Genomic DNA, 55,432 nt, shown 5'->3' with positions numbered 1-55,432 from the left:
AAATGGGATGCACGCTCAACAGCAGCACGGGAGGCCTGCATCTCTTCGTATTCTTTGGCACGGTTCTGCTCTTTTTCTCGCTGACGAAGGCCAAAGAAACCTTGCTGAACAGGATTGAGAATAGAAACCATGGTTTTCTCCAAAAAAATCAAACACTTAGACCAAGGCTAGAGGAGCATGGCCAAGTGGGTTAGGTTGCTTCGCAACCTAACCCACTTGGCCATGCTAAGTCAAACATTTTGCTACGTTTCTCGATATTACGCGATCAGATGCAATTCATCAACGAAGCTCTGTGCCTGAAGGCACATTAATAGGTGTAGTAGGAAAATGCACCTCATACCATATACCGCCTCGCCTGCCTCACCACCACGCCCCGCAGCTGGGCCTGCCGGGCCCAGATCGACTCCCGCGGCCCGGCGGTGGGGATCAGGCGCAGCCGCCCACCGACGCGCAGGCTGCTGAACAGCCGCTGCTCGCCTTCTACCTCCACGATCACCAGGTCGTCGTGCTGGGCGGGCTTCTGCTCGTCTACCACCAGGAGATCGCCTTCGATCAGCGATCCGGCGACGCCGGCCTCTGCGCTCACCTCCACCAGGAAGCAGCTCAGGCCGAAGCGCGTCAGGTCATAGCCGTCCAGCGCCGGATGCTCGATGCCCATGCATACCGGGCCCAGGTAGTTCACTCGCATGTCATTCCCGCCCTTTTCATTGCTCCCTCGGCCGCGCCGTGACGGGCTTCGGCCACCCTTCCTGGTGTGGGGCGGCATATTAGTGTTTGCCTAAGCCGGCACCCATGTCGAATACTGTATAAACAAACAGTCTTTGACAAGAGGCACCGTCATGCGAGCTTCCGAGATCTTCCAGGCGCACCCGACGCCGCCTGCCCAGGGGCTGCCCCACCCGCAGACCACCATCCGCGCGGGCATTTCCGGGTTCCCCTCCCCAGCCGAGGACTACGTGGGCCGCACGCTGGATCTCAACGAGCGGCTGGTGAAGCGCCCTTATGCGACCTTCTTCATGACCGTGACCGGCGACAGCATGGAAGGCTTTGGCATCCAGGATGGCGATATTCTGGTGATTGATCGTTCGGTGAATGCCAGGCCCGGCCATATCCTGGTGGCGCTGGTAGAGGGCGAGATAATCGTCAAACGCTACGAGATGCTCGGCAAGCGGCCCTACCTGTGCTCGGGCAACGACCGCTATCCGCCGATTCCACTCACCGACCTGGATTGCCAGGTGTGGGGCGTGGTGCGCTCGGTGGTTCACGAGTTTCCCGTGTGAGGCCCCGATCAACGTCCTCCACATCAGCACTATGGCCTGAGCACCGAGGGCCCAGAGCAGCAAAGCGATTGTGGTAGTTCTCCTACATCGCGATTGGCTTACCCACGCCTACAGTGCATTTAGAGGCAAGGAGGCCAGAGCCATGGAAGAGATCGATATGTACCCGGAGCCAGCCGGCGGCTGGATCATGATGTGCCCTTGCGGCGCCACAGAGATTCACGGCAGGCATACAACACGCTGGAAGGCATTCAAGCTGCGCTGGCTGACCGAGAGCCGGTACCAGATGACCTGCCTGGAGTGCGGGCGTGCTACCGAGCGGGTAGCACAGAACCTCGAGGCAGGGACATAGAGCGCTGATAACAAAACGCCCCGGCCAGTGGCCAGGGCGCTTGGGAAGAGGTTCAGCAGCGCTCAGCCGCCCGCGAAGCGGATGATAGCGAACACCAAGGCCGCGACAGCCACGATGGTACCGACATTCCATTTGATGATGTTGGTCTCGGCCTTGGCCAGAGCTTCCTTGGTTGCCATGGTCTCTTTCACGACCGCGACTTCCTGCTCCAAGTGTCTCAAGTGCTGCTCCATATCCGCTGGCCCCGCCGCTAAGATTCGGTATACCACAGACGTTGATAGCCTCTTACGCTACCCGGCAGGCAACGGCTCAATCAAGCTGGCGTCGTCATTCCCTGGCCGATTCACGCGGGCGCTCACAGGCCAGTGAGTGAACGTCTCGGCGGGTAGGTGGTGCACGACTTGGCGGATGGTTTCTCGATCAGTCAGGTGGGGATCGAGCCAGGGCTCCAGGCTCTCGGCATTCAGAGCCAGCGGCATGCGGTCGTGGATCTCCTTGGCCACGCCGCGTGCTGGCTCGGTGAGGATCGCGCAGCCGGGCTTGCCGTCCGGCCGTTCGCTCCAGATGCCGGCCAGCCAGATCGGCTCCCGATCCGCCCGGCACAGGAAATGCGGCTGCTTCTTGCCATCCACCGGCAACCACTCGAACCAGCCATCCGCCGGCACCAGGCACCGGTGATGGGCGAAAGCCCCGCGGAAGTAATTGGAGGTGGCTACCTTTTCGACGGTGGCGTTGATGGGCTCGGGCGCCTTCTCATTCGCCCAGTGCGGGCGATAGCCCCACCAAACCTCGTCCATCACCAGCGGCGCGTCATCGCTGGGATGACGCACCGAGGTGATCAAGGTACCCGGCGCCACATTGTAGCGTGGCGTCAGCTCCCGAGGCTCGAGCGGCAAGCGCAGGGCCTGGGCCTCGGATAGGGGCTAGAGAAAGCGAAACGGCCACACATAGGGAATTGCCATCGACGTCACTGGCAGCACCATAGCGGTCCTTCAGATTCAGGATCGTAACAAACAGTCACCTTGAACCTTGACAAGCGACATGGTTTCTAATAAAAATAATATTAGAAACACAACGTAGGAGAATAAACTAATGGCAAGGCCTATGAACAAAGTCCCGTCCGTGCGGACTCATGATGTAACTGAGCAACTTGGCGAGTTGACACAGAAGCTCGCAGATAACCCCAATGTTACTGAATTTAGTATTCAAGTTAACAAGAAAACTGGGATTATATCCAGAAACATGCAACATGTTGATGGCCGTGTACAACATGATGAGTGGGTTACCAAAGGGCTAAGCCAATCGAGCAGATTCGATCCGAGAGAGATAACAATAGACGATCGTAATGAAGCAGTATTAGCCCTTCTAAATCAAGGACTAACACAAGTTGAAGTCGCAAAAAGAGTCGGAATTTCCCAATCCCGTGTCGCTCAAATAAAAAAACAAATGATGGAATAACTTTCTTACATCAGACTTAAGGAGGAAAGTTAATCGGCATTTCGGTCATGCCTACGCTGGGATGATGCACGATTGTGATCCGGATCATTGTAACGCGGGTCAGCTCCCGAGGCTACACAGAAGGTGCAGGGCTAGACAGAGCCAGGGGTAGGCTATAGAGCGCGAAGCGGCCGCACATAATCTTTCACCCAAGTTATTAGTAATAACTCTTCGACCTAAGGCTAAAAAATTCAAGGTGATAAATCACGGTCAAAGTGGTTTAAAGAGGTTGCTTCCGCCCGAGGCTCTGCTTCCTTCAATCCACTTTTGACTCAATCTCACAACTTCTCTGACAGGCTCTTTGCCATCATGCTTATCCACGACAAAGTGATAGAAATCAGAATTCTCATTAAAGCAGTATACTTCAATACCATCTTCAATTGAGCACTCAAGAGCACCGCGCTCAACAAGAAACTCACCTGCCATATGAACCTCGAGCGGCATCCGGCTTCCAGACTCTTCTACACCAAACCCAATATCCTCATCAAAAAACAAGCTCCAAAACAAGAAAAAGGAGCGTTCATGTTTTTTGAAGAAACCTTCTATATTTTCTTTTTCCCTTTCAAAACCAAACTGCTTCACTATCGGAAAAATATTTGCGCATATTTTATAAAGCCCACTACCGTTTCCTAAGTCTCTAACCCACACTACGAAACCATTTCGAGAGAGTGCTTGCAAATCTACTGAGCTGTATGGAAAACGGAGATAATCACGACCAACAAAACTAAGAAGAATTCTCTGCTGCCTCTCAGGCAGATGCGGCAACTGATCGCCAAATTCACGCAAACACTCATTCTGCTTATATTCCTCTCTCCTATTTTCACCTCTTTCTTTCAGAAGACCACCAACAACATCAATCAGCCACCCAGTAAAATGCACGATCAAAGCACTGCAGCACACAGCATGAAACAGTAAAATCATTACCAGCAAAAAAACCGGAAGACTATCTACCCCTTTACCAACACCAAAAAACCAAACCAACCAAAATATGGCCAGCCCCACAGCACCTATGAAAGATTTTTTTACGGATAAAACTGATTCAAGAACATTACTTAGCCATGTGAGATTCATAAAACTTTCCCAATCCGAATCTCACACCGCCCAAGGATCTTCACGTCCTTCATGTCTTCGGGCTTGATGAGCTCTTTCTCGTAACGCGGGTTGTCACTGATCAGCAACCAGGCGCCGCCGGCCACGCGCTGCACGCGCTTGATGCGTCGCTCGCCATGTACCAGCAGCAGAAACACGCCTTCCGGCTTGGGGTCGCGGCTGCTGCGATCCACCAGCACCCAGTCGCCATCGGCGAGAGTGCCGTCCATCGAATCGCCACGCACCTTGATGCCGACCACCTGGGCCGGGTCGAGCCCCTGAGCAGAGAGCTGCTCGGTGGGGAAGTACAGCGTGGACTCGACCTCTTCCTGCTCCAGCGAGCGACCATCGCCCGCGGCGGCCTCGATGTCGTACATGGCCACCGCAGACAAGCCTTCACTCCACGAGTGCTTACCCATGGTTGCCGGATGAGAACCACCGACTGAAGGGATCTGTGCTTCGCCTTGGCCAAAGGTGGTCGAACGCAGACCTGTCAGGACGTACTGAACGTCCAGGCCGATCCCCGCAAGCGCTGACAAGTACGCAGAATCTGGATTGCGAGCACCCTTCTCATAGTTGATCTGGGTGGTTTTGCCTACGCCACCCGCAGCAGCAAGCTCCGTCTGGCTCAGTTCCAGACGTAGCCTCTCCTCCCTAAGGCGCTCAGCGATGGTATTCAAATTTGAACCTCTACCATTGACAGGTTCACGTATGTGAACCATCATCGATTTGCAGTCTTTCACAGCACTTCACATCACTAGGGAGCCACTTCCATGGCTACACCTGCTGCAACCGGCAACGTCCAGGCGCTGCCCCACCGCGTTCCGTTTCGCGGCCTGTCGGTCGACCTGGCCCGCTGTACGCCGGCCATGCGCCGTTCGGTGGAACTCACCGAGGCCGAGCCGGCGGCCAACCCACTGGCGGATCTCGAAGTGCTCGAGGAGCGAATCGCTGCCAAGGCGGCGGCCAAGCTGGCCGGCGACCTGCTGCGCGACCAGCGCCCTAACGACGAGATCGAGGATGCGCTCTGCGAGCTGGCCGCGCACCTGGATGAGCACTTCACCCAGCGCAAGCTGATCCGCCTTTACGGCCGCTGAACCCAGCGGGCCCGGCCTTCTGGCGTTGTCTTTCACTCTATTAAGGAAGCCTAACTGATGAGCACTGCCGACACCATCGCTAACCCCACCATCAGCCGCGCACCGCGTGGCTGTAGCCGCCCGGTGATGACCCACCTTTCCGAGGAAGAGCGCGCTCGGCTGGAGTCGCTGGCCCAGCAGGAAATGCGCTCGCTCTCGGCCACCACTCGCATGCTGTTGTTGCGCGGCATCGAGCAGTACGACGCCGAGACCGAAGAGGCCGGGCGCCGCTGAGCCTGCTCCTGATTCGATCCGCTGCATAAGGAAATCCGCCATGTATCAGGACCCGAAACGCGTTCGCACCAAGTCCACCGTCTATCTGGATCAGTACGAGGCCGATGTGATCACCGCGCTGGCCAACTACCTGGGCGTGCCCAAGGCCGAAGTCATGCGCCAGATGATGATGAAGGAAGCCCGGGATGTGCTGGGCATCGACCCGACTTCCTTCGATGACAGTGTGGCCGCCAGAGCCGGCTGAAGACGCCTCTACATCCACCGTGCATCCGAGGTTCCACATGCCGGAACAAGCCATGGAGCTCGACCAGCAGATGAAGGCCGTACTGGAAAGCATCCGCCAGGAACAAGGGCTGGAAAGCCGCGAGCAGGCGGCCGAATGGCTGCTCAGACGCCGTATCCGCCGCGGTGCACAAGGTCTGACAGGGCGCGGTCGAGCGATCTACGAAGTGAAAGGAGAAAGTCGGTGAGGATCACTTGCCCCCACTGCGATGAGCGGGCCATGACTCGCACCAGCAAGCGCCCCTCGCCGGTGTTCTACGAGGTCTATGCCCAGTGCTGTAACCCGGCCTGCGGCTGGGGCGGCAAGTTGTTGGTCGAGTTTGCGACCACCACGTCGCCCAGCCGCCTGCCCAATCACAACATCAACATTCCGGTCGAACCGGACTCGCGCCGGGTGCTGCTCGAGCAGCTCGCCCCACACCGCTGAAAGGACGACGCCATGAACACGCTTTGCAATAACGTCACTCCGCTCCACGCGCCCCATCTGGACGCCCACAACATCGCCGCCGCCCAGTTGTTCCGCACCCGCTGGGAGAACCGCGAGAACGCCCTGCGCCAGTGCATCGAGCACCTGGTCACCGAGCAGGCAATGACGGAAGACGCCGCCGAGCTGACGGCCATCCAGGCCTATGCCGATCTGGAAGCCACCAATCAGACCTCACGCATCGACATTGATGCCAGCACCTCGCACGTCGTCATCCTGCGCGACGAGAGCGGCCGCCCGGTGGTGTTCACCGTCGCCGATCTGATGCACCTGCTGGGCAAGGCCCGCGCCGAGGGCCGCGCCAAGGTCATCGACCCAACCAGCGAGCGCCCGGTCGTGCTCGAGCACTGAGCCAGGGGCGAGCTGCCCCGCCATACCGTTACCACCTCGATACCGTCATCGCCGCCACGTCAGGGGGAGGGATAGCCATGTCCAACGCCGCCACACAACTCGCCACTACGCCACCACCGCAGGTGGTTCAGGACCGCGCCGGCTTCGGCGCCCTGCGTGCCGAACTGCATGCCCGCGTTGCCGATCAGGACCTCGCCGAGCTGTGGGCCGAGCTGGTTCCCGGCGAGCGCCGCACCCTGCTGGCCAGCGCCCAGCTGGATACCCGCGAGGTGCGCACCGGCATCGAGAGCATGCCCAAGCCGGACCGCGACGCCATTCGTGCCGCCATCCGCCGCATGAGCCAGTACGCCAACCGGCTGCGCGATCGCCTGGAGGGCGGCGGGCCCCACCAGAGTCAGGAACTGGCGGCACATGCCCGCCAGGCCCTGGAAGACGGCAACACCAGGGCGGCCATGCACTGGCTGGCCATCATCGAGCGGGGGGTGGCGTGATGCTGATTGTCCTGAACCGTACTCGCGAGACCTTGTGCTGCCTGCGCGCTGACGTGTGCACAGCGCGTGAGCGAGCCCACCGAGAAGAACAGCGCGCCAAGGAGGTGGTCGGGAATGCGCGTCGTGTCGCCGAAAGCAATGCCGCCTGGCATCACCGCATGGCCGACGAGCTGCAGCACGCCCACGACGCCATCGTCACCGCTAGCCAGGAATTTGGCCTGGACATGGTCCTTGGCGACACCTCACACGACGCCGACCAGGTGAATGCATGACCAGTGCCCTCGACCAATCCCGTCAGTTCGGCACCCGCGAATGCCACCAATGGCGCGACGAGCAGTTCTTCGCGCCGCTGCCAAGCCTCGCCGAGGATCTGGCCCGGGCCTTCATCACGACTGCGCGGCGCCACGGCAATGCTGCCGGCAACCGCTGGCTGGCCCGCAATGCGGCGGAGCTTGTAGAGCCCAGCAGGGTCTACCGGCGCTTTGCACCGATGGCCAAGGACTTGAAACGGGCAGTGATGCGTATCAGTAATGCCGAGCCAACGCTGATCGAAGGGCATCAGGCGGCCAGCCGCTGGCTCGAGGATGTCAGCGAACGCCTGATGGCCGGGCCCTGGAACACCACTCACGACGACGAGGCGCTGGTCAATTACGCCAAGGCACAGGCCAAGGCGGTGGAAGACGAGCGCAACCGTCTGGCCGGCGACATGAACCGCTACAACCGAGCGCTGCGCCTGGGGCTTTTCAGTGACGATGACGCCGCGCCGGTCGCAAGCCAGGGGCCGCTATCGAAGCGCGCCGGCCACTGGGCCACCGCTCGCGCTCAGGCCCGCAATGCGATGTCGCCGGCAGTGACAATCGCCTCCCCGCTTGCCGAGCTGACCTTTCAGCGCATGCGCCCGATGACCCTGCGCATCGCCGATGAGCTGGCCCTCAAGAAGGCCCGCGAAAAGGCGGCCAAACACGGTATCGAGCCGCCGAATCGCAACAGTGCATCCGCATTCCAGCTGGCTCGCCTGAGCAGTTCGCGGTGGTGGCGGCGCAAGCTGCGTCGGCTCTCCGGTCGTCGCATTGAGCAGGTGCAGCGCGAGGGGCACCGGGTTCATGCCCAGGCCGGCATCTACTGCAGCGAGATGACTCTCGAGCGCCGCCGAGAACAGAAGACCCGTAACCGGGCGCTGCTGGAAACCATCGAGGCCATCAACCAGGAAGGCCAACGCTACACCCTCGCCGAACTTTCGGAGCTGGGCCTGGCCAATGCCGACCATCGCCGGGCCGAGCTGATGCTGCGCATCCGCGATACCGAAGTGGAAGCGCGCCGCCTGGGGCACCAGGGCATGTTCTACACGCTCACCACGCCCAGCCGCTTCCACCCGGTGAAGTCCAAGAGCTGCCGCCGCAACCCGAAATACGATGGCGCCACCCCGCGCGATGCTCAGCAGCATCTGCAAGCGCTGTGGGCCAAGGCCCGCGCCAAGCTGGCCCGCGATGGCCACAGCGTTTACGGCATTCGCGTGGTCGAGCCGCACCACGACGGCACTCCGCACTGGCACCTGCTGGTATGGATGGAGCCCCACGCCGAGCCGCATGTCACCGAAGTGCTGCGCTCATACGCCGAAGAAGAGTCACCCGAGGAGCTCGCCGACCGGCGCGGCCGCAAGACCACGGCACGCTTCAAGCCGGTGAAGATTGACCCGACACGCGGAAGCGCGGCCGGCTACATCGCGAAATATATCTCCAAGAACATCAATGGCCAGCAGTTCATGGAGGCCGATCGCTACGACCACAGCATGGCCACCAGTGCCCCGCGCATTGAAGCCTGGGCGGCGGTGTGGGGCGTGAGGCAGTTCCAATTTGTCGGGCTGCCGAGCGTGACGGTATGGCGCGAGATCCGCCGCCTGACCGAAAAGCAGGAAGCGGAGCTTCGCCAATGGGAAGAGGCCACCCGGCCCCACCCCAAGGCGTCCGAGACCCTGCACCTGATCCGCCGGGCCGCCAATGCCGGCCAATGGGATCTCTTCCTGCGCCTGATGGGTGGCCCCAACACCCCGCGCAAGGAACAGCCCATCAAGCCGTGGATCGTCCAGCGCGTCGACACCAGCCGCGACGACACCAGCCACGCCACCGGCGAAGTGCAGCCCGAGGGCTGGGCCGAGGTGAAGGGCCGCTATGGCGAGCCGGTCAGCGCTACTTGGGGGCTTGTCGTCAACGACGGTCGTGGTGGTGCTGAGGAATACCTCACCCGTGTGTATCGCTGGACGATTCAGCCGATCCAGCGCTCACAGGCGGAGGGCAGCCCCGGAGGCCGCGAAGCGGGCGACGCTTGGACTTGTGTCACTAACTGTACGGGGGTCGATTCGACCCCCAGAAATCCGCCGCCGGCGGAGCTGGCGGAACAGATGAAGCGCTTCCAGGCCTGGCGCTCGAGTGAAGAGGTCCGCGCCGAGCAGGAAGCCGCCGAGATCGAGGGCCAAAGCGCCCGCGCCACGATCGGCCGAATGATCCAGCACGACGCCAGCGCCCGCGAGATCCTCGCCGCGCGCGGCATTCACATCGCACCGCCCAGCACCGAACCGGAAGAGTTCTTCCCGGATGAGCTGTGCTGATCTATCACGACCTTACAACGCTTAAAGGAAGATACATGGCCGACAACGCCGACATTGCCACCGAGATCATGGAGCGCCGTCAGAGCGCTGCGCTGGCTAGCCGACCGGCTCTTCAAGACATGGCTACCAGCCCCGAGTGCGAGGACTGCGGCTGGGAAATACCTGCTGCACGACGTCGGGCAGCGCCCTGGGCCAATACCTGCATCGAGTGCCAGGGGATGAGGGAGCGAAGGGGGCGTCATGTCCGATAAGCCAACCAAAGGCGGGCCAGTGGCTCGCCAGGCCGCCATGCTCTGCCAGGATCGGACGTTCCGGCTCTACCTGGATCGGCGCCGGCGGCACAAGTTCGGGCTGCCCGAAGGAGATCTCCCCGACGGTACCCACAGCGAACAGGATGCCCGCGACTGGATCTGCGCCGCCTGCGGAATAGAGAGCCGCGCGGAACTCGACCACGACACCGCCGCGGCTGCTGTTTTCACCAACATCTGTCTGCGTTACCGGAACTGGAAAAGGAGAGCCCAGCAATGAACACCTACTTTGGACTGCTAGCCGAGTTCGATGGCCGGGGCGAGCTGCCGCTCGATGAGGTTGCGCCGCGCTACTTCGGCATCAGCGCCCGCACCGCCAGCGCTAGAGCCGGGGCCCAGGCCCTGCCGGTACCCACCTACCGCGCCGGCGACTCCCAGAAGTCGCCCTGGCTGGTCAGCGCCGTGGATCTGGCCAAGTACCTGGACGATAGGAAGGCGGAGGCGCATGAGATGTGGCAACGGGTCAATGCGTGAGGCTAGTAGATGCGCTTCGGAGGGCTAAGGTAGGCTTAGCCTTTCAGACCAGCCAGGAGAGGTCTCCTTTGAAGCACGTCGCCGCCGCATTGGCCATCAAGGAAGGACGCATTCTACTGACACGCCGGGCTCCGGGTCAGCAACTCGAGGGACTATGGGAATTTCCCGGCGGCAAGCAGGAGCCCACCGAAACCATCGAGCAATGCATTGAGCGAGAGATCCGGGAAGAACTCTCGCTTTCTTGTACAGCAAAGCACGTCTTCACCGAGAGCATCTACCGGTATGAAGGTGGTGCCATCAAGCTCATCGGCGTCCTGGTCGAGCTTAGCCAAGAAGAACCAGAGCTGACGGTCCATGACCGCTTCGCATGGGTCCCTCTGGCCGATATGCTGAGCTACGAACTTGCCCCTGCAGATATTCCCATCGCCAAGGAAGTCATCAATGCCTACGGATAGCATCGCAGCGCTCGCGCCGGGAGACGTCCTCTCGAATGACCAACTGTGTGACATCTTCGGCTGCAGCCCGCAGGGCGGGATGCGCAGAGCCAAGAAGACCAATACCCTCGTTATCGTCACCAACCACATCGAGTCGATCTACGAGGATCGCTGGGAAGGCGATGTCATCCACTACACCGGCATGGGCCAGACCGGTGACATGGAGCTCACTTTCGCCCAGAACAAGACGCTGAACGAGAGCCCCGACAACGGTGTAGCGGTGCATCTCTTCGAAGTATTCAAGCGCAAGGAATATACCTATGTAGGCGAGGTCGTCCGCGCTGCGCCTGCCTATCAGGCGACTCAGCCGGATGCGGATGGCAACGAACGCAAGGTCTGGTTATTTCCGCTCCAGCTTCGTTCATCTCGCTTACCGGCTATGGATCAGGAAACGGCCAAACAAGCCTTCGAGAAGAAGGAACGGCACGCCGCCAAGCTTTCTGATGAGGAACTTCGCCAGCGTGCCAAGAACGCACCGGCCAAGACAGGCAGCCGCCCAACCGTTGCGACGCAGTATGGGAGGTCCCCCTACGTGGCTGAGTACGCCAAGCGCCGTGCCGATGGGATCTGTGAACTGTGCCAAGAGCCCGCACCCTTCAATACCAAGAAGGGAGAGCCTTATCTGGAATGCCATCACATCGAATGGCTAGCCGCAGGCGGGGAAGACACAATCGAAAATACCGTAGCTCTCTGCCCGAATTGCCACCGGAAGATGCATTCGCTCAACTTGCCGGGCGATGTGAAGCATTTAAAGCAGATAACATTCAAGCTATAGGTTTCATTGATTCCTTAAACGAAACCAGCCGATCAATTTTGCGGGTCCGTGTCTGGAGTCAGGAAGCCGCAAAAAAAGAACACTATTCCACGAAAAAAAGCAGCCACACCAATGATTTTAAGAAAAACCAGATCAATCATAAAAGCACAATTAATCGAAACACCAAAAATACTTCACATGAGTTCAGGCTTCATTGGGCTTGGTTTTTCTATCATTTTTCTTCTATACCCAATCTATAAAGCTTCTGGCAATGAGCTAATATGCAGCGCCATGAAAGAGCTCATCTCACCAAACCTACTTCACCTTATGTTCACATACTGTTTTATCTCATTTTTAGCTGCAAAAGTAGTGAATAAGAAAAGCGCATGCCCATACCTAAGAGACAAAGCCAAGAACATATGTAAAAGGCTATTTGGCTTCACAGCAGACCTATCAGCAACAATAACCGGGGCACTTTTTGCAACTTTATTTTTCGCCTTCATCGCCACCCCTCAAGATCAAATAACACCAGCAGTAGTACTTAAAGCCTTTCTGGTAATGCTAGTCTTCATCGCGATGTACTACATCCTTATATGGACACCTAGCTATTACATCTCAACACAGAGAACTCCTCTAACAATCAAAGCACTGTTCAAGAAAACGTTAACCCAGACAGTAATATTTGAGGCTCTTTTAGCTGTATTAGCAATCGCACTATTTACAAGCATACTCATGGAAGATAAAGCACTGAGCGGGCTTATGGAATGTCAACAGGCATTATCTCAAAACTAACTTTTCTGGCCGTAAGTGCGTGTACCTTTTCAGCACATCCCAGCTCTCATGCAGCGTGAACTGCTGCACCTCCACGATCTCATATCCCGCCTCGAAGAGGCGGGATGTCGCTTCATGGCGCAGATCGTGGAAGCGTAGATCCTCGATCCCGCAGGCCGCCGTCGCCGCCCGCCAACGGGTCCCGATCGACTTCCCGTTGTAGGGAAAGATCCTCTCCTCCCCATGGGACCGCGGCTGCCGCTGGATGATGGCCATGGCCTCGTGGCTCAGCTTGAAACGCTTGTGGTTGCCCCACTTCTGCCGAGGGTGCTTTGCATCGCGCACCCAACATGTCATCGCCTGGTCGTCGAGATCTCCCCAGGTCAGCCGGGTGATCTCCTCCTGGCGCCTCGAGGAAGCGATGGCAAAGTCCATGATGTCTTCCATCGGGATGATCGCGCTGGGCCGGATCATCTGCGAGCGGCGGAAGTAGTCCCGGATCCGCTCGATCTCCTCGTACGTTGGCCGCCGATCGCGTGATCCGGGGCGCGAGACCAGCCCCTTGCTGCGCATCAACAGCTTGGCCGACTCGAACTCATTGAGTGCCACCGGCATCTTCCAGGCCGCCGCGGCCGTCTTGAGGATGATGCCCAGCCAGGTGATGTCCTGATTAATGGTTGAAGGCTTAATGCCACTGTTTCGGCGCATCACCGCGTGCTCGATGATCTGCTCGCTGGCCAGTTCGGTGACCTGCACCCGGGCGACCGGGAAGCGCTGCAGCTGCTGGATGGTGGCCCGCTTCGAGCGCCCAGCGTCCTGAGCGAACTCGTGGAGGTAGCGCTCGATAGCGTCATCCAGGGTTACGCCCTTCCACTTCGCCGAGAGAATGCCGCCAGGGCTGCTGAGCTCGAGCTCGCGGCGCTTGGCCCACTCTTCCGCCATGGCCTTCCTGGGGAACGTCCTGGACTCGGAGTGGTCTGGTTGCCCACGGCGGGCGATGCGGATCTGGGCCATGTATGAGAAACTGCCATCCTTTCGCCGACGCTTCCTGATTGTCGCCACGCGAACCTCCCCTATGTACCAAATTGCCAACGCCCTGTGTGCCAAATTTGTACCAACGCATGGCGTAAAACAGGGCAAAACCACTGTAAATATGAACAGTCATGAGTGATATGGCAAACACTACAACCGGCATAAATACTGGCACCGCGCGCCCAGCGCTGGATAGAACATTCTCCGTCGCGCCGATGATGGATTGGACGACGCGCGACTACCGGGCTTTCGCCCGCACGCTGAGCCGTCATGCCCTGCTGTATACCGAAATGGTCACCACCGGCGCCATCCTGCACGGCAGTCCGCGCAAGCGCTTCCTGGGCTATGAGGCCGTCGAGCATCCGCTGGCGCTGCAGCTCGGTGGCAGCGATGCCGGCGAGCTCGCCGAGTGCGCGGCGATCGCCGAGGAATGGGGCTATGACGAGGTCAACCTGAACGTTGGTTGCCCAAGCGATAGGGTGCAGAACAACCTGATCGGGGCTTGCCTGATGGGGCATCCGGACAAGGTGGCGTCAGCGGTCAAGGCGATGCAGGCGGCGGTATCGATCCCGGTGACGGTGAAATGCCGCATCGGCATCGACGATCAGGATGAAGACGCGGACCTGGAGCGCTTCATCGACGAGGTCGCCGCCGCCGGCTGCGAAGTGTTCACCCTGCATGCCCGCAAGGCCTGGCTCGAAGGCCTGTCACCCAAAGAGAACCGCGATGTGCCGCCGCTCAACTACGGCCGCGTGCATCGCCTGAAGCAGCAGCGCCCCGAACTGCACATTGGCATCAACGGTGGTATCAAGACGCTGAATGAGTGCCGTGAACACCTCGAATGCGTCGACAGCGTGATGATCGGCCGTGAGGCCTACCAGAATCCCTGGTTGCTGGCCGGCGTCGATGAAGCCCTCTATGGCAAGCAAGGGCCGGCTGCCAGCCGCCACGACGCGGCCCGCGCCTTCCGCCCCTATATCGCCAAACGGCTCGACGAAGGTGCCAAGCTCAACCACATCACCCGCCACCTGCTAGGCCTTTTCCAGGGTTGCCCCGGCGGTCGACGCTTCCGCCGCCACCTCTCGGAAAACGCCCACCGGGACGGCGCCGGCCTCGAGGTCTTCGACGAGGCGCTGTCGCTGGTATCCGAAGAGCGCCTGGCCCAGCCGGCCTGACCTCCCCAAGGCGGCCAGCAGGGCCTGGCATAGCACGCTAATAGCAAGCGCTATGACACGCCCTCAATGGTTGGATCGTAATCCGACTGGAAGGTCTCGACGGCGTTTTCGGCTTCCTCGATGGCATCGAAGCGCGCCACATGGAAAAGCGCCTCGCCTTCATTGGCGAGCGGCAGATTGCCCATGCCAATGACGATACCATCGGCCGGCGCCAGTACGTCTTCTTCCGAATTGCCGAACGGATCGGCCACCTTGCCAAGCACCTCACCCTTGGCGACTCGAGTGCCGAGTCGCACCTTGGGCCGCAGGATGCCGTCGATCGGCGCCCGCGCCCAGCTCGACCCATTGGCGACCTCCGCCTGGCGAGGCGTGGCACGGCGGCGGTCATTGGTCAGCATACCGATAGCGCGCATGACCCGGCGAATGCCACGCACGCCGGGCGCAATCGCCCACTCATCGAAGCGCAGCGCTTCCCCCGCCTCATAGGTCAGCACTGGCATACCTCGGGACTGCGCATAGTGGCGCAGGCTTCCCTCGCGCAGCTCGGCATTGAGAATGACCGGCACGCCGAAGGCCATGGCGATGGCTTCGGTTTCGCTGTCCGGGGTCAGCTGAGCGCGGATCTGTGGCAGGTTGGTGCGATGAATGGCACCGGTATGCAGGTCGATGATATGCGTAGCCTGATCGACGATCTCTTCACGGAACAATGCCGCCACGCGGGAGCCCAATGAACCAGAGTCGCTGCCCGGGAAACAGCGGTTGAGATCGCGACGGTCGGGCAGATAGCGGCTTTGCTGGACGAAGCCGAATACATTGACGATAGGCACCGCAATCAGGGTCCCGCGCAGCCCTTGCAGGACCTTCGAGCGCAGCAGGCGGCGCACGATCTCGACGCCATTGATCTCATCGCCGTGGATGGCGCCACAGACCAGCAGCGTAGGGCCGGCCTGACGGCCATGCACCACTTCGACGGGGATATGCAGCGGTGCATGGGTGTAGAGCTTGGCGACCGGCACATCGATCTGGGCGCGGGAGCCGGGAGCCACTCTGACACCGGCGAGTTCAAAGGGGGCACGAGCCATGAGCAACGCTTCCTTGTAGCAATCGAGGCAACCAAGCAAAAACCGTCTAGGGACTAGGAGGCCAGCGCATCATACGAACGCGGCTCTGCCCGGGTCCAGCTTTGAAAACAGTGTTTTCTCATGAATGACGTTATACGCCTTCATGGGCCTTCTGACGAGCCTAGCGCACCCGACTAAGACGTTGTATGCATACATGCGCGCATGTAAGTAGCCGCTTGTTGCGCTAGAATAACCCTACACTTTCCGTGATGATTGCCACTGCCTTCTTATGGCCAGAAAGACTAAAGCCGACGCTGAAGCGACCCGCGAGGCACTGTTGGACGCCGCCGAAGATGTCTTCTTCGAAAAAGGCGTCGCTCGAACCACCCTCGAGCAGATCGCTCGCCACGCGGGCATGACGCGCGGCGCCGTCTATTGGCACTTCAAGAACAAGGCGGATCTCTTCCACGCCATGAGTGACCGGGTTCACCTGCCCTTCGAGGAGTTGACCCGCGAACTCGAATCACCGCAGCAAGGCCGCACTCCCCTGGATACCATTCGCCTGACGCTGCGACATGCCTTCATGCGCATCGAACAGCCGCGCCATCGGCGGGTGCTGTCGATCATCCTGCATCGCTGCGAATTCTTCAGCGACATCAACCCACTGAAGATGCAACACAAGATGGCCGAAGACTGCTATTGCTCGATGCTGCGACACTTCGAGATGGCCGAGCAGTCCGGTCAACTGGCCCCGCATATCGACGCCGTCCAGGCCGCGCAGATAATGGAGTACGCCATCGGCGGCATGATTCAGGACTGGTTGCGCACGCCAGAGGAGTATTCGCTGACCGAAAGAGGCCGGGTCATTATCGATAGCCTGCTTGACCTGCTCTCCCGTGATGCTCCCGTCGATACCGAGACGACCGCTCCCTCTTCCTGAGACGGTCATTGCCTGGTTTGCCATCAGCAACTGGCTTTGCCCGCGCTCGCCACTGCCCGTCATAAAAAAGGCCGCTTCCCCAAGGGAGAGCGGCCTTTTCGTGACGAGGTGTCACACTATGCGACGCGGTCAGTCGCGGGACTGCTCTAGGGACGCCTCTTCATGATGCTTGCCACGCTTGTCGGCCAACCACTGCTGCACGTGGGCGATCATCGCGTAGTAGGTCGGCACGAACAGGCTTGCCAATACCGCCACCGAGGCCATGCCCACCGCCACAGTGGTCCCGATGTGCTGGCTGCTGGTATCACTGGCACCGGTAGCCGTCGCCAGCGGCAAGGTGCCGAAGATGAACGCCAGAGAAGTCATCACGATCGGACGGAAACGCAGCTCGGAGGCAATCATCGCCGCCTCGCGGATCGACTTGCCGTGTTCCTTGCGCTGCAGCTCGGCGAACTCGACGATCATGATCGCGTTCTTGGCGGCAAGCCCCACCACCACCAGCATGCCGATCTCGACATAGACGCTGAGATCCAGCCCGCGAAGCACGATACCGCCGATGGCCCCCAGGAAGGCGAAGGGAACCGCCGTGATCACCGCCAGCGGCAGCGACCAACTTTCATACTGAGCCGCCAGAATCAGCAGAATCATGATGATACCGAAGGCGATAGCCAAGGCAGCGGCGTTACCGGCGTTGGTTTCCTGATAGGCCGTACCGGTCCAGCCCATGCCCCAGCCGTCGCCCAGAGTATCCGCAACCACGTCCTGCATGGCGTGAACCGCCTCGCCGGAGCTGTAGCCCGCCGCCGGCCCACCCTGAAACTGCGCCGCCGGATAGACGTTGAAGCGCGTCATTACCGAGGCCGTCGACTGACGCTCCAGGCTCACGAACTCGGAAAGCGGAATGCGCTTGCCATCACCACCGCGAACGAAGATCTGATCCAGCGCATCCGGCGTCTGACGGAATTCCGATTCGTTCTGCATGTAGACCTGGAAGTTACGGCTACGGTACGAGAAGTAGTTCACGAAGCCACTGCCCAGGGTATTCGATAGGGTGGTGTAGAGGTCATCCAGCGAGACGCCATAGCTGAGCGCCTTTTCGCGATCGATATCGGCGCGATAGGACGGCACGTTGGCATTGTAAGTGGTGAACACCCGGTTGAGCTCGGGGCGCTGATTGGCCGCCTGCATCACCTTCATCGATGCCTGGTAGAGCTCGTTGGCATCCGCACCCTCATAGGACTGCAGGTAGCCGGTAAAGCCACCGGTGGTCGACAGGCCGATGATCGGTGGCAGGTTGAACGCCATGGTCTTGCCACCATCGATACTACCGCCGAACTTCATGATCTGACCGATTAGCTGAGTGGCACTCATGTCGCGTTCGGCCCAAGGCTCCATGGCGATGAACATGATGCCACGGGCGCTGTTGACGGCGCTGGACAGCATGTCGTAGCCCGCCACGGCCGCCACGTAGCGCACCGCAGGCACCGCTTCGATCTTATCGCTGAGCTCGGCCATGTAGTCCTGGGTCCGCTGGAGCGAGGCTGCCTCGGGCAGCGACACGCTGGCCAGCACCATGCCCTGGTCGGTCTCCGGAACCAGCGAGGTCGGCGTGCGCTCATAAAGGGCGTAGGAACCCACGCAGGTCGCGACCCCCAACGCCAGTGCCAGCACCCAGCGCTTGACCAGCAAGCCCACCAGCCACAAGTAGGCTCGGGTCACAGCGGCGAAGCCGCGATCGAAGGCTCGCATTGGCGCGGTCAGGCCCCGAACGAGCTTGGACTGCGGATGACGCGACTTGTGGCGCACGAAGATCGCGCACATCGCCGGGGTGAACGTCAGCGCCACCACCGCCGAGATCGCCACCGATACCGCGATGGTCAAGGCGAACTGCTGATAGATCTGCCCCGTGAAGCCACCCAGGAAGGCTACCGGCACGAATACCGCCGCCATGATCAGTGACGTGGCGATAACCGGCCCCGAGACTTCCTTCATCGCCCGGCTTGTGGCGGCCAGGATCTTGATGCTGGGGTCTTCCTCGAGAATACGCTCGACGTTTTCCACCACCAGGATGGCATCATCGACCACGATGCCGATCGCCAGCACCAGCGCAAACAGCGACAGCAGGTTGATCGAGAAGCCAAACAGGTAGAGGCCGGCAAAAGTGCCCACCACCGAGACCGGCACGACCGACAGCGCGATAGCGGTAGTCCGCCAGTTCTGCAGGAAGATCAGCACGATCGCCGCCACGATCAGGAAGGCCTCGATGAAGGTGTGCTCCACGGTCGTCACCGAGGCGTCGATGAACAGCGTGGTATCGTAGGGCACTTCATAGTCGAGCCCCGGCGGGAAGCGCTCCTTGAGACGGTCCATGGTAGCGACCACCTGCTTGGCCGTTTCCAGGGCATTGGCGCCGGGCTGCTGGTTGATCATGATCGGCGTCATGGTGCCGCCGTTCAAACGCGCATCGACATTATAGGAAGAGGCGCCAAGCTCAATGCGCGCGACATCGTCCAGGCGCAACGATGAGCCATCCGGATTGGTCCGCAGGATGATGTCGCGGAACTGATCGGCGTTGCTCATTCGACCAGGGGCGGTAATGGTATAGCTATAGGCCCGTGATTCGCCCTGCGGCGTCTTGGCCAGCCCCCCTGCTGCTACCTCGGTATTCTGCGAACTGACCGCATCGGCGACTTCGGCCGGGGTCATGTCGTATTCGGCCAGCTTGTCCGGGTTGAGCCAGATACGCATCGCGAACTCACCGCCCCCCAACACCTCGGCACTGCCCACGCCAGGCACCTGGCGCAGCTCGTCGAGGAGGTTGAGGGTCGCGTAGTTCTGCATATAGATCTTGCCGTAGTCATTCTGCGGCGAGGTCAGGCCCAGCACCATCAATATGCTGCTGGAACTCAGCTCGACCGTCACCCCTTGCGCCTGCACCGACTCGGGCAGCTGCGACAACGTCTGCTGAACGCGGTTATTGACGTTGATGGTGTTGGTGTCGCCGTCGGAGCCGATGGCGAAGGCGATGCTCATGGACAGCGAACCGTTATCGGCGGTGGTCGAGTTCATGTAAAGCATGTCCTCGACGCCATTGATCGCCTCGGCAAGCGGGGCGGCCACGGTTTGCGACACCGTGTCGGCATCGGCGCCCGGATAGGTCGCCTTGACCGAGACCGTCGGTGGCACCACGCTCGGGTACTGCTCGATGGGCAGCACGCGCATCGCCATGATGCCGACTAGGGCAATGATCACCGAAAGCACGGTGGCAAACACCGGCCGTCGGATGAAGAAATCGGAAAACGTCATGGATCAGCTCCCGCTTGCTGCGTCGCCATCGAAGGGCTGGGGTTCGATCTTGGTGCCCGGCTGGATACCGCCCGGATCGCTGGCCAGCACTCGCTCTCCGGCCTCCAGACCGCTGGTGACGATCAGCCAGTGCCCGGCGGTTTCACCGAGTTCGACGGTACGCGCACGCGCCTTGTTGTCGTCGTCCAGTACGAACACCTGCGGGCCCATCAGCCCCTCGGTCACCGCGATCTCGGGAACCGCCAGCACGTCATAGCGCTTGAGACCGGCAAGCGAGATACGCACGAACTGTCCCGGCAGGAAACTGCCCTCAGGGTTGTCGAACATCGCCCGTGCTTCCACGGTGCTGGTGCTCTCGCTGACTCGGCTGCCCAGGAAGTCGAGCTCGCCCTCAAGGCTCTGGGCGGCATTGCCCTGCTTGGCGGGACGCGACAGGGTGGCCCCGATCGGCGCTTCCTTGTCATCGCGCTGACGGCGAAGCGCCAGGGCATCCGCCTGAGGCAGTTGGAAGCGCACCTCGAGAGGGTCAAGCGGGGTGATGGTGGCAAGCTCCGTACCCGGGTCCACCAGATTACCCACGTTGATCTCACTCAGGCTGATCGCCCCGCTCACCGGCGCCTCGACGTCGGTGTAATTCAGGTCGATACGTGCACTGTCCAGCGCGGCTTCGTTCTGCGCCACGGTGGCGCGTGCCACCCGCAGCTTCGCCAGGGCATCGTCATAATCCTGACGGCTCACCGAATTCTGGTTCAACAGACGCTGATAGCGGTCGGCGTCGCGCTGAGCGCGATCCCGCTCTGCCTTGGCACTCTGCAGGTCGGCTTCGGCACTGCGCACTGCCGCCTGATAGGTGGCAGGCTCGATGGTATAGAGACTGTCGCCCTTCTCGACCCGGTCGCCGGGCTCGAACTGACGCGCCTCCAAAAGCCCACTGACCCGCGCAACGACAGTGACCTCATTCTCACTGCTGAGCATTGAGGGATAGGACTTGTCGAGCGCGATATCGCGACGCGCGATGCTCATGACCTGACTGGGCGTCGCAGGCGCCGCCTGGTCGCTGTCCGCTGCCTGCGCCTGGCCACCCGACTCGCTGCCGCAGCCGACCAAGAGGCCGGCAAGCCCCAGGCCGAGCAGCGCCAGGCGCCAAGGGCGCATCGCATTTGCGTTCTTCTGCATGTTTTTCTCCCGCTCGAATGATCAAATCAATGCGTGGCTTGCCCACCACCGCCGAGGCCCCTATTAAACATCCATACATGTATGGATATTGACGGCGCGATACGAACCTGGATGCAGACTCAGGTTCGGGGCACGGGGGTATGACGATGGGTGGCTAGCGTATAAATGACCGGTTCTGGTCGTTAATGCTTGTGGGCTGGTTTTTATCGACTGGTTTTATGGACTGGCTCTCAGGAGCTGTCACTTCACCCGCCCGTCGCGCGAGAGCGCCAGCGAAGGGATGCTGGCAAGTAACGAGAGCGGGTGACCAGCCTGACGGCCGCCCCAAGGGGCGGCGATCTTGGCTCAGGCGTCGGGTGCTTGCGGACGCTCGCCGATATCCATCATGGAATCATAAGAGCCGCCATTGTCCTCGCCGACTTCCAGCAGGACGGCCTGGTCGGCGCTGAGCTGAGCATTCAGCTCGCGAATCACCTCGACATCCAAGGTCCCGGCCTGCTGACGCAGCTCGAGCTTGTCGAGCACATAGTCATAGCGTGCCACGGCCAGGTTGGAAATAGCGTCATAAAGGTTCTGTTCGGCCGCCAGAACATCGACGATGTTACGGGTGCCGACCTCGTAGCCCGAGCGAGTCGCATCCAGGGCGCTGCGGTTGGAGACCACCGCCTGGCGGCGTGCCTCCACGGTAGCGACATCGTTGCGCACCTGAGTATACAGCGAGCGCACCTGCTGAATGGTCAGACGACGTTGCGCCTCGGCATCATACTGACTGGCTTCCAGTGTGTAGGTGCTCTGGCGAATCTGGGCGCTGGTCGAGCCGCCGGTGTACAGCGGAAGGCTAGCGCGCACGCCGAGCTGACTGGATGAGTCATGGCCCTCGACTTGGTCGCGATCGCTGTCGCCATAGTTGTAGGCGGCAAAGGCCTCGACCACCGGCAAACGCGCTGCCTTGGAGATATCGACGCTCGAGCGCGAGACCTCGACCGCCGCCATGGCGCTTTTCAGCAGCGGACTTTCCTCGAGAGCCATATCGACCCAGGCATCACGCTCAGAGGGCGTCGGCAGCTCGACCGGCAGGTCGTCGGCGAGACTCTGGATGCTCTGATAGCGCTTGCCGGTGAGGCGTTCGAGTGCCTCGAAGCTGACTTCCAGGTCGCTCTGTGCCGTGATGCGCTGGGCCCGGGCCTGGTCGAAACTGGCGCGCGCTTCTTCGACATCGGTAATCGCGATCAGGCCGACCTCGAACTGCTCACGGGCTTGCTCCAGCTGACGCGAGATAGCGCGCTCCTGAGCCCGGCGGGCGGCGAGAATGTCATTGGCGCGCAGGATCTCGAAATACGCGGTCGACGCATCGAACAACAGTTGCTGCTCGCTGGCAATCAGCGACAGCCTCTCCTGATCGATGCGGCTCTCGACCTGATCCACTTCACGAGCATTGGCCGCGTCATACAGCGCCTGGCTGGCATCAAGAGCCAGGCTGCCGCTGTTGTAATCGTCATCCGCACTCTGGCTGGCACCCGCCCCCTGCAGGGTCGATAGCTGACTTTCGTAGGTGCGGTTGTTCGCCACCTGGGCAGAGGCATTGACCTGCGGCAGCAGATCGCCGGCGGCCACATCACGGCTTTCTTGAGTGCTTTTCAGGCTGGCTCGCGCTGAAGCAAGGCTGGCATCGTTTTCCAGGGCATCGTTGGCGATCCCTAGCAGGTCGGCGCCCTGAGCTTGGCTTGCCAGGGCGATGGACAGCGCCAGGGGCAGCATGATGGCCCGTCGAGTCAGACGCCTGCCAGATGCAGAGAGATCAGTGATGAGCGGCATGAGCTTTCCTTGGTCAAGGGAAGATGGAGACAGATATAGCATAAGGGGAAGCGCTAGCATTCGTCCCCCCTCTCCGTCGCCAGACATCATGCCAGGAACGACGGTTCACGCTTGTGTCAGTTAACAGGCATTATAGCTACATGCGTGTATGTATACTAGCAGGCTAACGATTATTCCTCTCTTCGGCCATGATTGAGCCTGGCTATCGATACCCTGCCTCTGCTGCAAAACGCATTATCAGCGTGCGCTTGAAGGCGCTTTGAGCCCCAAAGCGTTCTTCAGGCAGCCTGCGGCGACATCGGCCATGCATTGCACTCACATTGCACTCAGCCTAATGGCGTCTGCCTGTCGATGCTGTAGTCTATGCTGCACGGCAGCATAGCGTTCCACTAAACAACGCGCCTCTGCCGGCTTCACGCAGGGTAGGCCATGACGCTGCCCCGCATGGCTTTACACTTCATATATTTCCATCACATAGCTTTCCACGACATACCTCGGTACCACATCAAAGGGTCAGCACTATGGATCGCCTGGAACTGGTCACGGTCAGAGCACTGCAGATCGCGGTGCGCATCTGGAACCCCAATGCCCCGCGCACGCTGATTGCCTGGCACGGCCTCGCCCGTCATGGCGGCGATTTTGCGGCCCTGGCGCGCGAGCTGGGCCCCGGCTGGCGCGTACTGGCCCCCGATACGCCGGGGCGTGGCCTGTCCAGCTGGTCGCTCTACCCTGCCCATGACTATCTGTATGAGCACTACCAGCAAGTCGCTATCGCCCTGCTCGACCACTTCGAGCTCGAACGCGTGCCCTGGGTGGGCACCTCGATGGGCGGGCTGCTGGGCATGCTGCTGGCCGCCGAGCCCACTACCGCCTCGCGCATCGAGCGCCTGGTGCTCAATGATGTCGGCCCGGAGCTGGACCCGGACGGCCTATCGGGCCTCGCGACCTATTTCGGCGTCATGCATCGCTTCGTCAAGTTCGGCGACCTGGAAGCCGAGCTGCGCAAACACTATGCGGGGTTTGGCATCGACAGCGAGGATGCCTGGCGACAGCTAGCGCTGGACAGCGCACGACGCCTGCCCGACGGCAGCTGGACCTACCATTACGATCCGCGCATCGGCGAGCAATTCATCCATGATACGCCGCGGGATACCTGGGCCGACTGGCGGGCGATCCAATGCCCGCTGATGGTGATTCGCGGCGCCACCTCGCCGCTGCTGGCCCACGAGAGCATCGAACGCATGCGCCAGGAGCAGCCGGGGCTGGCCAGCCTGGAAGTGCCGGGCTGTGGCCACGCACCGATGCTCGACCGCCCCAGCCAGGTGGCGCCCATTGCCGACTTCCTGCGCCGCCCCGCCGCCATGGCGCCATCGGCGCGGCATTGGTGGCAGCGCGGTATTGACTGGCTGAAGGGCAAGTCGGGCGCATGAGTCCAGCGCTAGATTGCCCTAAGGGGTCTGCGCAACGCTGAAAGTCGAGCCGGACGTCGCTGCCGCCCTGGAGGCCTGCCTGGGACCAGGCCATTTCTCAGGACCCGCTGTGCTACCGTCTCTACTCGAATGGCAAATTCCTGCCCCACGAGTCCCGGTGATTCAGTCGCTTTCCGCCTCGAGCCTGCCCAGCGTGCGCTCCACGGCGCCCCGGTAGGTGCCACCGAACAGCAGCAGGTGATTCAACAGCGGGTAAAGCTGGAACAAGGCTTCCCGCCTCGTCCAATCGTCGGGGCGGTTGCCGTTCCAGTAGGCCTCGAAGAAGGCTGGCGAGGGCATGCCAAACAGCGTCAGCATGGCCAGGTCCACCTCCGGGTAATGGGCATATACCGCGGGATCGATAAGCGCAGGGCCACTGTCGGTATGCAGCACGTTGCCCGACCACAGGTCGCCATGAATCAGGCTTGCCGGGGCATCAGGCAACCAGTCATCGAGGCGCTCGGCCACGCCTTCCACCCGAGCCCTAAGTCGCCGGTCGAGCAGCCCCTTCTCCATGCAGGCGGCCGCCAGAGGCTTCAAGCGGCGCTCGCACTGGAAGGCGCGACCATCATCGAGCCAGGCATTGGGCTGGGGCGTCTGACCGCAGGCGTTGTCACGGGACCAGCCGTGGGCCTCGCGGGTCACAGCGTGCAGTATCCGCAACCCTTCGCCCAGGGCGACCTCGCTGGCGGCCTTGCGCGGCGCAACCCTCAGCGACTCCATTAGCAACCAGGGCCCTTCCTGGCCCAGCACCCTGGGCACTCGCAGCGCACTCCCCGCCAAGGCATCATGCAGGGCATTGAGCCCTTCGGCCTCGCCTGCCAGGCGCTGCGGATCGTCACGCTTGGCCACTACCGTGCCCTGACGGGTCTCGAGGCTCGCCACCTCGGCGATATCACCGCCGCTCAGGGGCGAAAGCACCCCGCTTGGCTCAAGGTTCAGTCGCTCCAGCAGCGCGATCAGTTGATCGTCCATGCTCGTCTCCAGCCGGGTGAATGATGTCGCCATCGGCACGATATGCGCACTGACACAAAAATACCGCCTCCCGAGGGAGGCGGTATAGGGGGCACGACGGGATGGCCTCGGGCTAGCTAGGAGCAGGTCGCTCGATAGGCCTGAGGCTCATGCCTCCGCAAAGGCAGGCATCAGTCCAGGCATCGTCGCCTTACTCCGGGATCAGCACCGTGTCGATCACATGAATCACGCCGTTACTGGCCATTACATCGGCGGCGGTCACGGTGGCATCATTGATCATCACCTTACCGTCCATGGTGGTGATGGTTAGGTCCTGTCCCTGAACTGTGGTCGCTGAGCTGGCGGACATGGCGTCTTCTGCCATGATCGTGCCGGGTACCACGTGATAGGTCAGCACGGCCTGCAGCTGATCCTTGTTTTCCGGCATCAGCAGGGTATCGAGCGTGCCGTCCGGCAAGGCAGCGAAAGCGTCGTCGGTGGGGGCAAATACGGTGAAGGGCCCCTCTCCCTTGAGGGTATCGACAAGGTCAGCAGCCTTGATCGCGGCCACAAGGGTGTCGAACTGACCGGCTTCAATCGCGGTGTCGACGATGTCAGCCTTGGCCATGCCATGATCATCCGCCTGGACCGTACCAGCGAGTATCATGCCAACCAGGCCGATGCCCATCCACTGGGGTGCTGCGACTGCGATGGCTTTCATGGAACATACTCCTATAGGACCAACCGTAAGAAAGGTATTGGCTTCGAGCGCTTCCCGCTTCATCCAGATAGCCACTCGAGGCCGCCTTCGAGACGCGAAAGGGTCGCGCCAGCCCTGTACCACACCCTATTTGTACAAAAGCTAGACAATTAGTTCCACCCGAACAAGTTTATTTGTTACTCCCCCCTATCCATAAGGAGATCGCCATGTACAAGCTCGCTTTCTTCGCCCCCATCGAGGCAGCGGAAATAGTGAAAGAGGCCGTCTTCGCCAGCGGTGCCGGGCGCATCGGTGACTATGAAGCCTGCTGCTTCCAGACGTCAGGTACCGGCCAGTTTCGTCCATGCAGCGGCGCCGACCCGCACATAGGCCGGGTCGGCGATCTTGCGCATGTCGAAGAGGTCAAGATAGAGCTGGTCTGCCAGGACGCGCTGATTCGCGACGCGGTGGCGGCCCTCAAGAAAGCCCACCCCTATGAGGAGCCGGCCTATGAGGTATGGAGACTGGAAGAGATCTAGGCGTTATACGAACGCCCTGGATGTCGCCTGAACTTTTATATGAGCTTTTATCTGAGCTAGGCAGTATTGGAAAGCGTGGCGTGCTGCTCGCCCAGGAACACCTTGAACGTCTGCCACAGCGGGCTGCGATAGCGCTCGGGATGCCACACCAACGAGAAGGATCGCACCAGCGACAGCGGCGTTTTAAGCGCCACCAGTTCGCCACGTTCGAGCTCTCCCACCACGCTAAGCCGCGACAGGCAGCCGAGCCCCAGTCCCGCCTTCACGGCCTCTTTGATGGCCTCGTGCTGGCCAAGCTCCATGCACACCTTAAGGCGGCGAGAAGGTGCCGCCTGTAGCACCGGCGCCATCGCCGCCTCGAAGACCTCACGGGTGCCTGAGCCCTGCTCGCGAAGAATCCAGCGGGCGTCGGCCAGCGCCTCGCCATCGAGTGCCCGTCGCTCGGCCAGCGGGTGACGGGGACTGGCCACCACTAACAGCTGATCCTCGCACCAGGGCTCGCTGGCCAGGTCGGGTTCGTGGCACTGCCCCTCGATCAGACCAAGATCCGCCTCGAAGCGCAGCAGATCCGTCATCACCTCGCCGCTGTTGCGCAGCCTCAGGCGCAGATCGGCGCCGGGATGACGTTCACCGAAGACGCCCGCCAGGGGCGGCAGCAGATAGGTGCCGATGGTGGCGCTGGCCGACACCGTCAAGGTACCGCGCAGCGCTCCCTCCGGCTCCCGTGCCGAGGCAACGAACTCCTGCATGCCATCGAGCAAGCGCTCGGCCTGGGGCAGCAGGTGACGGCCACGATCATTGAGGCGCAGGCGGCGGCCCAGCCGCTCGAAGAGGGCCACGTCTAGCGCCCGCTCAAGATCGGACAGCGCCTGACTGGTCGACGACTGAGACAGGCTCAACTGGCGGGAAGCGGCGCTCACCGTGCCGCTGCGGGCGATCGTCACGAAGACCTGGAGCTGGCGGAAACTCACCGGGGGCGTCATATCGGCTCTACCGAATAGGCTTATCGTTATTAAACCATAACGTTTCGATCTATCATCGCCTAGCCTTGTCATCTCACGCCCGAGGAGATCCGACCATGTGGCAAGGCCTGCTGCTCTGTACGTTAGTGTCATTGGCTGGCATCGGCGCGGCCGCCCTGCCGGGGCTTGCCGACAGCGGCGTGAGCCCGCTGGTGTTTGCGCTGCTGCTGGGTCTGGTGCTCGGCAATATTCCCCTCGACCACCTGCCCGGCCGTCTACCCAGCCGGCGATTTCTCGAGCGCGCCACCCCTGGGCTGGCCTTTGCCACTCGCTGGCTGCTGCGCGGCGGTATCGTGCTATTCGGGCTGTCGCTGACGCTCGAGCAGGTGATGGCGCTGGGCCCTAGGATTCTGCTGCTCGACCTGCTGGTCATCACCAGCGTGCTGGTTATCGGTTACCAGCTCGGCACCCGTTGGCTGGGCATGGACCGGGAGACCGCCCTGCTGACCAGTGCCGGCAGCGCCATCTGCGGCGCCGCGGCGGTGCTGGCCACCGAGACCACGATCCGTGCCCGCCCTGCCGCCACCGCGATGGCGGTAGCCACCGTCGTGCTGTTCGGCACGCTGGCCATGCTGGTCTATCCGCTGCTCTATCCGTTGACAGGGATGCCCGAAGGGCTCTTTGGCATCTACATCGGCGCCACCGTGCATGAGGTCGCCCAGGTCGTCGCTGCCGGTGACGCCATCGGTCCCGATGCGCTGGCCAATGCAGTGATCGTCAAGCTGGTGCGGGTGATGATGCTGGTGCCCTTCCTGCTGATCGTCGGCCGCTGGTGGCTGAGCCGCACGGCAGAGGATGCCGTGGAGAGCGCCGGACGCCCGGCGGGTGGCATGACGATTCCCTGGTTCGCCTTCGGTTTCGTGGCCATGGTCATCTTCAACAGCCTGGTCACACTGCCGGCGGCGCTGCACCAAGGACTGGTAGTGGCCGGCCAAATGGCGCTCACCATGGCCATGGCCGCCCTCGGCATTAATACCCGACTGGCGAGCCTCAAGGCGCTGGGCGTCAAGCCGCTGATCCTGGCACTGTGTCTCTTTACGCTGCTGGTGCTGGGGGGCGGGCTGGCGAGCCTGGCGCTGATGGGCTGAGCCTATGAGCCCACCGCCAGCGATCAAGATCGCCCACCACAGACAAAGACGCCGCACCCTAAGGGGTGCGGCGTCGTCTTGCCCAAGCGCTGCTCAGCAGGCGCGGCCTAGTCCTCGAAGCTCATCTTCGGGCTCGGCGCCTCGGGCAGCAGGGCGGCACAGGCGCGCACCTTCTCCATCAGCGCCTTATGGGTCGGCGCCACCAGGTTGACGTGGCCAAGCTTACGCCCGGCCCGCTCGCTCTTGCCGTAGCGATGCAGGTGAGCATCTTCGAGGGCGAGAATCTCGCCGGAATCGCCTTCACGACCGATCACATTGACCATGCAGGTCGGCGCCCGAGCCGCGGTATCGCCAAGCGGCAGGCCCTGGATGGCGCGCAGATGGTTCTCGAACTGGCTGGTCACCGCACCATCTTGGCTCCAATGGCCGGAGTTGTGCACCCGAGGCGCCATCTCGTTGGCCATCAGGCCGCCATCGCGGGTCTGGAACAGCTCGAGCGTTAATACACCGACGTAGTCCAGCTCGTCTAGCAGCGCGCGAATATAGTCGTCGGCGGTCTGCTGAACGCTGTCGTCGAGATCCGGCAGCGGCGCCACCGAATAGCGCAGGATGCCGTCGACGTGCTGATTCTCGGCCATCGGATAGAAGACCACCTGGCCGTCGCGACCGCGCACGGCGATGATCGACACCTCGCGCACGAAGTCGACGAAGGCTTCGACGATCAGCCGAGAGTGCTTGATCGATGCCCAGGCATCCTTGGCCTCGTCCGGCGACTTGAGCACCGCCTGGCCCTTGCCGTCATAGCCCTCGGTGACCGACTTGGCGACCACCGGCGTGCCCAGTTCACGGGCCGCGGCCTCGAGCTCTTCGGCGCTCTCGACCAGGCGATAGGCCGGGGTAGGAATGCCCAGGCGATCGAACAGCGCCTTTTCTTCGGCCCGGTTCTGGCAGACGCGAATTGCCTCGCTGGACGGGTAGACCGGCTTGTGCGCCTCAATGGCCTGCACAAGCGACACCGGCAGGTGCTCGAATTCATAGGTGACCAGGTCGACCTTGGCGAGGAAGTCCTCGAGCTGGCGCTGCTGGTCCTTCGAGTCGAGGATCATCACCTCGCCAATGCCGGCGCTCGGGTTGCCGGTGGTATCCAGGAACACGAAGCGGTTGGCCAACGGATAGCCCGCCAGCGCCAGCATGCGGCCCAGCTGGCCGGCGCCCAGTACGCCGACGACGGTTCCAGTCGCGTTGCTCGCAGCATCACTCATGACAGCGTCTCCTCACTCGGCCCGGGGATCGGGATTATCCAGCACCTTCTGGGTCTGCTCGGCACGGAAGGCCTCGACGGCTTCGCGTACCTTGGCATCCTGCAGGCCAACGATCTGTGCGGCCAACAGGCCGGCATTGGTGGCGCCGGGCTTGCCAATGGCCAGGGTCCCCACGGCGATGCCACCGGGCATCTGGGCGATCGACAGCAGCGAATCCAGCCCCTTGAGCGACTTCGATTCCACCGGCACGCCGAGCACCGGCAGCGGCGTTTGGGAGGCCACCATGCCCGGCAGGTGGGCGGCACCGCCAGCACCGGCTATGATCACTGAGAGGCCGCGCTCGGCGGCGCTCTTGGCATAGTCGAAGAGCAGGTCTGGCGTGCGGTGGGCAGACACCACCTTGGTCTCGTAGGCCACGCCGAGTGTCTCGAGCATCGCCACCGCGTGCTCCATGACCGGCCAGTCCGACTTGGATCCCATGATCACGCCAACGCGTGGTGGCTCGTTCGACGGCTGCATCGCCTTGCTCCTGAATGGTTGGGCTGCACGATCTGAGGGCGCCGCACAGCGGGGCGAGGAGACGGCCCGACTCAAACTCGATCCAGCCGTCTGAAAACCGCGCAGCATACCGCCTCGCGGGCGTTGGGGGAAGTCTCTTGGTTGCTTGGCGTCGCCCAGCGGAGACAGCAACTTGCACCCTGAGTGCGAACTTGCTTGTTAGGGTCCATGCATCGACACCGGCAGGATTGCCGGTCACCCCGGGGCTAGACCCCGACCTGGCTTTATGGAGACGCCCCATGACACGACATCTTACCCTGATCGCCGCCCTGACCAGTGCCCTAACCTTGGCCGCCTGCGATGCAAGCGACGAGGAAACCACTGCCAGCAAGGCTGCAAGCCCCAATGCGGGTTCGAGCAGCCATCAAGGCACGGACCAAACCATGGCCGAGAAGAATGCGTCCGCAGCGACCACCTCCCAGCAGGATGCCAACAGCAGCAATGACGATGCCCAGGACGATGCCTTAGACAATGCCGCCACCCTGACCCTGAGCGGGACGCTCAGCGCCCCCGATAGCCTTTCACTGCCGGCCGATGCCCAAGTTCACGTGCAGTTGATCGATATCTCGCTCGAGGACGGCGGCGCCAAGGTATTGAGCGAGGAATCCTTCGACGCTGACCAGGTCGCCCTGCCCCTGCCTTTTAGCCTGACGATGCCGAGCGCAGCCCTCGGCGACAACCATCGTCAGGTGCTGCAGGCCGAAGTGGTTAATGCCGATGACTTGGTGCTGTGGTCGACGGCCGAGCCCGAAGCCCTGGCACTGAATGCCAACAGCCAGCCGGGCCCGATGGCCCTGATGCTGGAGCCGGTGGAAAACGCACCGAGCGAGAAGGTATTCAGCCAGTCAGACCAACAGGCCAACCCTGGCGAGGAAAAAAATCAGGCGGCGCAAAAGGCGCCCGAGCAAAGCTAAGAGCAGGTTAGCCTCAAGCATCGCGAGGCCTGAGACTCACGCAACCAACTGCCCCAAATACACAGGCCCCACCGAGTTGCCGGTGGGGCCTGTGCGGTGATATGACCTAGCGCGTCAAACGGCCATCAGGCAGCCGTTGCCGATTCTTCGCGGCGGCAGGCCAGCCAGTTGCCGGCGATGGCCAGCGCCATCACCGCGGCGCCTGCCATCTCGGCACGCAGGTCCGGATAGAAGACCCCGATGATCGCCGGCACGATGGCAAGCCGCACCGGCCAGGACATGCGGGTGAACAGATAGCCTTCCAGCGCCGCCGCAAAGGCACCCAAGGCCAGAATCGCAATCACGCCATTCCAGATCACGACCGGCACCGGGCCACCGACGATGATCTCCGGGTTGAAGACCATGAACAGCGGAATCAGATAGAGCCCCTTGGCGAACTTCCAGGCCTGGAAGCCGGTTTCCATCGGCTTGCTGCCGGCTATCGCCGCCCCAGCGAAGCCCGCCAGCGCGATCGGCGGTGTGACATTGGAGTCCTGGGAGTACCAGAACACCACCAGGTGAGCGATCAGCAGCGGCACACCGAACTCGTTGGACAGCGCCGGACCGACCAGCACGATGAGTACGATATAGCTCGCCGTCACCGGCAGGCCCATACCCAGCACCAGGCTTGCCAGCAGTACCATGACCAGCGCCAGCAAGAGGTTGCCATCCGAGAAGGCCAGCATCATGGCCGAGAACTTGAGCCCCAGGCCGGTCAGGCCCACCACGCCGACGATGATGCCGGCCACCGCACAGGCCATCGACACCGCCACGGCGTTACGCGCACCGAGCTCCAGCCCCTGGGTCACCTTGACCACCCCGGCCCACAGCGCTTCACCAATGCGCTGGCCGGTCACCGGCTTGCCCTGTGCCGGCGCCACGAAGAAGAACCATACCGAGAAGCGCAGTGCGGCCACCACCAGCATGGTGACTATCGCAAAATAGCCGACCCGCATCGGCGACATGTTCATCACCAGAAGCCAGACCAGCACCGCAAGCGGCAGCAGAAAATGCCAGCCCTCGCGCATCACATCGCGCATCTGCGGCAGCTCAGCGCGTGGCATGCCCTTCATGCCCTGTTTGAGGGCGATGATGTGCACGAACAGATAAACGGTGGAGAAATACAGAATGGCCGGTAACACGCTGACCTTGACCACCTCGAGATAAGGCACCTGGGTGTATTCAGCGATCAGGAAGGCGCCCGCCCCCATCAACGGCGGCATGATCTGGCCGCCGGTAGAGGCCGCCGCCTCGATGCCGCCGGCCTGAGCCGGCTTGAAGCCCAGCCGCTTCATCAACGGAATGGTAAAGGCCCCGGTGGTCACCACGTTGGCAATCGCGCTGCCCGAGATCGAGCCCATGCCCGCCGAGGCGAGCACCGCCGCCTTGGCCGGCCCGCCGCGCTGCCGGCCGGTGGCCGCATAGGCCAGATCGATGAAGAACTTACCGGCGCCGGTGATCTCGAGAAAGGCACCGAAAAGCACGAAGATGAAGATATAGGTCGCCGCGACCCCCATCGGCAGGCCGAAGATTCCCTCCTGGCCCAGGTACAGCTGACCCACGACCCGATCCAGATTGTAGCCGCGATGCTCCATGATCCCAGGCAGGAACTGACCCAGCCAGGGCAACTCTCCCCTTGGGCCGGCAAAGGCATAGAGCAGTGCCAGAATACCGATAATCGTCATGCCGAGTCCCACCGCGCGGCGGCTCGCCTCGAGCACGGTGACCGTGGCGATGCAGCCCACCACGATATCGGTCTGGTTCCAGAAACCGGCGCGATTGAAGATATCGTCGAGGTAGAGCACCAGATAGCCGCCGGTGATCACCGCCCCGGCAAAGAAGGCCAGGTCGATGATCCCGCCTACGACGCCACGCCGCCGATTAGGTCCGAACACCGGGAACATCAAAAACGCCAACATCATGATCAGCGCCAGGTGAATACTGCGCTGATAAAAGAGGCCCAAAGGCTGAATGCCAGCGGAATAGAGCTGGAACAACGACAGCCCCACCGCTACCACGGCGATCAGCCACAGGACCGCTCGCGAATGTTGTGCCTGGCTGCCAGGCACAATGGGGGAAGTGGCCAAATCGCTCATGAAATCCCTCTACCAAATGGAATACCCCGGCTACCAAGGCGGCACCGGACCCAAGAAAAAGAAAGGCTCTGTCGAACAATGATGTTGGCAAGCCGTCTTCTTAAACAGCGACTAGACAGCCGGCACAGGCCGCAGCCCGATGCTGACCCGCTGCCCGGCTGCCAGGTCGCTCAGGCTTATCGTCTTGTCCTCAACGACCAGGCGGTGATTGACCCGCGGCGCACCGACTCTCAGCAGGTAGCGGTCGCCCGGCACCGGCTCGTGGATATCCTTGATCCAGTAGCCGCCGTGGCCATCGCTAACCTGGCGTCCACGGCCCGGCACATGGCCAAGCCCGGCGGCAAAGTCCGGCTGGTGGCTGCTTTCGAGCACCATCCGGCCATGCTCGTTACGGTAGCAGTCGAGGACCGCAAAGCCCTCTACCGAGTGGTTCCACTCGAGGCACCAGCCCTCTCCTTGAGGCATCGGCAGGCTAACCAGAAGCCTATCGCTGCGATCCCGCACCTCGAGCACCCGATTCTCGGACCCAGCGTCAGCGTTCTTGAGCGGGGCATCCGAGTTAGTCCGCTCTTGAGACGTATCGGCCTGAGGCACACTGCCTTGAGAACCGCTATCCGAGAAAGCACTGACCGGGGCAGCCAGCAGCACCATCGGCACCAAAAGCATCAATACAGCGCGCGAGCGAAGACCTGCGCGACGCAGCATCCTGGCAGCGAGCTTGGGCAATAGGCTGCAACACAAGGGGGCGAGCCTTCCGGCTCGCCCCTGTGGATCATCATTGACCGTGGACATCATTAGTTCAAGGCCGCTGATAGTCTGCCACCTCGGCACCCACTTCCTCGTAGTAGCGCAGAGCGCCCGGGTGGAAGGGGATCGGCGTGGCGTCAACGCTGAACTCGACGGTGGTGTCGTTGGCCGCCGGATGGATGGCGATCAGCTTGTCGGTCTGCTCGAAAAGCAGCTTGGTGATGTCGTAGGCGAGCTGGTCGTCCATGGAGGCGTTGGCGGTCAGCACATTGGGGATACCGATGGTCTGCACGGGGTCCTCAACGCCCTCATAGATGCCGGCACGCAGCGTATAGGGGGCGAACACCTCGGACTCCTCGCGGGCGTTGGCGACTTCATCGTCGGTGAGCCCGATCAAACGAATATCGCGGGTAGTGGCCAGGTTGAGGATCGAGCTGGTCGGCGGGCCAACGCTCCAGAAACCGGCAGCGATGTCGCCATCACGCAGCGCGTCGGCGGTCTCGTTGAAGTTCAGCCGGCGCGGGTCGAAGTCGTCATAGGTGATGCCATTGGACTCCAGCACGGCGCGAGCATTGAGCTCGGTGCCGCTGCCCGGCGCACCGACGGACACCACCTTGCCCTTGAGATCGGAAAGGCTCTCGATGCCGGAATCGGCCAGGGTCACGATCTGTACCGCATTCGGATATAGCGAAGCGATGGCGCGCACGTCCTCGACCTGACGGCCATCGAAGTCACCGGTGCCGGTATAGGCCTGATAAACGGTGTCGGCCAGGGCGATCGCCAGGTCGGAATCCTCACGGTAGATCAGCGCCATGTTTTCCACCGAGGCGCCGGTCACTTCGGCCACGGCTTCGTAACCGTCCAGCTGATTGTTGATCAGCTCGGCGAGGCCACCGCCATAGGGATAGTAGGTGCCGCCGGTACCACCGGTGGCGATCGACAGCTGTTGGGCCACGGCCGAAGACGAGGCGGCGATCAGGGACGCAGCGAGGGCATACTTGAGAACGCGCATGGAGACTCCTTGGGTCAGGGCTTCAGTTGGCACGGTGCCATGGCCCGATGTTGTTATCTTCACCGACGAGGCACCCGGCGGCTGCCGACTGCCCTATCGTTTGTATGCATATTGCCTAAAAAGCTAGCACGTCAACGCGCGATGTCACCATGCTCCTACGACTATTGGATACTTCCAGCGGATATCCGCGGCATTCCCCGGGTCAGTCGCGACCGCCCTGAAGCCACTCGAGGACCAGTTCGTGCTGGGCGCGCTCATCGGTCACGAAGAGGGTGTCTTCCGAGATCATGACCGCCCAGTTGATGCTGCGCGGCAGGTCCTCGGCCAGCGCCTCCAGCGGTGCCTGGGGCAGCGCCGCAATCGACAGGTTCTTGAGGCCCGACACCGCCGGCAATACCTTGGTCTCCCAGACCCGCAGGCTGCCATAGGCCAGCAGCGACACCTGCTCGGTGCGCCGCGAACACCAGGTCAGGCGCTCGGCATCCGGCTGACCGACCTCGATCCAGTGCAGGACGCGTCCATCCAGGCTCTTGACCCACAGCGCAGGCTCGTCGACGTCAGACAAGCCGCGGCCAAAGGCCAGCCCCTCGTCATACCACAGTGCATGCGCCAGCAGACGAGCCGCCATGCGCGGCTCAGTCTCGGAAGGGTGGCGCGCCACGGTAAAGCGAAGCGTCTGATAGACGTTGCGGTCGAGATCGGTGAGGTTGAGTTCCACCTTGTAAGGGGTCGCGGTAAGCGCCATGCAATACATCCAGTCGGGGGTGTTGGGCCGGCAGTTTACTCCCCTTGCCGCCTAAGCACGATGGAGACGCGTCAGACCTTGACCGGGGGCAGAAAAGATCGCAAAAATCGTGACGATTCCTCTGGCGGATATCGCCAAAACCTTGCATGCTGAGTCCATCGAAAGCCAAGTCTACGGAGCGTCATGAGTACGGCACGATTATCGACCGGTTGGGATGCCCTCGAACCCTCGCGAATGGCACCCGACCTGGACGTCAGGGAACTTGAGAAACGCTCGCGCCTGATGCGCATCGTTTCCCGCAAGATCGCTCTTTCCGAGCTTCCCAATCGCGAAATTGCCCAGCGCGCGGGCATCCCCTCCAAACGGCTGAGCGACCTGCTGGCCGGCAAGATCGAGCAATTCTCGGTCGATGAGCTTCAATCGCTGCGCAACTGCGTATGCGTCGATGATGGCAGTCCCCTGCCACCCTAGAACACGACACCTCTATTGTGACCCTATGATCGCTTCCTCGCCCCGCTATTGCGCCGCGTGGAAGATGGCATGGCATAACGCCACGCTCGGTCGATAGACTAGGAAAGTCCAGCGCCGGCGACGGGGCTGGATTTTTTGTGTCGGCGGCGCATCAGCGCCTATCCGCTCGCTTTATCAGTCACTCACTTGCAGAGACCCAGCGCATGCAGTCAGCGGCCCCCTCGGCCAGGCAAGACCCGATCAGTCGCGACATCGTGCTTATCGGGGGCGGGCACAGCCACGTCGCCGTGCTGCGGCGCTTCGCGATGCGCCCCGAGCCCGGGGTACGCCTGACACTGGTCTGCCGGGACACCCACACGCCCTATTCCGGCATGCTGCCGGGCTATGTCGCCGGCCACTATGATTTCGACGCGGTGCACATCGACCTGCGCCGCCTGGCCCAGGCCGCCGGCGCACGCTTCGTGCGCGACGAAGCCACCGGCATTGACCGTCAGGCTCACAGGGTGACCTTCGCCCACCGCCCGCCACTGCCCTATGACAAGCTGTCGATCAATATTGGCTCGACGCCGTGGGTCGGCCAAGTGGCCGGCGCCGAGGATCATGCGGTGGCGGTCAAGCCGATTCGCGCCTTCCGCGAACGCTGGCATGAGCTGCTTACCCGCCTCGCCGAGCGACCGGCCGAAAAAAGCGCCCCGCTGCGCCTGGCGGTGGTAGGCGGCGGTGCCGGCGGTGTCGAACTCATGCTAGCCATGCAGTACCGCCTGCGCCATGAGCTCAGCTCCCAGGGCCGCGACCCCGACGCCCTCCAGTGTGCCCTTTTCACCCAAAGCGCCGAGGTCTTGCCCACCCATAACCGCCGGGTGCGGGCACGCTTCACCCGGTTGTTGAAAGCCCGCGGGGTCGAACTGCACCTCAATTGCCAGATCACTCGAGTCGAAGCCGGCAGGCTGATCGATGCCCAAGGCCAGGCATTCGAGACCGACGAAACCGTTTGGGTGACCCAGGCCGGCGGTGCCGCCTGGCTCGAAGGCACCGGCCTTGCCCTGAATGAGCAGGGCTTCATTCGGGTCAACGATTACCTGCAGACCATTAGCGACCCGGACATCTTCGCCGCCGGCGATATCGCCAGCCAGGACGGCCGCCCTCGGGAGAAGGCCGGCGTGTTCGCGGTGCGCCAGGGGCGGCCGCTGGCCGACAACCTGCGCGCCAGTCTGCTCGACCGCTCGCTTTCGGCCTATCGCCCGCAGCGCCAGTGGCTGGCGCTGATCAGCAGTGGCGACCGCTACGCCGTGGCTTCCCGCGGCCTGCTTTCTTGGGCCGGGGCCTGGCTGTGGCGCTGGAAGGATCGCATCGACCGGCGTTTCATGGCGCGCTTCAACGAACTGCCGGCGATGACCGAGAAAGCGCCGTCCCAAACCGGCTCCCGGGTGCCCCTCGATCGCGACGAGCAGACCCAGGCCATATCGGCGCTGGCCATGCGCTGCGGTGGCTGCGGGGCCAAGGTCGGCGCCTCGGTGCTGTCGCGCGCCCTGGCGGAACTGACGCCGATCGAGCACGCCGAGGTGCTGGTGGGGCTCGCCGATCCCGACGATGCCGCCGTGGTCAGGGTGCCGCCGGGAAAGGCCATGGTGCACAGCATCGACTTCTTTCGCGCCTTTATCGACGACCCCTATGTGTTCGGACAGGTGGCCGCCCACCATGCGCTGGGCGATATCTTCGCCATGGGCGCCGAGGCTCAGACCGCGATGGCCGTGGCCACGGTACCGCCCGGTCTCGAGGCCAAGGTCGAGGACACCCTGCGTCAGATGATGACCGGCGCCGTCGAGGTATTAGACGCCGCCGGCTGCCAGCTGGTCGGCGGTCACACCGGCGAGGGCCAGGAGTTGGCGCTGGGTTTCGCCGTCAACGGCCTGATCGATGACCTGCCCGAACGCCCCATGCGCAAGAACGGCCTGCGCCCGGGAGATGCCCTGATCCTCACCAAGCCGCTGGGCACCGGCACTCTGTTCGCCGCCCAGGCCCAGCTCGCCGCTCGGGGGCGCTGGATCGATGCCGCTCTCGATAGCATGTGCCGCTCGAACCGGGCCGGGGCGAGCTGCCTGCAGGAACATGGCGCCCGGGCCTGCACCGATGTCACCGGCTTCGGCCTGCTCGGCCACCTGGTCGAGATGACGCGCCCGTCAGGCGTCGATGCCGAACTAAGGCTGTCGGCGCTGCCGCTGCTCGACGGCGCCGAGGCTACCGTCGCCGCCGGCATCGTAAGCTCGCTGCAGCCGTCCAACGTGCGCCTGCGTCGGGCCATTCGCGATCAGGCTGGTTGGCGCGACCACCCTCGCTACGGTCTGCTCTTCGATCCTCAGACCGCCGGTGGCCTGCTGGCCGGCGTGGCGGCCGACAGGGCCGAGGCCTGTCTCGCCGACCTCAAGGCGTTGGGCTACGCCGAAGCGGCCATCATCGGCCGAGTGGTCGCAGCGGATGAGGACATCACCGACGACCCGGCCCCGATTCGGCTGCATGAATAAGCCGGCAGACGCGCGAAGAGGAGGACACGCCTTGCCGTGCTCCGCTCAGAGGACGCATTAGCGCAGAGGACAAGTCAGCGCGTTTTTGAGTACCATGGCGGCTGATCACGGCCGCCATGCCGGCTTTCCACTCGCGTCACAAGGATAATATCGATGCTCAAGCGCCTGACTCTCGCTCTGACCGTGCTGCTGGCCGCGCCCGTCGCCAGCGCCGATACCTTCGTCTTTACCGCCATTCCCGACGAGGACGAGACCCGCCTGCAGCAGCGCTTCCAGAATGTTGCCGACTACCTGGAGGAGCAGCTCGAGGTCGATGTCCGTTTCGTGCCCGTGAAGTCCTATGCCGCCGCCGTGACCGCCTTTCGCAACAACCAGGTCCAGCTAGCCTGGTTCGGCGGCCTCTCCGGCGTGCAGGCCCGCGCCCGAGTACCGAATTCCCGCGCTCTGGCCCAGGGCGTCGAGGACGCCGAGTTCATGACCTACTTCATCGCCAACCAGAACACCGGGCTCGACGCCGGCGAGGGTCTGACCGACAAGATGCGCGACATGACCTTCACCTTCGGTTCCAAGGGCTCCACCTCCGGGCGCCTGATGCCCGAGTACTATCTGCGCGAGGCCTTCGGCCAGCCGCCGGAAGAGGTCTTCTCGCGGGTCGGTTTCAGCGGCAATCACAGCCGCACCATCTCGCTGGTGGCCTCCGGCGCCTATGACCTGGGCGCCGTCAACTACACGGTGTGGGAGAACGAGGTCGAGGCCGGCAACATCGACACCGACCAGGTCGAGGTGGTGTGGAAGACCCCGAACTACCCGGACTATCAGTGGACCATCCGCGGCGACGTCGATGAGCGCTTCGGCGCCGGCTTCGCCGACCGCGTCCAGCAAGCCCTGCTCAACATGGATGACCCCGAGCTGCTGGAAAGCTTCCCGCGTTCCGGTTTCATTCCGGCCAGCAACGATGACTATGCGATCATCGAATCCGTCGGCAAGGAACTGGACCTGATCGACTGATGAGCACCCTGGCGCTTACCGATGCGGTCGCCGACTATGGCCAGCAGCGCGTGCTGGGGCCACTCAACCTGACCCTTCAGCGCGGCGAGCGGGTCGCGCTGGTGGGCAAGAGCGGTGCCGGCAAGTCGAGCCTGCTTGCGGTGATGTATCAGCAATGGCGGGGCCGCGGCGCAGCCCTGATGCCTCAGGAGCTGGGCCTGGTCCCTTCGCTCAGCGTCTTCCATAACGTTTACATGGGGGCGCTGGCGTCGCATCCCACCTGGTACAACCTGGTGACCCTGGCGAAGCCCTTTCGGCGCGACGTGGCGGCCATCCGGCCGCTGCTGGCGCAACTGTCGATCGAGGAAAAATGCTGGGCCATGGCCGGCGAACTGTCCGGCGGCCAGCGCCAGCGGGTGGCGGCGGCCCGGGCGATCCACCAGGGCGGCGAGGTATTGCTGGCCGATGAGCCGGTCTCGGCGCTGGACGGCCCCCAGTCGGAAGCGCTGATGGTCGAGCTGACCCAGGCCTACCCCACCGCCGTGCTGGCCATGCACGACGTCGAGCTGGCGCTACGCTTCACCGACCGGGTGATCGGCATCGCCGACGGTGGCATCGCGCTGGACGCCCCCAGCGCACGCCTCACCGCTCAGGACCTGCTGCCCCTCTACTGAACTGAAGCACCCTACCCGCAAGGCCTACCCATGTGGCATTCCGCAACGGTTCGTTTAAGCCTTGGCTTCGTGGCCCTGGCCATTCTTTGCCTCGGCGTCGCCGATCTGTCCATCACCGCCCACGACCCCTGGCATGAGCTCGGTCGGCTGCTGCAGGGCCTAGTACAGCCGGATGTCAGCGACGTCGATCATCTCTGGGTGGCGCTACTTCGCACCCTGGCCTTCGCCTTCGTCGGCGTGGGGCTCGGCGCAACGGCAGGCTTCCTGCTGGCGCTGATTTTTCATTCACGCCTGGTGCGCAGCCTCTGCGCCTTCGTACGCGCCATTCATGAGCTGTTCTGGGCGCTGATCTTCCTGCAGTTCTTTGGCCTGCATCCGCTGACCGGGGTGCTGGCCATCGCCCTGCCCTATGCCGGGGTCTTCGCCAAGGTGTTTGCCGAGATCCTCGAGGAAACCGACCCGCTGCCCGAGCAGGTGCTGCCCGCCGGCAGCGGACGACTCTCCACGCTCGCCTACACGCGGCTGCACGAGGCCTGGCCGCACTTGGTCAGCTATACCAGCTATCGGCTCGAATGCGGCCTGCGCTCCAGTGCCGTACTGGGCTTTGTCGGCATGCCGACCCTGGGCTTCTATCTGGAATCAGCCTTCGCCCAGGGCCACTACGACACCGTAGGCGCGCTACTGCTGCTGTTCTACGCCGTGATCGCCAGCCTGCGGCTCTGGGTGCGCCCGCTGCTGGTGCCGGTGTATCTGGTGGTGGCGCCCTTCTGCCTGGGCAGCGGTCTGCCGATCGTCTGGAGCAACGTCTCGCGCTTCTTTACCGAAGACATCGTGCCCTCGCCGCTGCGCCACGGCGAAGGCGTCTCCGGCCTCATGAGCTGGCTTGGCGATATCATGACCAGTGAGGCACTGCCCGGCATCTGGCACACCCTGGTGCTGTCCCAGATCGCCCTGGTGCTGACCGGCCTGCTGGCGCTGATGTTCTACCCGCTGGTATCCCGCCATTTCTTTCAGGGGCGCAGCTGGCATGGCCGTTGGGCACTTTCCGGCAGGCGACAGGCTGGCGCCGGGCGCCCAGGCAATCGTTTGACCCACCTGCTCGGCCATGGGCTGCTGGTGGTCATGCGCTCGACCCCCGAGTACCTGCTGGCCTTTATCCTGCTCCAGCTATGGGGGCCCTCGATGCTACCCGCGGTGGTCGCCCTGGCGATTCACAACGGCGGCATCATCGCCCACTTGGTTGGCCGACGCAGCAACGAGGTGCGCCTGCGCCCGGACGCGCCTCACGGCCTCGTGCGCTATGCCTATGAGCTCACTCCGCGCCTCTATGGCCCCTTTCTGGCGCTGCTGTTCTATCGCTGGGAGATCATCATGCGCGAGACGGCCATCCTCGGCATTCTTGGCATCACCACCCTGGGGTTCTACGTCGACAGCGCTATTCAGGAGATCCGCTTCGACCGCGCCATGGTGCTGATCCTGATCACCGCCCTGCTCAATATCGGCGTCGATGTGCTGGCCCGTCACCTGCGCGCCCGTCTACGGCTGCGCCATACCGCCAACTGCGAGCCCTGAGCGACCGGCTGGAGACCCAAGGCTGCAGCCGGTTCTTTCTGATGCTCATAACAGAACGCATGGCACGCTTTCCTGACGGGCCTTCCTAACAGGCTTCCAGACGAGCGTTGCCGCCGGCCGCTGCGGCATCCCTGCCACGGCGGCACAGACTAGTCGGGCAGATCGGTGACCGCACCGGTCGAGGCCGAGCTTACCGTCTTGGCGTACTTGGCCAGCACCCCACGACGATAGCGCGGCGCCGGCTGCTGCCAGGCGGCACGACGCCGCTTGAGCTCGTCTTCGTGAAGCGCCACGGTGATGGTGTCGGCTTCGGCATCGATGGTGATCTCATCGCCATTCTCGAGTAGCGCCAGCGGCCCGCCGTCAAACGCCTCCGGGGTGATATGGCCAACCACGAAACCATGGCTGCCACCCGAGAAGCGCCCGTCGGTGATCAAGGCCACCGAATCACCGAGCCCGCGCCCCATGATCGCCGAGGTCGGAGTCAGCATCTCGCGCATGCCGGGGCCGCCGCGGGGGCCTTCGTAGCGGATCACCACCACGTCGCCGGCCACCACGGTGCCGTCATTGATGCGCGCCTGGGCTTCCTCTTCGGAGCCAAACACCCGGGCGGTGCCGGTGAAGCGCACCCCTTCCTTGCCGGTGATCTTGGCCACCGCGCCTTCCGGCGCCAGGTTGCCATGCAGGATACGCAGGTGGCTTTCTGCCTTCAGCGGCGCATTCAGCGGCGCGATGATGCGCTGATCGTCGGGATAAGGCGCCACCCCCGAGAGGTTTTCGGCCAGAGTCCGGCCGGTCACGGTCAGGCAATCACCGTGCAGGAGGCCTGCCTCGAGCAGCATCTTCATCAGCGGCTGGATGCCGCCGATCTCGATCAGCTCGCTCATCATGTAATGGCCGCTGGGGCGCAGGTCGGCGAGCACCGGCACGCGCTTGCCAAGCCGGGTGAAGTCGTCGAGACCCAATTCGACGCCGATGCTGTTCGCCATGGCGATCAGGTGCAGCACCGCGTTGGTGGAACCGCCCAGGGCGATCACCAGGGTAATGGCGTTCTCGAAGGCCTCGCGGGTCATGATGTGGGAGGGACGAATATCGTGCTCGAGCAGTTCGAGCACCTGGGCCCCGGCGGCGGCGCAGTCGTCGCGCTTGGCCTGCGAGACGGCGTTCTGCGCCGAGCTGCCCGGCAGGCTCATGCCCAACGCCTCGATGGCCGAAGCCATGGTGTTGGCGGTGTACATGCCGCCACAGGAGCCGGGACCGGGAATCGCGGTTTCCTCGATCCGCTTGACGTCGATCAGGTCGAGATCGCCCTTGGCGTGACCGCCCACCGCCTCGAACACCGAGACGATATCGGTGTGGTTCTCGCCGGGCAGAATGGTGCCGCCATAGACGAACACGCTGGGGCGGTCGAGGCGGGCCAGGCCGATCAGGCAGCCCGGCATGTTCTTGTCGCAGCCGCCGATCGCCACCAGGCCATCGAAGCCCTCGCAGCCGGCCACGGTCTCGATGGAGTCGGCAATCACCTCCCGGGACACCAGGGAATACTTCATGCCCTCGGTGCCGTTGGCGATGCCATCGGAGATGGTGATGGTGTTGAAGATCACGCCCTTGCCACCGGCGCCATCGGCACCGGCACTGGCCTCGTCGGCAAGGCCGTCGATATGGCTGTTGCAGGGCGTGACCTGGCTCCAGGTCGAGGCAATGCCCACCTGGGGCTTCGTGAAGTCTTCATCGGTAAAGCCCACCGCACGCAGCATGGCGCGACTGGCAGACTTACCGAGACCATCGACCACCGGGGCAGAATAGCGCCGGCGTGAATCCTTGGGCGTATCGGACATGGAGCCTCCTGTCAGCAGATTGATCGTCAATCCCCTGATAGTGGGCGCCATGCCCAGCCCTTGCAAACGACTATGCCCTCTGAGGACGCCATTACACCGCGCGTGGCTTCCGCGCCGGAAGCAGAGATACGACGACGAGGCTCACAAGGGTCGAGGCGACCAGGGCACCTAGGAAGGGCTCAAGAGTCGGCACGCCGCCGGGAAAGCTTGCCGCCAGAAGCCCCGCCGACAGGCTGCCCTCAGCCAACCAGCCGGGCAGCACGGCGCCGACCAGGCCCGCAATGCCGCCTGCCACTGCCGCCCGGGTGGTCATGCGCGGCCACAGGCCTAGCAGCACCGGCACCACCGCCGAGGCACAGAGCAGATCGGCGATCAGGAATAAACGCAGCACCGAAAGATTCTGCAGCGCCAGCACCACCACCGGCACCATCAGGGCCACCGTCAGCCAACGGGCCATCGGCAAGCCAAGCCCGGTTCGGCCACGCTCACTGCCATCGCCGACGGAGAGCGAGGCGATGGCGTTCTGCAGGGTGTCGACGCTCGAGGCCACCAGGGTCACCGCCAGCACCAGGCCCAGCAGCTTGAGGCCGGCCGGCGCGTCGATCAGCAGGGCGAAGAAAGGCATCGGCGGCTCGCCGAGGGCAACGCCTGACATGGCGGCGAGAATACCGAGCCCCCCGACCACGGCTACCACGGCCACGGTCACCAGGCCGCCCAGCAGCGCCCCTCGCCCCAGGGCCTGACCGCTCTTCGCCGCCCATACTCGCTGCCAGTAGCCCTGATGGAAGAGGTTCGCCGCGGTGACCGCGATCACCAGCGTCAAGGCCACTGACAGCGCACTGGCGGTGGGGATGCCCGGCAGGGCGGCGTCTTGCGGTAACGCCGGCAACCGCGACAGGCCCAGCCAGCCCACCACCGCCAACAGCGCGATCAGCAGCCCCGCCTGCCAGCGGTCGGTGGCAAGACTCGCCCGCAGCCCACCGAGCGCGGTGTATAGCAGGGTGGTGACTGCCACCCCGATCACCACCATGGCCGAGGACACCTCGGAGAGCAGCGCGGTGATACCGCCAATGGCGGTCAGCTCCGCGGCCAGAAAACAGGCCATGTAGAGGATCGAGATCAGCGTGACATAGCGGCGCACGCCGGCCCCGTAGCGGCGCTCGGCGAATTCGCCGATGCTGCGCCCCTCGGGCAGGTAGCGGCGGATCGCCGGACCGCAGGCGGCGAGCACCAGGAAGGGAAGTGCCGCGCCGATGGCATAACCGGCCAAGGCAACCGGCCCCGCGAAGGCGCCCACTTCCGGCGGCGCGAAGAGAATCCACGCCCCCATGCCCGAGGCCAGAAAGGATAGCCCCAGGGTCGAGGCCGTCTGGGAGTTGCGGGCGGTGACATAGTCATCGAGGGCGTCACCGGGGGCGCCGTCACCCTCCGCCCGGTTGGCATGCCGGGCTCGCAGGCCGAGCCAAGTGAAAAGCACAAGCGTCGCGCCCAGCGCGGCTAACGTTGGGTAAGGCATGTCGCACTTCCTCCGCCGGTATTAACCGGATCAGGTTCCAGGGTCAGCACGCGGTGCACTCTCAGTCCCGACTCGCGCCCATCCAATTGTGGCGGCACAGCCGGGGACTCCCCTGGCGACAGTGAATGAATGGTGTGGACTACTGCTGCTAACGACTCAATTGAGACGTACTAGGCTTTGTACGAAAACTGCCTGCGCTCGGCAATACGGCGTTAAACATCGGCTCAAAGTGCTCATTTACCCCCGTAAACTCCGCCTTTCGCCGATTTTTGCCTTGTCTTGCCTTCGCTCGCCGACTTTTCGTAGAGAGCCTAGCTTGGTCATTACCTTGCTGGTAAATACGTTGCTGATAAGTACGTTACTGATAAGTACTTTGGTAGTGAGTACGTTGATAGTGAGTACGTTGCTGGCCATCACTTCAGCGACGAGTATAACGCCGCGATTGCCTGATGACAGGAGGCTTGCGTCATTCGGGTCAACCAAATCGCTTCGCTCACTCAGGTAATGGCCGCCGCAGCCGATAACCTAAGCGATGCTCAGAATAGCCATGCCAACAATTACCTGCAGGAATTCAGGATGAACTACACAGAAGCCAAGGAGCACGCCGAAGGGCGCCTGCACCAGATATTTGCGATGCCCTACGAAGCCTTCGACAACGATGTCCCGGAACGCAAGCTTCATCTGCGCGTTGCACTTCAGGCGCTAATGGGCGAAGCGCTGCGCGAGGAGCGCCTGAGCCTGCAGGTACTCCATGGCTGGGAGAATGGCGCCTGTGCCGCTGAGGACCTGCATCACCACGAACACAGGCTTCACGGTAAAGACGACATTGCCGACAGCCTCGCCTACTACCGTGATGCCCTGGCCAACCTGACGCCGCTGCCGGTCGATACAGACACACTACTGGCCGCGCCGCTGGCCAATGCCATCGCCTCCGCCGAGCAAAACGGCGCATCGATCGATGCGGAGACCCGCGATAGCCCCGCGCGCTGGCCAGACTTCCCCCGCGGCCTTGCCCTTTATACCTTCTTCAAGGTCTATCATCGCCTGACCTACGGCGAAGACGATGCCTACCGCTCCATCTGCTGCAAGACCGCCGCCGGCCTTCGGGAAATTCACGAGTTCCACCTCGAAGAAGGCGAATTTGCCATCGTCACGCCGCTAGCGGATGCCCCGGCCGGCGACGTTAAGCTGGTACTGCACGTCAGCCAAGTCGAGCCCGTACTCGCGCTACTTAGCGACTTGAATTGAGCGCGACTTGAACTGATCGCACGGGAAACCCCTAGCCTAAAAAGCAAACCGCCCCGCCTCATGAGGCAGGGCGGTTTCGTAGATGGCCGTAAAAGCGCGTGCGGAAAGGCCGCGACAGGTACGATCAGCCCAGCGAAATGGTGCTGTTGATGCCACCCGAGACGTTCTCGGGCTCGAACCAGCGGGCGGTCACGGTCTTGGTCTGAGTCCAGAACTGGATCGCCTGCTTGCCGTTGGGACCCAGATCGCCAAGCTTCGAGGCCCGGGAGCCGGTGAAGCTGAAGTAGGCGACCGGCACCGGGATCGGCACATTGATGCCCACCTGACCAACGTCGATGTCGCTCTCGTAGCGCCGCGCCACCCAGCCGGAGTTGGTGAAGATCGAGGTACCGTTGCCGTTGGGGTTGGCATTGACGAAGGCGATGGCGTCATCGAGGGTCTCGACGCCTACCACACACAGCACCGGCCCGAAGACCTCCTCGCGGTAGATCGTCATCTCGGCGGTTACGTCGCTGAACACCGTGGGGCCGACGAAGTTACCGTTCGGGTAGCCCTCGACCTTGAGGCCTCGGCCGTCCAACGCCAGTGTCGCGCCTTCCTTGGCACCGGCGTCGATCAGCCCCTCGACCCGCTCGAGGGCGGCAGGCGAGACCAACGGCCCCAGGTCGGCATCACGCTGAGTGCCGGGGCCCACCTTCATGTTTCGCGCGCCCTCGACGATGTCCTCGAGCCACGCTCTGGCCTCGCCCACCAATACCACCACCGAATTGGCCATACAGCGCTGGCCGGCGGCGCCGAAGGCCGAGCCCAACAGGTTGTTGATCGCCTGGCTGCGGTTGGCATCCGGCATCACCACGCAATGGTTCTTGGCTCCCATCATCGACTGCACCCGTTTGCCGGCCTCAGTGCCCCGGCGATAGATGTGCGTGCCAACCTGGGTCGAGCCGATGAACGACAGCGCCTTGATGTCTGGGTGATCGCAGATCTGATTGGCCACGTCCGGGCCGCCGTGCACCACGTTGAGCACCCCGGCGGGCACGCCGGCCTCGTGGGCCAGCTCGACCAGCCGCATGGTCGATGACGGGTCCTGCTCCGAGGGCTTGAGGACGAAGGTATTACCGGTGGCGATGGCCAGTGGGAACATGAAGCAGGGCAACATGATCGGGAAGTTGAAGGCGGTAATGCCCGCGCCCACACCCAGCGGCTGGCTCATGGTGTAAACGTCGACGTCATTGGCGGCGTTCTCGGCCAGTTCGCCAAGCTGCAGGCTCGGAATCGAGCAAGCATGCTCGACCACTTCCAGGCCCCGGCCAACCTCGCCCTCGGCATCCGGCAGCGTCTTGCCATGCTCCTCGGTGATCAACGCGGCAAGCTCGGCGGTGTGCTCGCGGATCAGCGCCTGGAAGGCGAGCATGATGCGCATGCGCTTGGCCAGCGGCACCTTGCGCCAGGTCTTGAACGCGGCCTTGGCGCTGGCCACGGCCCGGTCGACTTCATCACTGGTGCAGAACGGCACCCGAGCCACCACTTCCTGCGTCGCGGGATTGAGCACATCGCGCCATTCTCCACTCTCGGAAGGCACCGGTTGACCGTCGATATAAAGGGGAATCTCACGCACTGACATGATAGCGGCTCCTGGGCTGGTATCCGGCGACGTCACGCGGGACAGCCTCTTGTGATGGTGTATGAACTGGCAGGCGCTGGTGCATCGAACCAAGGCACTTGCTATTGCCCCTTCCTATGGCACTTTCTATTGCACCCCGGCTTCGACTTTATGTGCATATCGACACGGCCAAAGCCTGATAAGCGGCTAGTTCGAGTGTAGACAGGGGATGAATTGACACACAACGGGCAGCACAGCACATTGTTTGTGCATCTGCGCACAACCAATATCACCCCTGGGACACCCCAGAGAGGACCCTCGCCATGCTCGACTGGCAGGACATTCAGGTCTTTCTCGAGGTCGCTCGCAGCGAGCGGCTGACCGATGCGGCTCGACGCCTGGGGGTCGATCACTCGACACTTTCCCGGCGCACCAAGCGCTTCGAGCAGAAGCTCAATACCCAGCTCTTCGAACGCAGCACCCATGGCTACCGGCTCACCGAAGCCGGCCATCGCCTGCAGGCCCACGCCGAGGAGATGGCGCGCCACGCCAGCGAGGCGGCCGAAGGCCTGAGTGATCAGGACCGGCAGCTCAGCGGCCAGGTTCGCCTCGGTGTGACCGAGGGCTTCGGTACCTGGGTCATCGCGCCCTTGCTTGCCGCCTTCGGCGAGCGTCATCCGGCGCTGACGCTGGATCTGCTAGCGCTGCCACGGGTGGTCAACTTGAGCCGCCACGAGGCCGACCTGGCCATTACCATAGAGCGCCCCAGCAGCGCGGGCCTGGTGATCTCGCGGCTGTGCGACTACCGGCTGCGGCTCTACGCCAGCCGCGACTATCTGGCTCGCCATGGCCGGCCGACCGGCCGCCATGAGCTCAGTCAGCATCGGCTGATCGGCTATATCGATGACCTGATCTTCAGCGATCAGCTCAACTATCTCGAGCCGCTGCTCGACCTCTCCCCGTCCGCCGCCTCGGCGGCGCATCAGGCGCTCGTTAGTCAGGACCACGAGCGCCATACCCCCCAATTCAGCATTCGCAGCACCAGCGTTACCACCCAGTACAGCGCGGCCGTGCAGGGCGCAGGGCTCGCCGTATTGCCCTGCTTCATGGCCGAGCAGCATTCAGCCCTTGAAGCGGTGCTGGTGGAGGAAATCGACCTCACCCGCCAATTCTGGATCACCGCCCGTCAGGAACAACGCCGACTGTCACGGGTCCGTTTAACCTGGGAGTACCTGCGCGAGACCGTCGAGGCCAACCGCGCCTGGCTGATGGGCGAGCCCGACGCTTGCCTGTCATGTCCCTCAACAGGGGAAAGCGCCGAGTAATGGCGGTTTTGCCTGTATGCAGAGTTGTTGATGAAAATTAGCTATCAGCTTCTTGAGTAAAGAAAAATTGAAGCCCTCAGGCCCGCCACTAAGCTGTGGTTAAGAACAAACGCAGCGCTAGTAACGAAAGACTATGAGCCCTTCCACTGACACAGCCGTCAGTGGGTCACTTGGCACGCCAGGCAAGCGATAGGGCCATCGACGATGAAGGAGGAAAACCTCCTTCAGACCAACAGGACGGGAGATATCGCGATGGGTAGTGCACAACAAGGCAAGTGTCCGGTCATGCACGGTGGCCAAACCGCCACCGGCCATTCCAACACGGACTGGTGGCCGGAATCGCTCAATCTGGACATCCTTCACCAGCACGACCGCAAGACCGACCCCATGGGCGAGGACTTTGCGTATCGGGAAGAAGTCCGCAAGCTCGACTTCGATGCCCTCAAGCGGGACATGCATGCCCTGATGACCGACAGCCAGAGCTGGTGGCCGGCCGACTGGGGGCACTACGGTGGCCTAATGATCCGTATGGCCTGGCACGCCGCAGGCTCCTACCGGCTCGCCGACGGCCGCGGCGGCGGCGGCACCGGCAATCAGCGCTTCGCGCCGCTGAACTCCTGGCCCGACAACGCCAGCCTCGACAAGGCACGCCGCCTGCTGTGGCCGATCAAGAAGAAGTACGGCAACAAGGTTAGCTGGGCCGACCTGATCATCCTGGCCGGCAATGTCGCCTATGAGTCCATGGGCCTCAAGACCTTCGGCTTCTCCTTCGGCCGCGAGGACATCTGGCATCCCGAGAAAGACGTCTACTGGGGCGCGGAGAAGGAATGGCTGGCGCCCTCCGACGAGCGCTACGGCGACGTCGACAAGCCGGACACCATGGAGAACCCGCTGGCCGCCGTGCAGATGGGCCTGATCTACGTCAACCCGGAAGGCGTGAACGGTCAGCCCGACCCGCTCAAGACCGCCGCTCAGGTGCGCGAGACCTTCGCTCGCATGGCCATGGATGACGAAGAGACCGCCGCCCTGACCGTCGGCGGCCATACCGTCGGCAAGTGTCACGGCAACGGCGATGCCGAAGCGCTGGGCCCGGAGCCGGAAGCCGCTGACGTCGAAGCGCAAGGCATGGGCTGGAACAACCCGAACATGCAGGGCATGGCCTCCAGGGCGGTGACCTCGGGCATCGAAGGGGCTTGGACCAAGTACCCGACCAAGTTCGACATGGGCTACTTCGACATGCTGCTCGACCATGAGTGGGAAAATCGCAAGAGTCCCGCCGGTGCCCACCAGTGGGAGCCGGTCGACATCAAGGAAGAAGACAAACCGGTCGACGCCAGCGACCCCTCGATCCGTCACAACCCGATCATGACCGACGCCGACATGGCGATGAAGATGGATCCCAGCTACCGGAAGATTCTCGACGGCTTCCGTCAGGATCCTGCCCGCTTCCAGGATGCCTTCGCCCGCGCCTGGTTCAAGCTGACCCACCGTGACATGGGGCCCAAGGCGCGCTATATCGGCCCGGAAGTGCCGGCCGAAGACCTGATCTGGCAGGACCCGGTGCCCCAGGGCGAGACCAACTACATCGAAGATGTGGTCAAGGCGAAGATTAACGAGGCAGGCCTGAGCCTCAACGAGCTGGTGTGCACCGCCTGGGACAGCGCCCGCACCTTCCGCGGCTCCGACATGCGTGGCGGTGCCAATGGCGCGCGCATCCGCCTGGCACCTCAGAAGGACTGGGCCGGCAACGAGCCCGAGCGCCTGGCCAGGGTGCTGAAGGCCTACGAGAAGATCTCAGCGGACACCGGCGCCAGCATCGCCGACATCATCGTGCTCGGGGGCAACCTGGGCATCGAACAGGCCGCGAAGGCGGCGGGCCACGAGGTCCACGTGCCGTTCCACAAGGGACGTGGCGATGCCAGCGACGCTGACACCGATGCCGAGTCCTTCGAGCCACTGGAGCCGCTGGCCGATGGCTTCCGCAACTGGCTGAAGAAGGAGTACGTGGTCAAACCGGAGGAAATGCTGCTCGACCGTGCCCAGCTGATGGGGCTTACCGCCCCGGAGATGACCGTGCTGATCGGCGGCATGCGGGTGCTGGGCACCAACCACGGCGGCACCCAGCACGGGGTCTTCACCGACCGCGTGGGCCAGTTGACCAACGACTTCTTCGTCAACCTGACCGACATGGCCAACAGCTGGAAGCCGGCCGGCGAAGGTGTCTATGAGATCCGCGACCGCGCCAGCGATCAGGTGAAATGGACCGCGACCCGCATCGACCTGGTGTTCGGCTCCAACTCCATCCTGCGCGCCTACGCCGAGGTCTATGCCCAAGACGATAACGAAGCGAAGTTCGTCAACGACTTCGTGGCGGCCTGGACCAAGGTGATGAACGCCGACCGCTTCGACCTGGAAAAGCTCAGGGCCTGATCACCGTCGCTAGCTAGCAAGCCGCAATAGAAACGCCCGGGGATGCTCACGCTCCCCGGGCGTTTTCTTGTCCGTTCAACGAGCCGCTTATTCCAGAGCCGCTTAACCCAAAGCGCCGCGCCTCAGGTACCACAGAAGGTGCGCAGCACCCGCTCGCTTGGCTGCGGCGGCTGGGTGTAATCGAGCTCGCCCTCGGGCTCCTCGAAGGGGTGGGTCACGGCGGCCAGCAACGCTTCGAAGGGAGCGAAGTCGTCCTTGTCGTCGGCCGCCTTCAAGGCCTGCTCGACGAAGTGGTTGCGGGGAATCACGGCCGGGTTGGTGGCACGCAGCCGCGCGGCGATGGTCGCAGCGTCGGCGTCTTCTCGGGTCAGGCGCTCGCGCCAGCGCGAAAGCCAGGCGCTGATCGCCTCGGGCGTGTCGAAGAGCGCCACCAGCCGCGACTCGCCGTCATGCTTGTCATCACCCTTACCGTGATTCTCACCTTGATCCTCTAGGGCATCGGCCAGGGTGCGGAAGGTCAGGGTATAGTCGGCATGCCCGGCCTGCATGGCGTCCAGCAGCTCCTGAGCAAGGGCTTCGTCGCCGGCCTCGACACGCTCCAGGCCCAGCTTGGCACGCTTGATCGCGCCGTAGCTCGCTTCGAAGTGCTCGGGAAAGGCCTCGATGGCGTCGGTGGCCAGGGCAATGGCCCGGTCGTGATCATCATCGAGCAGCGACAGCAGCGTCTCGGCGAAGCGCGCCAGGTTCCACTGGGCACTGTGGGGCTGATTGGCAAAGGCATAGCGACCCCGCTCATCGATGGAGCTGAACACCGTGCGCGGATCATAGGCATCCATGAAGGCACAGGGGCCATAGTCCAGAGTCTCGCCGGAGATCGTCGAGTTGTCGGTATTCATCACCCCGTGGATAAAGCCCACGCCCATCCAGCGGGCCACCAGTTCGGCCTGGCGGGCTATCACCGCCTCGAGCAGGGCCAGGTAGCGTGCGCCGCCGCTCAGCGGCTCGAGATGCGGGTAGTGGCGCTCGATGGCCATGTCGGCCAGCAGTTGGATCGCCTCGACATCCTTGCGGACGGCGAAATATTGGAAGGTCCCCACTCGCAGGTGGCTCGACGCCACTCGCGTCAGCACCGCGCCGGGTTCGGCCAGGCGGCGCACGATGCGCTCGCCGGTGGTCACCGCGGCCAGCGCCCGGGTGGTGGGAATCCCCAGCGCATGCATGGCCTCGCTGACCAGGTATTCGCGCAGCACCGGGCCCAATGGCGCGCGGCCATCACCGCCGCGCGAGAAAGGCGTGCGCCCGGCGCCCTTGAGCTGCAGCTCGCGAATCTGGCCGTCGCGATTGATGACCTCACCCAGCAGCAGCGCCCGGCCATCGCCGAGCTTGGGCACGAAGTTGCCGAACTGATGGCCGGCATAGGCCATCGCCAGAGGCTCACTGCCGGCAGGCGGCGCATTGCCGGAGAGCGCCTCGGCGGCCTCGGTCGCATCGAAGGCGGCCGCCTCGAAGCCAAGCTCTTCGGCGAGGGCGTGATTGAACGCCACCAGCCGCGGATTCGCCACCCGGGTCGGGGCGCACTCGGCGCTCATGCGTGACGGCAGGTGCGCGTAGCGCAGGGAAAAACTCGGGAACATGACGCCTCCTCCAAATCGGGCTCACCCACCCTACAGGGACAGGCAAATGCGGCCAACATTCCTGGCGACTTCATCGCACAGGTCGTTCAGCCATGCTTTTATGCTTGAGGTGAAGCGCCTCATGAGGCAGATAGTAGCGGCGATCATCGTCGGCCTGGAAGCTAATCGCTAGGATTGGCACTTACCTCCGAAGGCCGACTCGCCCTTGGCCTTGTCCGAGAGTTTGTCATAGAGCCAGAGCTCAGCAATGAGGAATCAATCATGAATATGAGCTTCCTGCAGGAGCTGTTCAGCAACATCACGCAGCGCGACATGCTGCTGAGACGTCGCGATGACGACCGGGTCGTGGCCGATCATGAAGGGCTGGTGAAGGCGTGCGAGGATCTACTAGAAAGTGATGGCGAGGCCTCGAGCATCGCCCTGGCGAGCCGCGCTTTGGCGATCTATGCCCGCCTCGACGACGCTCAGAAGCAACAGTTCTTCGTGCGGCTGGCCGACGACTTCGCCGCGGATGCGGCACAAATCGATGCCGCTTACGAGGCCTATCGCGAGGCCCGCGACAACCGCACCCAGCAACGCCTGTTCGATGTCTGCGAGCCTAGGCGCCAGGAATTGCTGCGCCGCCTCAACCTGCCGAGCGGCGGCACCCATGAGCTGGTGCACATGCGCGAGGACCTGCTCGGCATGCTGTCCAAGCATCCTGATCTGCGCGCCATCGATGCCGACTTCGCCCACCTCTTCGCCTCCTGGTTCAATCGCGGCTTCCTGGTGCTCAAGCGCATCGACTGGAACACGCCGGCGTCGATCCTCGAGAAGATCATCCGCTACGAGGCGGTACATGAGATTCACGACTGGAACGACCTGCGCCGGCGCCTGGATGCCCGCGACCGGCGTTGCTTCGCCTTCTTCCACCCGGCGATCGGCGACGAACCGCTGATCTTCGTCGAGGTAGCCCTGCACAAGGGGCTGCCCGATCAGATCCAGGCGATCCTCGACCCCAACACCTACGACATCGACGATCCCGACGCCGCCGATACCGCCGCCTTCTTCGGCATCAGCAACTGCCAGACCGGGCTGCGCGGCATCTCCTTCGGCAACTTCCTGATCAAGCAGGTCGTCCAGGAGCTCAAGCAAGAGCTGCCTCACCTCAAGCACTTCGTCACCCTGTCGCCGGTGCCGGGCTTTCGCCAGTGGCTTAACACCGCCCTGCAAGAGACAGGCGATAGCCTCGACGCCGATGCAAAGGCGGCGCTTGAACACCTCGATACGCCCGACTGGCCCAGCGACCCCGAACAGGCGCAGCAGCTCAAGGACGTCATCAAACCGCTGGCGGCGCATTACCTGCTCAAGGAAAAGAACGCCA

The 55,432-nt window shown here is 62.8% G+C and carries 57 protein-coding genes and 1 riboswitch (2 of these 58 only partly in view); of the genes, 33 read left to right on the top strand and 24 right to left on the bottom strand.

All coding sequences use genetic code 11. The annotated features are described in order from the left end of the window. On the bottom strand, window positions 1-131 hold the 5' portion of the coding sequence (locus BLR71_RS17460; RefSeq protein WP_139172602.1) for a hypothetical protein. It extends 55 nt beyond the left edge of the window; the window shows 131 of its 186 coding nt (coding positions 1-131); it begins with the start codon at window positions 129-131; the stop codon falls past the left edge of the window. A gap of 203 nt (window positions 132-334) precedes the next feature. Continuing rightward, window positions 335-688, bottom strand: coding sequence for a LexA family protein (locus BLR71_RS10205; RefSeq protein WP_092525725.1), 354 nt, complete (start codon window positions 686-688; stop codon window positions 335-337). A 151-nt stretch (window positions 689-839) separates the two neighbouring features. Here BLR71_RS10205 and BLR71_RS10200 point away from each other — a divergent pair, with 151 nt between their 5' ends. After that, a complete protein-coding gene (locus BLR71_RS10200; RefSeq protein WP_092525723.1) occupies window positions 840-1,280 on the top strand; it encodes a LexA family protein in 441 nt (146 codons plus the stop codon). A 142-nt stretch (window positions 1,281-1,422) separates the two neighbouring features. Further along, complete coding sequence (locus BLR71_RS10195; protein WP_092525721.1) at window positions 1,423-1,629, top strand: hypothetical protein; 207 nt, start codon at window positions 1,423-1,425, stop codon at window positions 1,627-1,629. Window positions 1,630-1,691: 62 nt separating this feature from the next. Here the strand turns inward: BLR71_RS10195 and BLR71_RS18015 are convergent, their stop codons facing one another. Together BLR71_RS18015 and BLR71_RS10190 are read right to left on the bottom strand one after the other, a co-directional pair. Continuing rightward, window positions 1,692-1,820: a hypothetical protein gene (locus BLR71_RS18015; RefSeq protein ID WP_281241767.1), complete on the bottom strand. Its 129-nt coding sequence runs from the start codon at window positions 1,818-1,820 to the stop codon at window positions 1,692-1,694. A 99-nt stretch (window positions 1,821-1,919) separates the two neighbouring features. Further along, the gene (locus BLR71_RS10190) at window positions 1,920-2,525 is read right to left on the bottom strand and encodes an SOS response-associated peptidase (RefSeq protein WP_245696411.1); all 606 of its coding nucleotides are present in this window, start codon (window positions 2,523-2,525) and stop codon (window positions 1,920-1,922) included. 196 nt (window positions 2,526-2,721) lie between these two features. Here BLR71_RS10190 and BLR71_RS17455 point away from each other — a divergent pair, with 196 nt between their 5' ends. Then, on the top strand, window positions 2,722-3,087 hold the full coding sequence (locus BLR71_RS17455; RefSeq protein WP_139172600.1) for a sigma factor-like helix-turn-helix DNA-binding protein: 366 nt from the start codon (window positions 2,722-2,724) through the stop codon (window positions 3,085-3,087). A gap of 249 nt (window positions 3,088-3,336) precedes the next feature. On the opposite strand, the gene BLR71_RS17450 is transcribed toward BLR71_RS17455, so the two are convergent. Next, window positions 3,337-4,197, bottom strand: a complete 861-nt coding sequence (locus BLR71_RS17450; RefSeq protein WP_139172598.1) for a hypothetical protein — start codon at window positions 4,195-4,197, stop codon at window positions 3,337-3,339. Next, the gene (locus BLR71_RS10185; RefSeq protein ID WP_175491651.1) at window positions 4,194-4,895 is read right to left on the bottom strand and encodes an XRE family transcriptional regulator; all 702 of its coding nucleotides are present in this window, start codon (window positions 4,893-4,895) and stop codon (window positions 4,194-4,196) included. Before BLR71_RS10185 ends, BLR71_RS17450 begins: the two co-directional genes overlap by 4 nt. Before the next feature lie 93 nt (window positions 4,896-4,988). Between BLR71_RS10185 and BLR71_RS10180 the strand changes: the two genes are divergently transcribed. From BLR71_RS10180 to BLR71_RS17445, 15 genes are all read left to right on the top strand, one after another. Continuing rightward, window positions 4,989-5,312, top strand: a complete 324-nt coding sequence (locus BLR71_RS10180) for a hypothetical protein (RefSeq protein WP_092525717.1) — start codon at window positions 4,989-4,991, stop codon at window positions 5,310-5,312. 57 nt (window positions 5,313-5,369) lie between these two features. Continuing rightward, complete coding sequence (locus tag BLR71_RS10175; RefSeq protein ID WP_092525715.1) at window positions 5,370-5,585, top strand: hypothetical protein; 216 nt, start codon at window positions 5,370-5,372, stop codon at window positions 5,583-5,585. A 40-nt stretch (window positions 5,586-5,625) separates the two neighbouring features. Further along, on the top strand, window positions 5,626-5,829 hold the full coding sequence (locus BLR71_RS10170; protein ID WP_092525713.1) for a hypothetical protein: 204 nt from the start codon (window positions 5,626-5,628) through the stop codon (window positions 5,827-5,829). A 37-nt stretch (window positions 5,830-5,866) separates the two neighbouring features. After that, entirely contained in the window at window positions 5,867-6,055 is a 189-nt protein-coding gene (locus BLR71_RS10165) for a hypothetical protein (RefSeq protein ID WP_092525711.1), read from the top strand. Then, the gene (locus BLR71_RS18010; RefSeq protein WP_092525709.1) at window positions 5,965-6,294 is read left to right on the top strand and encodes an LITAF-like zinc ribbon domain-containing protein; all 330 of its coding nucleotides are present in this window, start codon (window positions 5,965-5,967) and stop codon (window positions 6,292-6,294) included. The genes BLR71_RS10165 and BLR71_RS18010 overlap by 91 nt, the downstream gene beginning before the upstream one ends. 12 nt (window positions 6,295-6,306) lie before the next feature. Continuing rightward, the gene (locus tag BLR71_RS10155; RefSeq protein WP_092525707.1) at window positions 6,307-6,702 is read left to right on the top strand and encodes a hypothetical protein; all 396 of its coding nucleotides are present in this window, start codon (window positions 6,307-6,309) and stop codon (window positions 6,700-6,702) included. Window positions 6,703-6,779: 77 nt separating this feature from the next. Further along, window positions 6,780-7,193 carry a hypothetical protein gene (locus BLR71_RS10150; protein WP_092525705.1) on the top strand — a complete coding sequence of 138 codons (414 nt, stop codon included), beginning with the start codon at window positions 6,780-6,782 and terminating at the stop codon, window positions 7,191-7,193. Beyond that, window positions 7,193-7,465 (top strand): hypothetical protein, encoded by a 273-nt coding sequence (locus tag BLR71_RS10145; protein WP_092525703.1) that lies wholly within the window; start codon window positions 7,193-7,195, stop codon window positions 7,463-7,465. The genes BLR71_RS10150 and BLR71_RS10145 overlap by 1 nt, the downstream gene beginning before the upstream one ends. Continuing rightward, on the top strand, window positions 7,462-9,798 hold the full coding sequence (locus BLR71_RS10140; RefSeq protein ID WP_092525701.1) for a replication endonuclease: 2,337 nt from the start codon (window positions 7,462-7,464) through the stop codon (window positions 9,796-9,798). The genes BLR71_RS10145 and BLR71_RS10140 overlap by 4 nt, the downstream gene beginning before the upstream one ends. Window positions 9,799-9,833: 35 nt before the next feature. Beyond that, window positions 9,834-10,049, top strand: coding sequence for a TraR/DksA C4-type zinc finger protein (locus BLR71_RS18045; protein WP_092525699.1), 216 nt, complete (start codon window positions 9,834-9,836; stop codon window positions 10,047-10,049). Then, complete coding sequence (locus tag BLR71_RS10130) at window positions 10,039-10,326, top strand: hypothetical protein (protein ID WP_092525697.1); 288 nt, start codon at window positions 10,039-10,041, stop codon at window positions 10,324-10,326. Before BLR71_RS18045 ends, BLR71_RS10130 begins: the two co-directional genes overlap by 11 nt. After that, window positions 10,323-10,580 (top strand): pyocin activator PrtN family protein, encoded by a 258-nt coding sequence (locus BLR71_RS10125; RefSeq protein WP_092525695.1) that lies wholly within the window; start codon window positions 10,323-10,325, stop codon window positions 10,578-10,580. Before BLR71_RS10130 ends, BLR71_RS10125 begins: the two co-directional genes overlap by 4 nt. 68 nt (window positions 10,581-10,648) lie before the next feature. Further along, window positions 10,649-11,035 (top strand): (deoxy)nucleoside triphosphate pyrophosphohydrolase, encoded by a 387-nt coding sequence (locus tag BLR71_RS10120; protein ID WP_092525693.1) that lies wholly within the window; start codon window positions 10,649-10,651, stop codon window positions 11,033-11,035. Then, entirely contained in the window at window positions 11,022-11,849 is an 828-nt protein-coding gene (locus BLR71_RS17915; RefSeq protein WP_245696410.1) for an HNH endonuclease, read from the top strand. The genes BLR71_RS10120 and BLR71_RS17915 overlap by 14 nt, the downstream gene beginning before the upstream one ends. Before the next feature lie 48 nt (window positions 11,850-11,897). Next, on the top strand, window positions 11,898-12,620 hold the full coding sequence (locus BLR71_RS17445) for a hypothetical protein (protein WP_139172594.1): 723 nt from the start codon (window positions 11,898-11,900) through the stop codon (window positions 12,618-12,620). Here the strand turns inward: BLR71_RS17445 and BLR71_RS10110 are convergent. Beyond that, window positions 12,606-13,613: a tyrosine-type recombinase/integrase gene (locus BLR71_RS10110; protein ID WP_092525691.1), complete on the bottom strand. Its 1,008-nt coding sequence runs from the start codon at window positions 13,611-13,613 to the stop codon at window positions 12,606-12,608. The two genes, BLR71_RS17445 and BLR71_RS10110, sit on opposite strands and share 15 nt — an antisense overlap. A 158-nt stretch (window positions 13,614-13,771) precedes the next feature. Between BLR71_RS10110 and dusA the strand changes: the two genes are divergently transcribed. Next, window positions 13,772-14,806, top strand: coding sequence for a tRNA dihydrouridine(20/20a) synthase DusA (gene dusA, locus BLR71_RS10105; RefSeq protein WP_245696416.1), 1,035 nt, complete (start codon window positions 13,772-13,774; stop codon window positions 14,804-14,806). Between the two features lie 50 nt (window positions 14,807-14,856). Here the strand turns inward: dusA and BLR71_RS10100 are convergent, their stop codons facing one another. Continuing rightward, entirely contained in the window at window positions 14,857-15,888 is a 1,032-nt protein-coding gene (locus BLR71_RS10100) for a succinylglutamate desuccinylase/aspartoacylase family protein (RefSeq protein WP_092525687.1), read from the bottom strand. 268 nt (window positions 15,889-16,156) lie between these two features. Between BLR71_RS10100 and BLR71_RS10095 the strand changes: the two genes are divergently transcribed. Beyond that, a complete protein-coding gene (locus tag BLR71_RS10095) occupies window positions 16,157-16,807 on the top strand; it encodes a TetR family transcriptional regulator (RefSeq protein ID WP_092525685.1) in 651 nt (216 codons plus the stop codon). 129 nt (window positions 16,808-16,936) lie between these two features. Here the strand turns inward: BLR71_RS10095 and BLR71_RS10090 are convergent, their stop codons facing one another. The 3 genes from BLR71_RS10090 to BLR71_RS10080 form a co-directional block, all read right to left on the bottom strand. Next, window positions 16,937-20,113, bottom strand: coding sequence for an efflux RND transporter permease subunit (locus BLR71_RS10090; RefSeq protein ID WP_092525683.1), 3,177 nt, complete (start codon window positions 20,111-20,113; stop codon window positions 16,937-16,939). A 3-nt stretch (window positions 20,114-20,116) separates the two neighbouring features. After that, window positions 20,117-21,289 carry an efflux RND transporter periplasmic adaptor subunit gene (locus BLR71_RS10085; protein WP_245696409.1) on the bottom strand — a complete coding sequence of 391 codons (1,173 nt, stop codon included), beginning with the start codon at window positions 21,287-21,289 and terminating at the stop codon, window positions 20,117-20,119. A 345-nt stretch (window positions 21,290-21,634) separates the two neighbouring features. Beyond that, window positions 21,635-23,104 carry a TolC family outer membrane protein gene (locus BLR71_RS10080; RefSeq protein ID WP_092525681.1) on the bottom strand — a complete coding sequence of 490 codons (1,470 nt, stop codon included), beginning with the start codon at window positions 23,102-23,104 and terminating at the stop codon, window positions 21,635-21,637. Between the two features lie 521 nt (window positions 23,105-23,625). On the opposite strand from BLR71_RS10080, the gene BLR71_RS10075 reads away from it, so the two are divergent. Then, window positions 23,626-24,534 carry an alpha/beta fold hydrolase gene (locus BLR71_RS10075; RefSeq protein WP_092525679.1) on the top strand — a complete coding sequence of 303 codons (909 nt, stop codon included), beginning with the start codon at window positions 23,626-23,628 and terminating at the stop codon, window positions 24,532-24,534. Window positions 24,535-24,696: 162 nt separating this feature from the next. On the opposite strand, the gene BLR71_RS10070 is transcribed toward BLR71_RS10075, so the two are convergent. Together BLR71_RS10070 and BLR71_RS10065 are read right to left on the bottom strand one after the other, a co-directional pair. Continuing rightward, window positions 24,697-25,548, bottom strand: a complete 852-nt coding sequence (locus BLR71_RS10070; RefSeq protein WP_092525677.1) for a fructosamine kinase family protein — start codon at window positions 25,546-25,548, stop codon at window positions 24,697-24,699. Window positions 25,549-25,738: 190 nt separating this feature from the next. After that, window positions 25,739-26,248, bottom strand: a complete 510-nt coding sequence (locus tag BLR71_RS10065) for a fasciclin domain-containing protein (RefSeq protein ID WP_092525675.1) — start codon at window positions 26,246-26,248, stop codon at window positions 25,739-25,741. A 206-nt stretch (window positions 26,249-26,454) separates the two neighbouring features. Here BLR71_RS10065 and BLR71_RS10060 point away from each other — a divergent pair, with 206 nt between their 5' ends. Continuing rightward, window positions 26,455-26,766: a YqfO family protein gene (locus BLR71_RS10060; protein ID WP_092525673.1), complete on the top strand. Its 312-nt coding sequence runs from the start codon at window positions 26,455-26,457 to the stop codon at window positions 26,764-26,766. A gap of 56 nt (window positions 26,767-26,822) precedes the next feature. On the opposite strand, the gene BLR71_RS10055 is transcribed toward BLR71_RS10060, so the two are convergent. Further along, the gene (locus tag BLR71_RS10055) at window positions 26,823-27,749 is read right to left on the bottom strand and encodes a LysR family transcriptional regulator (protein WP_092525671.1); all 927 of its coding nucleotides are present in this window, start codon (window positions 27,747-27,749) and stop codon (window positions 26,823-26,825) included. A gap of 95 nt (window positions 27,750-27,844) precedes the next feature. Here BLR71_RS10055 and BLR71_RS10050 point away from each other — a divergent pair, with 95 nt between their 5' ends. Next, window positions 27,845-28,876, top strand: a complete 1,032-nt coding sequence (locus tag BLR71_RS10050; RefSeq protein ID WP_092525650.1) for a YeiH family protein — start codon at window positions 27,845-27,847, stop codon at window positions 28,874-28,876. A gap of 107 nt (window positions 28,877-28,983) precedes the next feature. Here BLR71_RS10050 and BLR71_RS10045 read toward each other — a convergent pair whose 3' ends face one another. Continuing rightward, window positions 28,984-30,138, bottom strand: coding sequence for a 5-(carboxyamino)imidazole ribonucleotide synthase (locus BLR71_RS10045; RefSeq protein WP_092525649.1), 1,155 nt, complete (start codon window positions 30,136-30,138; stop codon window positions 28,984-28,986). 12 nt (window positions 30,139-30,150) lie between these two features. Then, on the bottom strand, window positions 30,151-30,657 hold the full coding sequence (gene purE, locus BLR71_RS10040) for a 5-(carboxyamino)imidazole ribonucleotide mutase (protein WP_092525647.1): 507 nt from the start codon (window positions 30,655-30,657) through the stop codon (window positions 30,151-30,153). 278 nt (window positions 30,658-30,935) lie between these two features. Here purE and BLR71_RS10035 point away from each other — a divergent pair, with 278 nt between their 5' ends. Continuing rightward, window positions 30,936-31,610 (top strand): YbaY family lipoprotein, encoded by a 675-nt coding sequence (locus BLR71_RS10035; RefSeq protein WP_175491649.1) that lies wholly within the window; start codon window positions 30,936-30,938, stop codon window positions 31,608-31,610. A gap of 125 nt (window positions 31,611-31,735) precedes the next feature. Here the strand turns inward: BLR71_RS10035 and BLR71_RS10030 are convergent, their stop codons facing one another. The 4 genes from BLR71_RS10030 to BLR71_RS10015 form a co-directional block, all read right to left on the bottom strand. Beyond that, entirely contained in the window at window positions 31,736-33,745 is a 2,010-nt protein-coding gene (locus BLR71_RS10030) for a TRAP transporter permease (protein WP_092525644.1), read from the bottom strand. Window positions 33,746-33,856: 111 nt separating this feature from the next. Beyond that, window positions 33,857-34,258, bottom strand: a complete 402-nt coding sequence (locus BLR71_RS10025) for a DUF1850 domain-containing protein (protein WP_422730771.1) — start codon at window positions 34,256-34,258, stop codon at window positions 33,857-33,859. A 286-nt stretch (window positions 34,259-34,544) separates the two neighbouring features. Continuing rightward, the gene (locus tag BLR71_RS10020; protein ID WP_092525643.1) at window positions 34,545-35,504 is read right to left on the bottom strand and encodes a TAXI family TRAP transporter solute-binding subunit; all 960 of its coding nucleotides are present in this window, start codon (window positions 35,502-35,504) and stop codon (window positions 34,545-34,547) included. A gap of 202 nt (window positions 35,505-35,706) precedes the next feature. Continuing rightward, complete coding sequence (locus BLR71_RS10015) at window positions 35,707-36,249, bottom strand: YaeQ family protein (RefSeq protein WP_092525641.1); 543 nt, start codon at window positions 36,247-36,249, stop codon at window positions 35,707-35,709. A gap of 183 nt (window positions 36,250-36,432) precedes the next feature. Between BLR71_RS10015 and BLR71_RS10010 the strand changes: the two genes are divergently transcribed. The 5 genes from BLR71_RS10010 to BLR71_RS09990 all read left to right on the top strand — a co-directional run bounded on the left by BLR71_RS10010 (window position 36,433) and on the right by BLR71_RS09990 (window position 42,475). After that, window positions 36,433-36,720, top strand: coding sequence for an XRE family transcriptional regulator (locus BLR71_RS10010; RefSeq protein WP_092525639.1), 288 nt, complete (start codon window positions 36,433-36,435; stop codon window positions 36,718-36,720). 203 nt (window positions 36,721-36,923) lie between these two features. Further along, window positions 36,924-39,242 carry a selenide, water dikinase SelD gene (gene selD / locus BLR71_RS10005; RefSeq protein WP_092525779.1) on the top strand — a complete coding sequence of 773 codons (2,319 nt, stop codon included), beginning with the start codon at window positions 36,924-36,926 and terminating at the stop codon, window positions 39,240-39,242. A gap of 153 nt (window positions 39,243-39,395) precedes the next feature. Further along, on the top strand, window positions 39,396-40,250 hold the full coding sequence (locus tag BLR71_RS10000; RefSeq protein ID WP_092525637.1) for a putative selenate ABC transporter substrate-binding protein: 855 nt from the start codon (window positions 39,396-39,398) through the stop codon (window positions 40,248-40,250). Further along, entirely contained in the window at window positions 40,250-40,903 is a 654-nt protein-coding gene (locus BLR71_RS09995) for an ATP-binding cassette domain-containing protein (protein ID WP_092525635.1), read from the top strand. The genes BLR71_RS10000 and BLR71_RS09995 overlap by 1 nt, the downstream gene beginning before the upstream one ends. Before the next feature lie 30 nt (window positions 40,904-40,933). Next, window positions 40,934-42,475, top strand: coding sequence for a PhnE/PtxC family ABC transporter permease (locus BLR71_RS09990; RefSeq protein ID WP_092525633.1), 1,542 nt, complete (start codon window positions 40,934-40,936; stop codon window positions 42,473-42,475). Window positions 42,476-42,624: 149 nt separating this feature from the next. On the opposite strand, the gene ilvD is transcribed toward BLR71_RS09990, so the two are convergent. Together ilvD and BLR71_RS09980 are read right to left on the bottom strand one after the other, a co-directional pair. After that, window positions 42,625-44,313: a dihydroxy-acid dehydratase gene (gene ilvD, locus BLR71_RS09985; RefSeq protein WP_092525631.1), complete on the bottom strand. Its 1,689-nt coding sequence runs from the start codon at window positions 44,311-44,313 to the stop codon at window positions 42,625-42,627. Between the two features lie 91 nt (window positions 44,314-44,404). After that, on the bottom strand, window positions 44,405-45,829 hold the full coding sequence (locus BLR71_RS09980) for a sodium:solute symporter family transporter (protein WP_092525629.1): 1,425 nt from the start codon (window positions 45,827-45,829) through the stop codon (window positions 44,405-44,407). Further along, window positions 45,819-45,953: riboswitch (TPP riboswitch) on the bottom strand. (Overlaps the previous gene by 11 nt.) Before the next feature lie 452 nt (window positions 45,954-46,405). On the opposite strand from BLR71_RS09980, the gene BLR71_RS09975 reads away from it, so the two are divergent. Further along, on the top strand, window positions 46,406-47,077 hold the full coding sequence (locus BLR71_RS09975) for a hypothetical protein (RefSeq protein WP_092525777.1): 672 nt from the start codon (window positions 46,406-46,408) through the stop codon (window positions 47,075-47,077). 124 nt (window positions 47,078-47,201) lie between these two features. Here the strand turns inward: BLR71_RS09975 and BLR71_RS09970 are convergent, their stop codons facing one another. Next, window positions 47,202-48,701, bottom strand: coding sequence for a CoA-acylating methylmalonate-semialdehyde dehydrogenase (locus BLR71_RS09970; protein WP_092525627.1), 1,500 nt, complete (start codon window positions 48,699-48,701; stop codon window positions 47,202-47,204). A 302-nt stretch (window positions 48,702-49,003) separates the two neighbouring features. Between BLR71_RS09970 and BLR71_RS09965 the strand changes: the two genes are divergently transcribed. Continuing rightward, a complete protein-coding gene (locus tag BLR71_RS09965) occupies window positions 49,004-50,005 on the top strand; it encodes a LysR family transcriptional regulator (RefSeq protein WP_092525625.1) in 1,002 nt (333 codons plus the stop codon). 252 nt (window positions 50,006-50,257) lie between these two features. Further along, the gene (katG, locus tag BLR71_RS09960) at window positions 50,258-52,435 is read left to right on the top strand and encodes a catalase/peroxidase HPI (RefSeq protein WP_092525623.1); all 2,178 of its coding nucleotides are present in this window, start codon (window positions 50,258-50,260) and stop codon (window positions 52,433-52,435) included. Window positions 52,436-52,557: 122 nt separating this feature from the next. On the opposite strand, the gene BLR71_RS09955 is transcribed toward katG, so the two are convergent. Beyond that, window positions 52,558-54,069, bottom strand: coding sequence for a protein adenylyltransferase SelO (locus BLR71_RS09955; RefSeq protein ID WP_092525621.1), 1,512 nt, complete (start codon window positions 54,067-54,069; stop codon window positions 52,558-52,560). 261 nt (window positions 54,070-54,330) lie between these two features. Here BLR71_RS09955 and BLR71_RS09950 point away from each other — a divergent pair, with 261 nt between their 5' ends. After that, on the top strand, window positions 54,331-55,432 hold the 5' portion of the coding sequence (locus tag BLR71_RS09950; RefSeq protein ID WP_092525619.1) for a malonyl-CoA decarboxylase. 260 nt of this gene lie beyond the right edge of the window; the window shows 1,102 of its 1,362 coding nt (coding positions 1-1,102); it begins with the start codon at window positions 54,331-54,333; the stop codon falls past the right edge of the window.

This window comes from Onishia taeanensis (assembly GCF_900100755.1).
GTDB lineage: Bacteria > Pseudomonadota > Gammaproteobacteria > Pseudomonadales > Halomonadaceae > Onishia > Onishia taeanensis.
The sequence above is the reverse complement of the archived record's forward strand: the minus strand, read 5'-3'. Positions and strand labels throughout refer to the sequence as shown.

Coding starts and splice junctions, on each gene's coding strand:
- BLR71_RS10030 (WP_092525644.1), bottom strand. CDS start 33,745: ATGAGCGATTTGGCCACTTCCCCCATTGTGCCTGGCAGCCAGGCACAA.
- BLR71_RS10050 (WP_092525650.1), top strand. CDS start 27,845: ATGTGGCAAGGCCTGCTGCTCTGTACGTTAGTGTCATTGGCTGGCATC.
- BLR71_RS10130 (WP_092525697.1), top strand. CDS start 10,039: ATGTCCGATAAGCCAACCAAAGGCGGGCCAGTGGCTCGCCAGGCCGCC.
- BLR71_RS10195 (WP_092525721.1), top strand. CDS start 1,423: ATGGAAGAGATCGATATGTACCCGGAGCCAGCCGGCGGCTGGATCATG.
- BLR71_RS09975 (WP_092525777.1), top strand. CDS start 46,406: ATGAACTACACAGAAGCCAAGGAGCACGCCGAAGGGCGCCTGCACCAG.
- BLR71_RS10035 (WP_175491649.1), top strand. CDS start 30,936: ATGACACGACATCTTACCCTGATCGCCGCCCTGACCAGTGCCCTAACC.
- BLR71_RS18045 (WP_092525699.1), top strand. CDS start 9,834: ATGGCCGACAACGCCGACATTGCCACCGAGATCATGGAGCGCCGTCAG.
- BLR71_RS09995 (WP_092525635.1), top strand. CDS start 40,250: ATGAGCACCCTGGCGCTTACCGATGCGGTCGCCGACTATGGCCAGCAG.
- BLR71_RS10165 (WP_092525711.1), top strand. CDS start 5,867: ATGCCGGAACAAGCCATGGAGCTCGACCAGCAGATGAAGGCCGTACTG.
- BLR71_RS10200 (WP_092525723.1), top strand. CDS start 840: ATGCGAGCTTCCGAGATCTTCCAGGCGCACCCGACGCCGCCTGCCCAG.
- purE (WP_092525647.1), bottom strand. CDS start 30,657: ATGCAGCCGTCGAACGAGCCACCACGCGTTGGCGTGATCATGGGATCC.
- BLR71_RS09970 (WP_092525627.1), bottom strand. CDS start 48,701: ATGTCAGTGCGTGAGATTCCCCTTTATATCGACGGTCAACCGGTGCCT.
- BLR71_RS10065 (WP_092525675.1), bottom strand. CDS start 26,248: ATGAAAGCCATCGCAGTCGCAGCACCCCAGTGGATGGGCATCGGCCTG.
- BLR71_RS10205 (WP_092525725.1), bottom strand. CDS start 688: ATGCGAGTGAACTACCTGGGCCCGGTATGCATGGGCATCGAGCATCCG.
- BLR71_RS10085 (WP_245696409.1), bottom strand. CDS start 21,289: ATGCAGAAGAACGCAAATGCGATGCGCCCTTGGCGCCTGGCGCTGCTC.
- BLR71_RS10090 (WP_092525683.1), bottom strand. CDS start 20,113: ATGACGTTTTCCGATTTCTTCATCCGACGGCCGGTGTTTGCCACCGTG.
- BLR71_RS10000 (WP_092525637.1), top strand. CDS start 39,396: ATGCTCAAGCGCCTGACTCTCGCTCTGACCGTGCTGCTGGCCGCGCCC.
- BLR71_RS10180 (WP_092525717.1), top strand. CDS start 4,989: ATGGCTACACCTGCTGCAACCGGCAACGTCCAGGCGCTGCCCCACCGC.
- BLR71_RS10125 (WP_092525695.1), top strand. CDS start 10,323: ATGAACACCTACTTTGGACTGCTAGCCGAGTTCGATGGCCGGGGCGAG.
- BLR71_RS10140 (WP_092525701.1), top strand. CDS start 7,462: ATGACCAGTGCCCTCGACCAATCCCGTCAGTTCGGCACCCGCGAATGC.
- BLR71_RS17450 (WP_139172598.1), bottom strand. CDS start 4,197: ATGAATCTCACATGGCTAAGTAATGTTCTTGAATCAGTTTTATCCGTA.
- katG (WP_092525623.1), top strand. CDS start 50,258: ATGGGTAGTGCACAACAAGGCAAGTGTCCGGTCATGCACGGTGGCCAA.
- selD (WP_092525779.1), top strand. CDS start 36,924: ATGCAGTCAGCGGCCCCCTCGGCCAGGCAAGACCCGATCAGTCGCGAC.
- BLR71_RS10010 (WP_092525639.1), top strand. CDS start 36,433: ATGAGTACGGCACGATTATCGACCGGTTGGGATGCCCTCGAACCCTCG.
- BLR71_RS17455 (WP_139172600.1), top strand. CDS start 2,722: ATGGCAAGGCCTATGAACAAAGTCCCGTCCGTGCGGACTCATGATGTA.
- ilvD (WP_092525631.1), bottom strand. CDS start 44,313: ATGTCCGATACGCCCAAGGATTCACGCCGGCGCTATTCTGCCCCGGTG.
- BLR71_RS10060 (WP_092525673.1), top strand. CDS start 26,455: ATGTACAAGCTCGCTTTCTTCGCCCCCATCGAGGCAGCGGAAATAGTG.
- BLR71_RS10015 (WP_092525641.1), bottom strand. CDS start 36,249: ATGGCGCTTACCGCGACCCCTTACAAGGTGGAACTCAACCTCACCGAT.
- BLR71_RS18010 (WP_092525709.1), top strand. CDS start 5,965: ATGGCTGCTCAGACGCCGTATCCGCCGCGGTGCACAAGGTCTGACAGG.
- BLR71_RS10055 (WP_092525671.1), bottom strand. CDS start 27,749: ATGACGCCCCCGGTGAGTTTCCGCCAGCTCCAGGTCTTCGTGACGATC.
- BLR71_RS09955 (WP_092525621.1), bottom strand. CDS start 54,069: ATGTTCCCGAGTTTTTCCCTGCGCTACGCGCACCTGCCGTCACGCATG.
- BLR71_RS10080 (WP_092525681.1), bottom strand. CDS start 23,104: ATGCCGCTCATCACTGATCTCTCTGCATCTGGCAGGCGTCTGACTCGA.
- BLR71_RS09980 (WP_092525629.1), bottom strand. CDS start 45,829: ATGCCTTACCCAACGTTAGCCGCGCTGGGCGCGACGCTTGTGCTTTTC.
- BLR71_RS10070 (WP_092525677.1), bottom strand. CDS start 25,548: ATGGACGATCAACTGATCGCGCTGCTGGAGCGACTGAACCTTGAGCCA.
- BLR71_RS09990 (WP_092525633.1), top strand. CDS start 40,934: ATGTGGCATTCCGCAACGGTTCGTTTAAGCCTTGGCTTCGTGGCCCTG.
- BLR71_RS09965 (WP_092525625.1), top strand. CDS start 49,004: ATGCTCGACTGGCAGGACATTCAGGTCTTTCTCGAGGTCGCTCGCAGC.
- BLR71_RS10095 (WP_092525685.1), top strand. CDS start 16,157: ATGGCCAGAAAGACTAAAGCCGACGCTGAAGCGACCCGCGAGGCACTG.
- BLR71_RS10145 (WP_092525703.1), top strand. CDS start 7,193: ATGCTGATTGTCCTGAACCGTACTCGCGAGACCTTGTGCTGCCTGCGC.
- BLR71_RS17915 (WP_245696410.1), top strand. CDS start 11,022: ATGCCTACGGATAGCATCGCAGCGCTCGCGCCGGGAGACGTCCTCTCG.
- BLR71_RS10155 (WP_092525707.1), top strand. CDS start 6,307: ATGAACACGCTTTGCAATAACGTCACTCCGCTCCACGCGCCCCATCTG.
- BLR71_RS10170 (WP_092525713.1), top strand. CDS start 5,626: ATGTATCAGGACCCGAAACGCGTTCGCACCAAGTCCACCGTCTATCTG.
- BLR71_RS10045 (WP_092525649.1), bottom strand. CDS start 30,138: ATGAGTGATGCTGCGAGCAACGCGACTGGAACCGTCGTCGGCGTACTG.
- BLR71_RS10150 (WP_092525705.1), top strand. CDS start 6,780: ATGTCCAACGCCGCCACACAACTCGCCACTACGCCACCACCGCAGGTG.
- dusA (WP_245696416.1), top strand. CDS start 13,772: ATGGCAAACACTACAACCGGCATAAATACTGGCACCGCGCGCCCAGCG.
- BLR71_RS10100 (WP_092525687.1), bottom strand. CDS start 15,888: ATGGCTCGTGCCCCCTTTGAACTCGCCGGTGTCAGAGTGGCTCCCGGC.
- BLR71_RS10075 (WP_092525679.1), top strand. CDS start 23,626: ATGGATCGCCTGGAACTGGTCACGGTCAGAGCACTGCAGATCGCGGTG.
- BLR71_RS10110 (WP_092525691.1), bottom strand. CDS start 13,613: ATGGCCCAGATCCGCATCGCCCGCCGTGGGCAACCAGACCACTCCGAG.
- BLR71_RS10020 (WP_092525643.1), bottom strand. CDS start 35,504: ATGCGCGTTCTCAAGTATGCCCTCGCTGCGTCCCTGATCGCCGCCTCG.
- BLR71_RS10175 (WP_092525715.1), top strand. CDS start 5,370: ATGAGCACTGCCGACACCATCGCTAACCCCACCATCAGCCGCGCACCG.